At 35.9% G+C, this 57,671-nt stretch carries 37 protein-coding genes (2 of these 37 only partly in view); 13 read left to right on the top strand and 24 right to left on the bottom strand.

Features of this window, described 5'->3' with window-relative positions:
* The 11 genes from OH814_RS04680 to OH814_RS04630 form a co-directional block, all read left to right on the top strand.
* Nucleotides 1-2,122: the 3' portion of an ATP-binding protein gene (locus OH814_RS04680; RefSeq protein ID WP_308827308.1), read on the top strand. The gene continues 92 nt to the left of window position 1, outside the view; only the last 2,122 of its 2,214 coding nucleotides appear in the window; the start codon falls outside the window, past its left edge; its stop codon occupies nt 2,120-2,122.
* A gap of 23 nt (nt 2,123-2,145) precedes the next feature.
* A complete protein-coding gene (locus OH814_RS04675; RefSeq protein WP_308827307.1) occupies nt 2,146-2,385 on the top strand; it encodes a hypothetical protein in 240 nt (79 codons plus the stop codon).
* Nucleotides 2,336-2,698: a hypothetical protein gene (locus tag OH814_RS04670; protein WP_308827306.1), complete on the top strand. Its 363-nt coding sequence runs from the start codon at nt 2,336-2,338 to the stop codon at nt 2,696-2,698. Before OH814_RS04675 ends, OH814_RS04670 begins: the two co-directional genes overlap by 50 nt.
* Nucleotides 2,699-3,444: 746 nt before the next feature.
* Nucleotides 3,445-4,002, top strand: coding sequence for a hypothetical protein (locus OH814_RS04665; protein WP_308827305.1), 558 nt, complete (start codon nt 3,445-3,447; stop codon nt 4,000-4,002).
* 50 nt (nt 4,003-4,052) lie between these two features.
* Nucleotides 4,053-4,496, top strand: coding sequence for a lipocalin-like domain-containing protein (locus OH814_RS04660; RefSeq protein WP_308827304.1), 444 nt, complete (start codon nt 4,053-4,055; stop codon nt 4,494-4,496).
* Nucleotides 4,497-4,524: 28 nt separating this feature from the next.
* On the top strand, nt 4,525-5,493 hold the full coding sequence (locus OH814_RS04655) for an NAD(P)H-quinone oxidoreductase (protein WP_308827303.1): 969 nt from the start codon (nt 4,525-4,527) through the stop codon (nt 5,491-5,493).
* Between the two features lie 554 nt (nt 5,494-6,047).
* A complete protein-coding gene (locus OH814_RS04650) occupies nt 6,048-7,094 on the top strand; it encodes a cupin domain-containing protein (RefSeq protein ID WP_308827302.1) in 1,047 nt (348 codons plus the stop codon).
* Nucleotides 7,095-7,119: 25 nt separating this feature from the next.
* Complete coding sequence (locus tag OH814_RS04645; protein ID WP_308827301.1) at nt 7,120-7,821, top strand: YoaK family protein; 702 nt, start codon at nt 7,120-7,122, stop codon at nt 7,819-7,821.
* 4 nt (nt 7,822-7,825) lie between these two features.
* A complete protein-coding gene (locus OH814_RS04640; protein WP_267265162.1) occupies nt 7,826-8,287 on the top strand; it encodes a redoxin domain-containing protein in 462 nt (153 codons plus the stop codon).
* Nucleotides 8,288-8,290: 3 nt separating this feature from the next.
* Entirely contained in the window at nt 8,291-8,809 is a 519-nt protein-coding gene (locus tag OH814_RS04635; RefSeq protein WP_308827300.1) for a thioredoxin domain-containing protein, read from the top strand.
* Nucleotides 8,810-9,168: 359 nt separating this feature from the next.
* Nucleotides 9,169-9,990, top strand: coding sequence for an alpha/beta hydrolase (locus tag OH814_RS04630; protein ID WP_308827299.1), 822 nt, complete (start codon nt 9,169-9,171; stop codon nt 9,988-9,990).
* A 403-nt stretch (nt 9,991-10,393) separates the two neighbouring features.
* Here the strand turns inward: OH814_RS04630 and OH814_RS04625 are convergent, their stop codons facing one another.
* From OH814_RS04625 to OH814_RS04585, 9 genes are all read right to left on the bottom strand, one after another.
* On the bottom strand, nt 10,394-10,912 hold the full coding sequence (locus tag OH814_RS04625; protein ID WP_308827298.1) for a DUF2911 domain-containing protein: 519 nt from the start codon (nt 10,910-10,912) through the stop codon (nt 10,394-10,396).
* A 33-nt stretch (nt 10,913-10,945) separates the two neighbouring features.
* A complete protein-coding gene (locus OH814_RS04620) occupies nt 10,946-12,637 on the bottom strand; it encodes a sodium:solute symporter (protein WP_308827297.1) in 1,692 nt (563 codons plus the stop codon).
* Between the two features lie 100 nt (nt 12,638-12,737).
* Nucleotides 12,738-15,242: a PIG-L family deacetylase gene (locus tag OH814_RS04615; RefSeq protein WP_308827296.1), complete on the bottom strand. Its 2,505-nt coding sequence runs from the start codon at nt 15,240-15,242 to the stop codon at nt 12,738-12,740.
* Nucleotides 15,243-15,483: 241 nt separating this feature from the next.
* Nucleotides 15,484-16,395 (bottom strand): carbohydrate kinase, encoded by a 912-nt coding sequence (locus OH814_RS04610; protein WP_308827295.1) that lies wholly within the window; start codon nt 16,393-16,395, stop codon nt 15,484-15,486.
* 144 nt (nt 16,396-16,539) lie between these two features.
* Complete coding sequence (locus OH814_RS04605) at nt 16,540-18,237, bottom strand: RagB/SusD family nutrient uptake outer membrane protein (protein WP_308827294.1); 1,698 nt, start codon at nt 18,235-18,237, stop codon at nt 16,540-16,542.
* A 17-nt stretch (nt 18,238-18,254) separates the two neighbouring features.
* Nucleotides 18,255-21,356, bottom strand: coding sequence for a TonB-dependent receptor (locus OH814_RS04600; protein WP_308827293.1), 3,102 nt, complete (start codon nt 21,354-21,356; stop codon nt 18,255-18,257).
* Between the two features lie 10 nt (nt 21,357-21,366).
* Complete coding sequence (locus OH814_RS04595) at nt 21,367-22,929, bottom strand: glycoside hydrolase family 32 protein (RefSeq protein WP_308827292.1); 1,563 nt, start codon at nt 22,927-22,929, stop codon at nt 21,367-21,369.
* Nucleotides 22,930-23,023: 94 nt separating this feature from the next.
* On the bottom strand, nt 23,024-24,334 hold the full coding sequence (locus OH814_RS04590; protein ID WP_308827291.1) for a sugar porter family MFS transporter: 1,311 nt from the start codon (nt 24,332-24,334) through the stop codon (nt 23,024-23,026).
* A gap of 492 nt (nt 24,335-24,826) precedes the next feature.
* Nucleotides 24,827-27,595: a substrate-binding domain-containing protein gene (locus OH814_RS04585; RefSeq protein WP_308827290.1), complete on the bottom strand. Its 2,769-nt coding sequence runs from the start codon at nt 27,593-27,595 to the stop codon at nt 24,827-24,829.
* Nucleotides 27,596-27,853: 258 nt separating this feature from the next.
* Here OH814_RS04585 and OH814_RS04580 point away from each other — a divergent pair, with 258 nt between their 5' ends.
* Entirely contained in the window at nt 27,854-28,999 is a 1,146-nt protein-coding gene (locus OH814_RS04580; protein WP_308827289.1) for a helix-turn-helix domain-containing protein, read from the top strand.
* A 91-nt stretch (nt 29,000-29,090) separates the two neighbouring features.
* The gene (locus OH814_RS04575) at nt 29,091-29,630 is read left to right on the top strand and encodes a DUF3575 domain-containing protein (RefSeq protein ID WP_308827288.1); all 540 of its coding nucleotides are present in this window, start codon (nt 29,091-29,093) and stop codon (nt 29,628-29,630) included.
* A 173-nt stretch (nt 29,631-29,803) separates the two neighbouring features.
* Here OH814_RS04575 and OH814_RS04570 read toward each other — a convergent pair whose 3' ends face one another.
* The 15 genes from OH814_RS04570 to OH814_RS04500 all read right to left on the bottom strand — a co-directional run.
* Nucleotides 29,804-32,704, bottom strand: a complete 2,901-nt coding sequence (locus OH814_RS04570; RefSeq protein ID WP_308827287.1) for a hypothetical protein — start codon at nt 32,702-32,704, stop codon at nt 29,804-29,806.
* Nucleotides 32,705-33,519: 815 nt separating this feature from the next.
* Entirely contained in the window at nt 33,520-34,938 is a 1,419-nt protein-coding gene (locus OH814_RS04565) for a hypothetical protein (RefSeq protein ID WP_308827286.1), read from the bottom strand.
* Between the two features lie 2 nt (nt 34,939-34,940).
* Nucleotides 34,941-35,792, bottom strand: coding sequence for a hypothetical protein (locus OH814_RS04560; protein WP_308827285.1), 852 nt, complete (start codon nt 35,790-35,792; stop codon nt 34,941-34,943).
* Nucleotides 35,793-36,432: 640 nt separating this feature from the next.
* On the bottom strand, nt 36,433-36,642 hold the full coding sequence (locus OH814_RS04555) for a hypothetical protein (protein WP_308827284.1): 210 nt from the start codon (nt 36,640-36,642) through the stop codon (nt 36,433-36,435).
* 6 nt (nt 36,643-36,648) lie between these two features.
* A complete protein-coding gene (locus tag OH814_RS04550; RefSeq protein ID WP_308827283.1) occupies nt 36,649-41,472 on the bottom strand; it encodes a CotH kinase family protein in 4,824 nt (1,607 codons plus the stop codon).
* Nucleotide 41,473: 1 nt separating this feature from the next.
* A complete protein-coding gene (locus OH814_RS04545; protein ID WP_308827282.1) occupies nt 41,474-42,226 on the bottom strand; it encodes a hypothetical protein in 753 nt (250 codons plus the stop codon).
* A 527-nt stretch (nt 42,227-42,753) separates the two neighbouring features.
* Nucleotides 42,754-48,195 (bottom strand): pyocin knob domain-containing protein, encoded by a 5,442-nt coding sequence (locus OH814_RS04540; RefSeq protein WP_308827281.1) that lies wholly within the window; start codon nt 48,193-48,195, stop codon nt 42,754-42,756.
* On the bottom strand, nt 48,195-49,214 hold the full coding sequence (locus OH814_RS04535; RefSeq protein ID WP_308827280.1) for a hypothetical protein: 1,020 nt from the start codon (nt 49,212-49,214) through the stop codon (nt 48,195-48,197). The genes OH814_RS04540 and OH814_RS04535 overlap by 1 nt, the downstream gene beginning before the upstream one ends.
* A 17-nt stretch (nt 49,215-49,231) precedes the next feature.
* Nucleotides 49,232-49,843, bottom strand: a complete 612-nt coding sequence (locus OH814_RS04530; protein ID WP_308827279.1) for a hypothetical protein — start codon at nt 49,841-49,843, stop codon at nt 49,232-49,234.
* Between the two features lie 230 nt (nt 49,844-50,073).
* Nucleotides 50,074-50,514 (bottom strand): lysozyme, encoded by a 441-nt coding sequence (locus OH814_RS04525; protein ID WP_308827278.1) that lies wholly within the window; start codon nt 50,512-50,514, stop codon nt 50,074-50,076.
* The gene (locus OH814_RS04520; protein WP_308827277.1) at nt 50,511-51,080 is read right to left on the bottom strand and encodes a hypothetical protein; all 570 of its coding nucleotides are present in this window, start codon (nt 51,078-51,080) and stop codon (nt 50,511-50,513) included. Before OH814_RS04520 ends, OH814_RS04525 begins: the two co-directional genes overlap by 4 nt.
* Before the next feature lie 90 nt (nt 51,081-51,170).
* The gene (locus OH814_RS04515; RefSeq protein ID WP_308827276.1) at nt 51,171-52,484 is read right to left on the bottom strand and encodes an ATP-binding protein; all 1,314 of its coding nucleotides are present in this window, start codon (nt 52,482-52,484) and stop codon (nt 51,171-51,173) included.
* 643 nt (nt 52,485-53,127) lie between these two features.
* Nucleotides 53,128-54,987, bottom strand: a complete 1,860-nt coding sequence (locus tag OH814_RS04510) for a hypothetical protein (protein ID WP_308827275.1) — start codon at nt 54,985-54,987, stop codon at nt 53,128-53,130.
* Between the two features lie 79 nt (nt 54,988-55,066).
* Nucleotides 55,067-55,807: a hypothetical protein gene (locus OH814_RS04505; RefSeq protein ID WP_308827274.1), complete on the bottom strand. Its 741-nt coding sequence runs from the start codon at nt 55,805-55,807 to the stop codon at nt 55,067-55,069.
* 147 nt (nt 55,808-55,954) lie between these two features.
* A protein-coding gene (locus OH814_RS04500; RefSeq protein WP_308827273.1) for a hypothetical protein crosses the window boundary here: on the bottom strand, nt 55,955-57,671 show its 3' end. Its footprint extends 2,363 nt past the window's final position; the window shows 1,717 of its 4,080 coding nt (coding positions 2,364-4,080); the start codon falls outside the window, past its right edge; it ends in the stop codon at nt 55,955-55,957.

Raw genomic sequence — 57,671 nt, 5'->3', positions numbered from 1 at the left:
TCAAATCAACTCAGCTAAAAATACCAAAGAACTTATTAAAAATAACAACAGACTTCTGAACGAGTTGCGTTCAAGTAATCATTTGCGTGAAATCGACCGTGATATTCTCGGCGTTGAAAGCAGAATCAGAGCTTCCATAGCAACCAATGACACCACTCATCTTGAAGGAATCGACCAGAAAATTAATCAGATAGAAAACTTTCTGGATTCACTTTCCAAAGACAATTCAGATGGCGTAGAAGAAAAGCTGATTCATAGATTGAGCGTTCTTGCAATGGAAAAGAAAACAACGAAGGATAAATTATTGCTTCGTTACCACACCCTTGGAAATATGGACGACAACACTTCCATTGCCAACCCGAGAGCTAGAAAAATTTCGAACGAAATCACTTCTATCACTGCAAAAATTTACGAAAGCCGAAAACTTCATATGGTTGACCTCAGCAAAGAGACTGAAGCGATGGGACAAAAAGCAAGGTTATATGATATTTCCTTATTGATTCTTTTGATTTTAAGCGGTTCAATTGTCGGTTATCACATTCTACGTCAGTTCAAACGTCAGCGATTGTTGATTCAGGAATTGGATGTTGCGGAGAAAAAAGCATCGGTTGCCGCACAGACCAAAGAAAATTTCCTAGCCAATATGAGCCACGAAATCAGAACTCCTTTGAGCGGAATTCTGGGCTTTACAAACCTTTTACAAAAAAGACCTTTGGATGAAACCTCTAAAGAATTTGTCTCGTCAATTCAGCGTTCAGGAGAGAATCTGATGGCAATTGTTAATGATATTCTCGATTTATCAAAAATCGAAGCCGGTATGATGCGCATTACCAAAGGCATATTCAGCATCAGTGGACTAGCGAACTCTGTTGAAACATTTTTTATGGAACGCGCCAAAGAAAAAGGATTGACGATTTCCAGCAAAATCGACACCTCAATTCCTGATACTTTGAATGGCGACGCCACAAGACTGACTCAGATTCTGGTCAACCTCATCGGAAATGCCATCAAATTTACGCATCAGGGAACTATCAATATCGAAATTTACAATAAACAACAGACCGAAAACGAAGTCATTGTGGGCTTTAAAGTTTCTGACACGGGAATCGGAATTGATAAAGAAAAACTCATTGAAGTCTTTGAAAGATTCAATCAGGGTGAAGATTCAACGACACGAAATTACGGAGGAACCGGACTTGGTTTATCGATTGTGAAAAGCCTGATTCAGTTGCAGAACGGCGATATCGAAGTGATAAGCGAACAGGGAAAAGGGACCACTTTCCATTTTTATATTCCTTACACAATTGCGAAAGAACAGCTTAATGTAATTCCTAAAATTGATATAGATTATTTTAAAGACAAAACAAATACACCTTTGAGAGTGCTAATCGTGGATGATAACGCTATCAATCAAAATCTGATGAAGCATCTTCTCTCACAATGGAACGTCGATTTTGAAACTGCAAACAATGGTCTGGAAGCAGTAGAATTTCTCAGAAACAACGACTGTGATTTGGTTTTAATGGACATCCAAATGCCACAAATGGACGGTTACGTGGCCACACAAACAATCCGTGAAGAACTTAAACTGAACACGCCAATCATCGCAATGACCGCACACGCTTTGGCAGGTGAACGTGAAAGATGTATGAGCCGTGGAATGAACGAATACATTTCAAAACCTATCATAGAGGAAGACTTATTCAAACTAATTTCAAATTTCGGACTGAAAGAAAACGTAAAAACGGAAACAAAAGCTGAAGAAACATCTTCTAATTACGAGTTCATAGACCTTACTTATTTGAAGTCTATCAGCAATGGCGACAAAAATTTTGAAAGAACCGTGACGCAGCAGTTTTCAGATAATGTCCCGACTCATTTGCAGGAACTGAAACTGGCTTATGAAAACAAAGATTTCGAATTACTAAAATTGAAAGCACACGATTTGAAATCGAGTGTTGCGATAATGGGTTTGCTTCCTCTATTAGAGGAAAAATTAGATATTTTAGAACTAACAACCGAAGAAAATCCGGCATCAGAAAAAACTTTGGAAGAACTAGAAGATGTTTTGCTGAAATCTTTCTTTGAAACAAAATTATTTATGCAAGCCATCGATCATTAAATTAATTAAAAACCAATCTCATTATGGAAACTCAAGGCGCATCTGTAGTTATCACACATCACGTTTTGGCCGGAAAAAAAACCGAATATGAAAAATGGCTGGATGAAATTCTGCCCGTTTCCAAAAGTGCCAAAGGTTTTATCGACTGGCAAATCATTCGTCCGATTCCCGATCTGACGTTTGTTTACACGGTGATTATCCGCTTTGATACCATTGAAAATCTCAGAAGCTGGATGGAATCTGACCAGAAGAAAATTGATTGATAAAGCCCATCCATTATTCACAAAAGAAGATAATTACGAAATCAAATCCGGGTTGGATTTTTTGTTCTATGGCGAAAAAACAGACACCAAAGTTCCTGTCCGATGGAAACAATATCTGGCGACCTGGTCTGCCATTTTTCCTTTGTCGCTCTTGATGCAATTGTTATTATTGCCCTCTTTAAGATTAATGAATATTCCTGCCAATCGTTATTTTGATACGTTAGTGAGTACCGGCTGTCTGGTTTTTCTGGTGATTTACGTCGTGATGCCAAATTATACGAAGCTGATTAGGAAATGGCTTTATAAATATTGAATATTCATCTAAATCTATTTAAAATCATTGGAATTTTCCAGTGATTTTTTTGTGCCATTTTTTGTCATTCTGAAAGAATCTAAACTGCCTAGATTCACTTCATCGAACCACTTCATTAGGTTTCCTACGTAATGACAAACTGTGTGTTTTGTTTTCGGTAAGTCAAGATTATTTTGCAGTTTGTTTCCTGCAACTTGTTTGAAACAAAATGCATTTTACATTTATTTAAAATAACCTTGTTTGGAACCAAATAACATTGCAGACTGTTTCCCGCAAACCGTTTGAAACAAAATGCATTTTACATTTATTTAAAATAACCTTGTTTGGAACCAAATAACATTGCAGATTGGTTCCCGCAAACCGTTTGAAACAAAATGCATTTTACATTTGTTTAAAACAACCCTGTTTGGAACCGAATAACATTGCAGACCGTTTCCCGCAAACCGTTTGAAACAAAATGCATTTTACATTTATTTAGAATAACCTTGTTTGGAACCAAATAACATTGCAGATTGTTTCCCGCAAACCGTTTGAAACAAAATGCATTTTACATTTGTTTAAAACAACCCTGTTTGGAATAAACAACTTTTTATTTTACATAAATAGTCTACGGAATATGACCATCTTATTTTCTCATTCAACGACACTTTCCGCCTGTTCATCGAACACCAATTGATTTTGAAATTTGTTGAATGTAGCTTTATACCATCAAATTAACATATACAAACACTTAAACTTTAAACATTATGGAAATTATTCAAACACCAGAAAACGCATTATCTCACTCTACCGTTACAGCGATTATCAATGCCCCAATTGAAAAAGTTAACATCGAAGATTGGTTATTAAATCTTCCCGATGCAGAATATCAAAGATGCTCTACTCAGCACATCGGAGCAGCAATTTCGACTACGTATGATGGCGAACCGGTTTCTTTAAACGTCGAAACAATTGGAGATGCTTTGATGGTTCAGCATTATGTGGCGGTAGAACACCGTCCGGATTACTGCAGAATGTTATCCATCTCAGATTCTATTACCAAAGGTGGCCGTACCAAAGTTCAGGTTTTATGGGAACTGAAAGCCACAAAAATTGATGATAACACGACCTTGTACACCAACGAAATTCACGCAACAGCCACTCCTGAAATGTTTGAATATTTAAAAGAACACAACCTAAATCTGGCTGATGCTGCAGCTTCAAGACAGGCTGCTTCCGATGCACACAATCACGAAGAAACGCCCAACTTTGCAAAAAGTATCGAAAACAAAGCGTTGACCGGAAAATACAATCAACCTTTCTAATTCAAAAAACATAATGGGCGTATTTCGGTACGCTCATTTCATTTAAAGTTATGGAAACACTTTTTGAAAAACTTGTAGGAAGCTGGACTTTGGTAGAACTCATCGAAGTTCCTGTCAACGGCGGAGAAATCACGCATCCGATGGGCGAAAATCCGAAAGGACTGATTATTTACAATCCTGACGGCTATATGTCGGCACAAATTATGGATACGCATCGGGAAAACTTTCATCAGGAACACTGGACTAATGCCACGCCGGAAGAATATACACAGGAAGGCTCAACCTATCTTGCGTATTCGGGGCCGTTCAAAACTGATGATGAAAAACAGTTGGTGAGCCACACGATGTACATCTCGCTTTTCCCTAATTGGACAGGGCAAACGCAGAATAGAATCGTTATCTTTAAAGATGGTTTTCTGCATCTTGAAAGTGAAAAACCGTTCACCAGCAATTCGAGGTTGGTGACTCACAAACTGACCTGGAAGAGAGTTTGAAATAAATCTGATATTAAAATTAAAAGAAATGAAAGCAATCGTTATTACAAAACCTGGAGGTCCTGATGTATTGGAATTACAGGAATACCCTACTCCCGAAATATCCGGAGACGAAGTTTTAATCGAAGTGAAAGCAGCCGGGCTCAACCGTTCCGATGTTTTTCAGCGTGAAGGAAATTATCCTGCACCGGAAGGAGCTTCCGCCGAAATTCCGGGATTGGAAGTTGCCGGAACTATTGTAAAATGCGGTCCTGATGTCGTAGATTTTACCGTTGGCGACAAAGTTTGTGCACTTTTAGCAGGTGGCGGTTACGCAGAATATGTCGCTGTGCGAGAAGGTCAATGTTTACCAGTTCCGGTAGATTTAAGTTTTGCTGAGGCGGCAAGCTTACCGGAAACAGTTTTTACGGTTTGGTCCAATGTTTTTCAGAGAGGAAATCTTCAACCGGGAGAAACCTTTTTGCTCCACGGCGGAAACAGCGGGATTGGAATCACAGGCATTCAGATTGCTCATACATTGGGTTCAAAAGTAATTGTCACAGTTGGTTCTGATGAAAAAGGCCGGAAATGTCTTGAACTCGGCGCAGATTCTTACATTAATTATAAGACCCAGAATTTTGAAACCGAATTGCAAAATGAAGGTGTCGACGTCATTCTGGATATGATTGGCGGTGATTATCTGGCCAAAAACATCAACATTCTAAAACCTGAAGGCAGATTGGTTCACATCAATGCGGTAAGTGGCAGTCACGTAGATTTAGACATTTGGAAAGTACTGACAAAGCGTTTGACTGTTACAGGAAGTACTTTGAGAAGTCGGGAATATGAGTTCAAAAAACAATTGGCCAAAGAGATTCAGAAAAATGTCTGGCCTTTGATTGAATCTAAAAAGTTCAGACCTGTCATTTATAAAACATTTCCTTTCTCGGAAGCTGCAGAAGCACACCGACTGCTTGAAGACGGTTCGCATACAGGTAAAATTATTCTTGTGAGATAAAGCAATACATAGATTTAATAATAATCTGACCCAAATTTTAATCCTTCTCAATGCAAATTGTGAAGGATTTTTTATTATTGAAATCGACTTGCTTACGATTCTTGTAATTAATAAAATTCAAAATTGAAACTCTTTTGTCTTTTATCTACTCTAAAGATAAATGCTAACAGCCACGAATGCACGAATTAATTTGATGAAAGTATTTTAAATTCCGATTTTGATTTACAAAATATGATTATCCGTAATTTGTAATAAATTAGTTTTTAACAGTTTGTTTGTCATTCCGGAGGAATCTCAACACACTGAAAATAAAGTAGTTTAGATTACTATGGAACTACAAAATGAATGATGATTTTAGTGTTATGATTAAAACGGACTTGTATAAAAAAATTCGTGCATTCGTGGCATCCTAACAATTCACCAACTATCTCTTTCAAATTCCCACCGACTCATTTTGCCCATTCACCGAAAAACACTTCAAAATCCTTTGATTCCGAGGTAGCTTTACAGTAGAAATAAAGACAAACTATCATTCATCACAAAAACTTATCATTATGAATACTGCATCATTAAGTTTCAAATACGAATTAGAAAAAAAAGAACCAAGAACCAACGACGGCGGAACTACAAGAGGCGCTTCTGTAAAAGATTTCCCTGCTTCTATCGGCATCGCCGGCGTTTCTATGAGACTGCAACCAGGAAGTATGAGAGAACTGCACTGGCACGCTAACGCTGCTGAATGGGCTTATGTGATTTCGGGAACGGTTCGTACAACGATTATTCATCCCGATGGACATAGCTATACAGACAATTTTGAACCGGGCGATGTTTGGTATTTTCCAAAAGGTTACGGTCACTCGATTCAGGCGACTGGGACGGAAGAATGTCATTTCATTTTGATTTTTGATAACGGTAATTTTTCTGAAGACCATACGTTCAGCGTGACAGATTTTGTTTCGTCTGTACCACCCGAAATTGTGGCTCAGAATTTAGGTTTAACTTTAGAAGAAGTCGCAGCTTTGCCGCAGAAAGAAGCCTATTTCGCAGCGGGAATTGTTCCGGATGAAATGTCATTCAATGCAGCTGCTCGTCCGAATGAATCTGACATCGAATTAACGAGTTTCCATCGTTATCCATTGCACTCTCAACAGCCGAGAATCGTTCCGGGCGGAGGTTTACAAAGATTGGTTACGAGTAAAGAATTCCCTATCAGCAGTACAATGTCGGGTTCTATTTTAGAATTGCAACCCGGCGCTTTAAGAGAAATGCACTGGCATCCGAATGCGGACGAATGGCAATATTTTATTTCAGGACAGGCCGAAATGTCGGTTTTCCTTGCAGAATCTACTTGCGTTACAGAACAATTCAGTGCAGGAGATGTGGGTTATGTTCCAATGGGAGCCGGACATTACATCAAAAATACAGGCGATACGGTTTGTAGAATTCTGATTGGCTTCAACAGCGGAAAATATGAATCGATTGATTTGAGCGAATGGCTGGCGGGAAATCCAAAAGATGTTGTTGTAACCAATTTTGGTTTGAAAGAAGGCGAAATCGAAAAATTCCCAACTGAGAAAGTCTTCATTCAGCCTAAGAAATAAGATTAGAATTAAATCTCTCGAAATAATGGATAATTCCGTCATCAAAACAAACACTTCCGCTTCATCTGATTCGATTAAGATGCAAGAGAGATTGGCGATATTTTTAGCTTTAATTGCAGGTTATATTGATGCAACAGGACTGATTCAATGGAAAACGTACGTCTCTTTTATGAGTGGAAATACCACTTCACTGGGAGCGGCAATTTCAACGGGGAAATCTGGAATCATTACTACCTCAATTACAGTCATAAGTTGTTTTTTACTAGGAATTTACGCCGGAACCTGTCTTTCATTGTGGAAGAGGATTAAGAACCAAATATTAACATTTTACTTAGTTTCCGGTATTCTTATTTTCTATTCAATTATTGCTTATTTTTATGATATCAATAATTTGTTATCCATTGCAATTGTCGGATTTTCAATGGGATTGATGAATACGATTGTGACTTCTGTTGGAAACCAAAAGGTGAATACAGATTTCGTGACAGGAACTCTGAACAGCCTGGCAATGAATACCGCAATGCTGACGATGACAGATGATAAAGTAGAAAAACAAGAGTATAAATCCAACGCTATTCATCTTTTGCTTTTGTGGATTGGCTTTTTATCAGGGGCGTTTATCGCTCCTTTCCTACTCGATTATTTTGGAAAACGAACCTTGATAATTCCTGCATTATTACTAATGATTTGTGGATTACTGATTTCAAAAATTAACTTTAAAAACTAATACTATGTTACAAAAAAACGATGTTGCGCCAGATTTCACTTTGTATGCGACGCCCGACCAGAAAATTACACTTTCAGAGTTCAAAGGAAAGAATGTCATCCTTGCTTTTTATCCCGCAGATTGGAGTCCGGTTTGCAGCGACCAAATGGCTTTGTATAATGAAACTTTGAAGTTTTTCAAGAAATATGATGCAGAGATTTTTGGAATTTCTGTGGACAGCAAATGGTGTCATTTGGCATTTTCGCAATCAAGAAATTTACACTTTCCATTACTCGCAGATTTTGAAGCTAAAGGAGAAATTGCAAAACAATATGGCGTGTATGATGACGAAGAAGGCGAATGTAAACGCGCACTTTTCGTCATTAATAAAGATGGCATCATCGAATGGAGTTATCTGTCACCAACGGCAATTAATCCAGGAGCAGACGGAATTTTAGACGCTTTAGAAACCCTTAACACCAAATAAATTATGTCACTAAAACCAAACGTCAGCCAAGCTGACCACTCACAAGGCAACTTAGAAGCCAACCTTGTGATTGTAGAATATGGCGATTATCAATGTCCATATTGTGGTGCCGCTTATCCGGTTCTGAAAGAATTGATGAAAGAATTTGGGAGTCAAATCAAATTTGTTTTCAGAAACTTTCCATTGTCTGAAATGCACCAATATGCAAGACCGGCGGCTATCGCAGCAGAAGCAGCCAATCTTCAGGGGAAATTCTGGGAAATGCACGATGCAATTTATGAAAACCAGAGAGATTTGAATGAAAACTTACTAATGAAGCTGGCGGAACAATTAAAACTGAACATTCCTCAATTTGAAAAGGATTTGGAAAGTAATGAACTGGCAGACAAAGTTGATTCGGATTTTGAAAGCGGAATTATGAGCGGCGTGAACGGAACACCTTCTTTCTTCGTGAATGGAAAGAAATTCGACGGTGGCGCGGAGGATTTATTTGAGCTTTTGAGGGAGAATACTGAGAGTTAAACTACAAAATATTTTTTGACACTTAAGTAAATATAAGTTTCTATCATAGCGTAAATAAGAACACTTAAGTTAATTTCTGAAATCAAATCGTGTTATACCGAATCTGCAGCCCGACTTGAGTGGAGCTCTTTTTTGTCATTGCGATTGCTGAATAGTTCAACTTATTACTTTACGTTTTTTGCAATGACAAAAAAAGCGTGAACGGAAGGCGGATAAAGCTGCCCAAATAAAAAATCATAAAAAATGTACGATATTAAACTAGATTAACGAGAAACGAATTGAACCATCCTACATTTGCTAAAGAATTAAGACAACAAAATATTAAAATAAATTAATCACAACATTAAAAAATTAAAATAATGAGCACACTTAAATTAAAAGACGGAACAGAGATTTTTTACAAAGACCAAGGCGAAGGACCAGTTTTGATGTTTCACCACGGATGGCCTTTATCATCAGACGATTGGGACGCACAGGTGATTTTCTTTTTACAAAAAGGGTACAGAGTGGTGACGCACGACAGAAGAGGTCACGGCCGTTCCAGTCAGGATATTTACAATCATACCATTGAGCAATATGCTTCTGACGCAGCTGAATTGGTTGAATTCTTAGATTTGAAAGATGTGGTTCACATCGGTCACTCAACTGGTGGTGGCGAAGTGATCCGTTATGTGAATAAATATGCTAATGGAAGAGCTAAAAAAGCAGTTTTAATCAGTGCAGTACCTCCAATTATGGTGGCTAGTGATGAAAATCCTGATGGTGTTCCGATGTCAGTTTTTGATGGCATCAGAGACCAGACTTTGAACAACAGACAACAGTTTTACATCGATTTGACTTTCCCTTTCTACGGTTACAACAGAGAAGGTGCAGATGTGAAAGAAGGTGTACAGAGAAACTGGTGGAGACAAGGAATGATGGGTGGAATCGTAGCTCATTACGACGGAATCAAAGCGTTTTCTGAAACTAATTTCACTGAGGATTTGAAAAATGTTGATCTTCCGGTTTTGGTGCTTCACGGCGAAGATGACCAGATTGTTCCTTATCAAAATGCGGCGTTGAAATCAATCAAATTATTGAAAAACGGAACAATAAAAACATATCCTGGTTTCCCTCACGGAATGCCGACTACGGAAGCAGCGACGATTAATAAAGACCTTTTGGAGTTTATTGAGGCTTAGTTTAAATATATACAAATGAAAAGTGAATCAAAATTGATTCACTTTTTTTATTTAATCGTCACGTAATTTGACCTAGCTCTTCTAATTTGTTATAATCTATTATAATCAACTTAATACTTTAAAATATTATCATATCGGGTAACAAAGTGTTTATATATACCTTTTAATTTCATAATAATCTTTTAAAACTAAAATTAAATTTGAGAAATTCTTACTAAATCTTCTAACCAAATGTGGGTACAAGAATAATAAAGCCAACTAAGGATTTACTATTTTAATTTTCAATTCTAAAAGCTGTTCTAAACAATAACCGGAATTTATAACTTTAATCATTAAAGCAATATTTAAATTATAAACAAAAAAAATCCCGCATAAACGGGATTTAATTTCTAAATATTTCAATTTATTTGATTTCTACAGGAACTGAGATTTTATCCCAATCCATTGTGAATCCCTTATTGTTTATTTTATACACTAAAGTTTCCTGTGTTGCTGGTAAAGGTTTTATTTTTACATCAACACGTAAAGCATCTTTAGCTTCTTCGTATTTATAAGCGCCCCACTGCTTTGGCTCTTTGTTAAAAATCGCAGTCCAGGTTCCGCTTTCTTTAGGGATTAAGAAAAAGCTGTACTTACCTGCTGGCAGTTTTTTGCCCTGTACGGTAATGTCCTTATTGGTTTCGAAAGTCGTTGCTTCATTCGCACCTGCACGCCAAACTTTATCATAAGCTTCCAAACCACCCCAGATTGTACGACCTTTAACAGAAGGACTGCTGTAGGCAATTGTAATGGTTGCATCTTTAATCTTTCCCGTAGCAGTAGCCGGAGGACTGGCAGGTTTTTTAGCTTCCTGCGCAAATGCATTTACTGAAATTGCCATTGTAGCAAAAAGTACAGTAGCAGTTTTAATGATTGTTTTCATAATATTTTGTTGTATGTATTTTATACTTATGCGTTACGAAGTTAATGCTTTCTGCTTATAAAATAGTAACCCGATTGACGAAAATATAATAACTGCTGCAGCTCCAATCACATTGAGCCAGAGGAATGAAACAATATCGAAATTGTAAATGGCAATCACCGTAATTTCTGATAAAATTGCAGAGATAAATACATTCGCCCCATCGATTTTTTTATAATAAAAAGCGACAAGAAAAATCCCCAATATCGGGCCGTAGAAAAGAGAACCTAATACATTGACCGCTTCAATAAGTGAACCCATTTGAGTGGCAAACATCGCTACACCGATTGAGAAAATACCCCACGCTAAAGTGTGCAGACGACTGTACTTCAATTCGGTTGCATCATCTAGAGTTTCTTTTTTAAATATCAAATGAACATCTTTCAGTGAGCAGGCGGCAAGGGAATTCAGCGCTGCGGAAATTGAACCCCAACTGGCTAGAAAAATGACGGCAAACAGTAAACCGATCATCCCGACAGGCAAGGTGTTTTTCACAAAATACAGGAAAATGTAATTGGTATCTGTTTTCTCAGCATTATAGTTTGAATTATTAATAGCTTCCTCTACCCTTCCGTGAAGCGCTTTTACTTCGGTTTGTGTATTTTTAAAATCCTGAATTGTTTTGTTAAGTTGAGGAGATTGAGTTTCTTTTAGCTTTAAAATTTCTTTCGATTCTGAATTAAATTTTGTTTGTAAATCCTGATGCTCTTTTTCAAATACTGCAGCCTGTTCAGGTTGTGTTTCCTTCAGATTTTGATAAGAGCGTTCATTAAAATAAATCGGAGCAGGTTTTAGAGAAAAAAATGCAAAAAGCAAAGCACCAATAAGCAGAATAGCAAACTGCATCGGTATTTTAACCAAACCGTTCAGCAGCAAGCCCATTTTTGCATTGGTATTGTCTTTCGCTGTGATATACCTCCCGACCTGACTTTGGTCGGTACCGAAGTAAGAAAGTGCCAGAAAAAAACCACCAATCAGTCCGCTCCAAATATTGTATTTATCTTTCCAATCGAATTCTGTGGTGATTACGTTAAGCTTTCCAGATTTCCCTGCGAGATAAAGTGCATCTTTAAAACCAATTCCATTAGGCATATTTTGAATAAGCAGATAACCTGCAAAAGCCATGGTACCCAGAATAATAAGAAACTGTATTTTTTGGGTGTGAGCAATTGCTTTTGCACCGCCAATATAGGTGTAAATCAACAGAATTCCACCCGTTAAAACATTGGTCAAATAAATATCCCAGTTTAAAACGCTTGATAAGATGATACTCGGAGCGTAAATGCTGATTCCCGTTGACAAGCCTCTGGAAAAAAGAAAAAGCAGTGAAGTGAGAACCCTTGTTTTTTTATCAAAACGATTTTCTAAATATTCATAAGCCGTATATACATTTAAACGCTGAAAAATCGGAATGAAAGTAATACAAATCACAATCATCGCCAACGGCAAACCAAAGTAATACTGCACAAAACGCATCCCGTCTGTGTAAGCCTGACCCGGTGCCGAAAGAAACGTAATAGCACTTGCCTGCGTTGCCATAATACCGATAAGCACAATGTACCAGGGCATTTTATTATCTGCCTTCAGGTATGATGCGTTGCTTTTTTGACCACGACCAATAAATACGCCATAAACCACCACTGCAACAAGTGTGAAAATAAGAACGGTCCAATCTATTGTACTCATGCCCAAAATTTAGTAAACAAATAATAAAATACGATCTGAACTACTAATGCAACTGCTAATAGTATATACCAGATATTCCAATTTTTAAGTTGATTGTTCATCAGTTTTTCTGTGCAGATAAAAAGTTTAAAAATAAGCGTGCCGCACCAACATTTCCCGCAGGCAACTGTCTGAAAAATGCCAAAGGTGTATAAATAAAATTACCTTTTCCGTATTTTGCATATAAGGTTGATCCCTTCAGAGGCTCTTCACCGGTATCGTGCATTTCAAAAAGCGGTTCATACGCTGAGTCCCATTGAGCTGGGAAATAAGCGCCACGCTCCTGTACCCAGCCTTTAAAATCATCAGCAGTTATTTTGTTCGGAAAATTCAGTAATTTATGATTTGGATTTAAAAATTTAACCTCCGCATTTTCTTCGGTAACCCGCTTATTAGCAATATTGAAATTATACATTCCCAATTGGTCAACCGTTGTATCTTGGTTTGTGTTATACTGCATAACCAGATTACCTCCGGCTTTTACATAAGACCATAAAAAAGGCATCCAGCGACCCAACTTTTTCTCTGTGTTATTGGCACGAACACCCAATATGATGGCGTCATATTGTGCAAGCTTGTTTTGACTACCGTTTCCGCCGAATTCATCTAAGTTGCCATAAAAATCTTCGTCTTTCAAGACATCTACCTGAATTCCTGCAATGCGTAAAAATTCAGGAATGAAATCACCTGCACCTTCTATGTAACCTACTTTTTTAACATTCACCTGAATATCTCCTTTCATTACGGTTACCGTTGCAGGCGCAAAATATTGTAAGGCAGGTAAATGCGGGTACTGAATTAATACCTTATTTTTATTATAAGTTACTCCATCTGCAATAAAATTGGCATCCAATTGTAACTGATTTGATTTTATTGAGGCAATTTTAGCTTTTGGAATGACATACTCAATGGTAAAATCTTTCCCATTAATGGATTTTAATTCACCGCCGCCTAATCGTTCTCCATTATGCATCAGATTTACTTTTCCATTATTGAACTGTTTGTTGGAATTAACCTTAAAATTTAAACTTAAATTCAAATCTTCATTTTCTTTGACCAAATAAAGCGGTTGTGTAAATTTCAGTTCCAATGCAGGAACAATGCGCAAGGCTTCTACAACATCACCACGTACCGGATCTAATTTCTTGAAAGATAAAGGAAGTTTAACCTGAAACTTTTCCGAACCTATTTTTAAATTAAGCAAAACATTCAATGGTGATTCTGCTTCCGGCAAACCGACTAAAGTATCATTTGGAACAGAGAAAGTTGCTGCATTCGTGGCTGGTTTTGCCAACCAGTAAGGTTCTGTGAGTGCTGCATCTGCAGGAATCTGAATGTCATGCTGAATAGTAATTAAAGAATCTTTTGATAATTTTCTGTTGAAGCTTTCTGATTGATTCAACCATTTTACATTTTCTAAAACGACAGGATTTTCAGCTCTTGAAATCAGATTTAACCTGAAACTGTAATTTTCTCCGGCAACAGCTTCAGCCTGATTAGTAACAACTTCACCCATAAACCCAGCACAACTTAAAATAATATTGTCGAGAGATTTAATTTTATCCTTTTTTATTTCTGAATCTTGTAACGTCATTACCTTTTTTCGCAAAGCAAGCAAAGCAGGCAAGCTAAGGTCAGGTTGATTAAAATTGAAAGCGGAAATAATTTTATCTAATGATTGCTCGATATCAGCGTTTCCTTTTGCAGTCCATGTTTTAGCTACTCCGTCAAAAAGTGTTTCTTTTGCAGGTTCGCCGTCAACATGAGAAAAATATTCAGTTTTAATGCCGGCTACAGACTGTGTTCCCGCACCTTGGCTTTTATGTAAACTTCGGCTTAATCCCGCCAATTCACCATAGCCCATTCCCAGTTGCGCATCGTATTGCCCAACGGTAACTTTCAGTTGATTTTCAGCGGTTGTATTAACTGCACCAAATCGGAAAGTATTCCACAATATGCGTTTTGGTTGCCAAACATTCACATATTTTAATTGATTTGGGAAAGCATTTTTATCGCCTGCCAACTTAAAAGCTTTTTCTGCAACCACCGCCGAAGCAGCGTGCTGTCCGTGACCTGCCGCCGCAGTAGGAGGAAAACGACAAATGATAACATCAGGACGGAATTTACGAATGACCCAAACTACATCAGCGATAATGCTATCTTCATCCCATTGTTTAAAGGTATCAGTCGTATTTTTAGAGAACCCGAAATCAATCGCACGGGTAAAAAACTGTTGAGCGCCGTCTAGTTTTCTTGCTTCTAAAAGCTCATGTGTTCTGATTAAACCTAATGCAGCACCCTGCTCTGTGCCTAATAAATTCTGACCGCCATCACCTCTTGTTAAAGATAAATAACCCGTTTCTACATTTTTGTCGTTAATCAACCATGAAAGCAAACCTGTATTTTCATCATCAGGATGAGCAGCTAAGTATAAAACTTTAGGTAAATTTTTGAGCGTTTTGAGGTCGCGGTAAATTTCAGAGGATTTTGAAGGCCGAAACTGTTGGGCCGAACAAAAAACTGTAAAGAAGCCAAGGAGAAATACAGTGTTTATTTTTTTGAACATTTGAATTTGCTTTGCGAAGCAAATATAAGTAAATCATCTTTCTTTCAACCTTTAAAGAAAAAGCACTTAGCAAATCCAGAAATTTTAATATAAGTGGCGCCGTTTTTAATTATTTTATGATCAAATAAATTCATATTAAGATTTTTAAGAAGTACCATTTGAGGATAAATATAAATAAACAAACTCCTTTATTTCAAGGAGTTTTGTTTTATTATCGGAATATTAAAAATTAATTAACAAATCAACAAGCGTTCTGCTTAAGAAACATTTCTATTTCTGAATTTTCAATTTTAGGATTTGCACCGGAATAACTCGCTACTAAAGCACCGACGGCGCTGGCAAAATTTAGAGCATTAACAGGATTTTTATCTGATAGCAATTTTGCAATAAGGCTTGCTAAAAAAGAATCACCCGCGCCTACTGTATCTGCTACTTTCACGGGATAACCTTCGTGTCTATACAACTGATTATGCCAGAGTAATATTGATCCGTGTTTTCCTAACGTTACACAAATTGCCTTAGTATTTGTCTTTTCTGATATGAACTTGATATTTGATTCCAGATCATCAGATTCAAATCCCATTCCGGCAGCAATTTCAAGTATTTCCTCATCATTAAATTTGATAAAATCTGCCATGTTCATAAGTTTTTCCAGAAGCTGAATATCGTAAAACGGCTTTCTTAAATTAACATCGAAAACTTTAAACATTGTATCATTGGTATCTAATATAGAGAAAAGTGTTTTTTGGGAAACATCATTTCTGCACGCAAGACTTCCATAGAAAAAAACATCGGCTTCTTTTACGGTATCCATTATTTTTTCGTCAACAACAATAAAATCCCAGGCGGAAGGAAATTTAATCTCGTAAGTTGCAGATCCGCGCTCATTTAAAGAAACCTGAACAATCCCTGTCTCATGTTCCGGAGAAACAATGATTCCGCCGGCTTCAAGAGCTTTTTCTTTGGTATACTCCAGTATTACTTTTCCGTCTTCATCATTTCCTACTGCACTGATCATTGCCACCGGAAAACCATACGAAGCTGTTCTAAGAGCAAGATTAAGAGGTGCTCCTCCAATTTTTTTCTCTTCTCCGAAAACATCGAAAAGTACTTCTCCAAAACTTATTACATTAATTTTCTTATTGATAAACATTAATTGGGATTTTTGATATTGATATTATAGAATGATATCTGAAGAAATAAAAATACTTCATTTTTTATTAAGATAAGATCCCTTGAGCTGGAATTCATTAGATAAGCCACAATTTTATTTTTGAGTATCATTTTTATTTTGTTTTTAATATCCATTATTTTGCTGGTAAAGGCCTTGGCTGAAATTGATTTGTGACAAAGGAATCGGGCAATATTCTTCAATTCCGTGGTCAAATCCGGCCTGAGAATAGTAAGACCGTTTTGTTTTTTCACCAGAATAATAGGTATTCATTGTTCCTGCCGTCGTTCCCCATCTCACAAGGTCGAAGAAACGGCTTCCTTCCATTGCAAACTCCATTCTTCTCTCCCATCGCAATGCTTTTCTGGCAAAATCCTGATTCCAGGTGCAGTTTACTCCTGGTTCATATTTACTAATTAAATTGTTTGAAGTGTAACTTCCTGTAAGAACCGTACTATTTGCAGCTCGCTGTCTCACCTGATTGATTAATGGCAACGCTTCGTTGATTTGTCCGAGTTCAATTAATGCTTCAGCTTTCATCAGCAAAACATCAGAATACCTTATAATGATTCTGTTTTTTGAATTTCCGTAGAAAGGGTCTACATTCACGGTACAACCGCATCCTACAGGCACATTTTCTTTTAATGAAGAATAATATCCATACGTTCCGGGACTTCTGCTCCAACTTTCCTGAAAGATTTTATTTTCATCATATTTCCACGGCAGTCCGGGCAAAGCAACGGTGTGATACAATCTAGGGTCTACTTTGTAACTGTTTAGCTGAATATAATTGAGATCTGCATCGTTAAAAGTATCGAACATCGGTAACCCTTGTGGTGTCGTTTTGAATGCGTTCACAAGATTCTGGCTTGGCTTATGAAAATCGCAGCATCCCAAACCTTGTGGCACAGAAAGCATATCTCCGAAATTGAGCCTTCCGAAAAGCGTTCCGTCATTGTCAGAATATTGAATAGAAAAGACTGCCTCCGGGCCATTTTCATGTGTTCCGGGTAGGAAATTATAACCAAAATCTGGCTCTAATGTATAATTTCCGATTACCTGATTGGCAGCGTCAATAGATTTCTGAAGCGTTATGGGATTTACCTGCGTTACCGTATAGTTATCATCCTGTTCATAAGCCTGATACAACCTTACTTTAGCAAGATAAGCATAGGCCGCACTTTTCTTTGGCCTTCCGACTTCCGACTGTGTTGCTGGCAGATTAGCAGCTGCAAATTCAAAATTAGACGCAATAGCTTCCCATAACTGCTGGTCGGTTTTTGCTCTGTTTGAAATTTTCGGGTACTCATCAATTGGTGTATTTTCATCTACATAAGGCACATATTTAAATAATGTTTTCAGTAAAAAGTAGTAATGTCCTCTTACGAAATTCATCTCGGCGATCCGCTTTTGTTTGTTTGGATATTCAGAGTCTGAAAGCTGTTTAAGTGCGGCAATAGCTTTGTTACATCTGGAAATCCCTACATAATTGAGATACCATAATCTGTCTAATTCACCAAAATCTGAACGAATATTATTTGAAATTTCAAAAAAGTGAAAGGTCTGGATATCATTGGTTCCGCTTCCTCCTTTGTACGCATCATCAGAACGGACGTTTCCATACGGCCAAAGGCTGAAAGGCGTATCATAATGATCGTTTCCGAGAGATGCATACGCTGCAACCACAAAACCATCGACATTCTGGGGCGTTACTACATCGGCTTCTGACAGAACACCTCTCGGCTCATTGTCCAAGAAATCGTTGCAGGAAGTAGTCCCAAGCAAAAAGGCAAAAGCTATTGTTAAAAGTATATTATTTTTCATTTTTTATTATTTAAAAATTATAGGGAAAAATTAACTCCAAAATTGAACGTTAGTGGCAACGGATAGCCGAATGCCGGTGTTTCAGGATCAATTCCTGTAAAGCTTTTCGATTTTATAGTCCAAAGATTTTGAACACTTGTGTATATCCTGAAATTAGCAATGTGATATTGTTCCATCAAAGATTTCGGGAACGTATAACCCAACTGTAAAACTCTCAGCTTCAAATAACTTCCGCTTTCTACATAATAGGATGAGAATCTGGATTCTGCATTGCTGTCAACTGTCGTAAGCGCAGGAATATCTGAGTCGGGATTCTGGGGCGACCAAGCATTCAGAAGTCTTGTTCCTTTATTGGAACCTACATCATCCACGCTCCAGAAATCAGTCTGGTATTTTTTTGAATTAATGACATCTACATCGCCGATGCCCTGCCAGAATGTTGAAAGATCAAAGTTCTTATATGAAAAGTTGAGGTTGATACCATACATAAATCCCGGATTCGGATTGCCAATCCACGTTCTGTCTTTGTCATTAATGATTCCGTCACCATTTAAATCCGCGTAGCGAATTCTTCCCAAACCTTTACCTGACTGACTTGCAGAATTATCCACTTCTGCCTGAGTCCTGAAAAGTCCATCGGCAACATAGCCGTACATTGAGTTGACTGGGCGTCCCAGGATATTATCCGTGGTTCCGTTTCCACCATAATTATTGATAACCGATTGCGGAAGTTCGGTAATTTTGTTACGGTTCATCGAGATATTCCCTGAAACTTCGTAACGGAAACCACCTGCAGTTTCATTCTGATAAGACAATGCAACTTCAATCCCTTTGTTTTCCATAGAAGCACCATTAATCCATCGGTCTCCTCCTTCGCCGATCACCCCAAGATAAGGTGGCAATACAAGAATGTCTTTTGTAGCTTTTTTATAAACATCGACACTACCTGTCAATTTTTGATTAAAGAATCCGAAATCCAGACCTAGATTGGTCTGCGTTGTAGTTTCCCATCTCAGATCGTCATTTTTTGTCTGCGTTGCAATAAAACCTGATGGAAGTAATCCGCTTCCGACACCGGAAATATCGTAAGCCGTCCCGTAAGATGTTGCCCACGTTGGATTTCCTCCCGCATAATTTGCTATATACAGCGAGTAAACCGCCGAATTGCTGATTTCCTGATTTCCGGTTTGTCCCCAACCTGCTCTTACCCTCAAATCTGAGAAAAACGGAATCAGATTTTCTGCAAAATGTTCTTTATTAATTCTCCATCCTGCCGAGAATGCAGGAAAAGTTCCGAAACGGTTATTTTTACCGAACCTTGAAGAGCCGTCATAACGCATTGTTGCAGAGAAAAGATAGCGATTGTCATAATCATAGGAGAATTTTCCGAAGTAGGACAATAGGCTGTAATACGTTGAGCCGCCGCCGTTGAAAGCATCTCCTGTTCCCGCATCGGGATACATGTAATCCGGTGTTTCGATCAAAAACCCTTCTTTTCTCAGCCAGGTATTTTTATATGTATCCTTGTACATTTCCATTCCAGCCAACACATCAAAATGGTGATTTCCCGCTTTTGCGGTGTATTGTGCGGTATTAGTCCATGTCCATTTTTCTGTGTCCGACTGGTCGATGTTTACTGCATTGGTTTTATTTTGCAGATAACCCGAAACATAGCTTCTTTGCAGCATTCTCTTATAATAATTGGAAAGATCGATTCCGAAGCTTGATTTTAAGGTCAGATTTTTCACAGGCTGCAATTCGGCATAGACATTTCCGAAGAATCTTTGGTATTGGTAACCGTTGTCTTTATTGTATTCCAGAAGTCTGACAGGGTTTTGTCTGTCATTCATTCCTCCAACCGGTCCGCCCCACCCGATTCCGTCTACCGTATGAACCGGAATAATCGGCAAAGCACGTAAAGCAGGATCTAAAACTCCCGGATCCATCAGTTCATTGGTTTTAGTGAAAGTAAAATTTTCCCCGATTTTAAGCTTTCCGTCGAAAAAGTTATAAGACGTATTCACACGGGCCGACAATCTTTTGAAATTGGTAAGCTTCACAATTCCATTATTATCGTAATATCCTAAAGAGAAATAATAAGAACCTTTATCCGAAGAACTGGAAGCAGCAACATCCAAAGAATTGGCAACACCGGTTTGCGAAACCTCATCATACCAGTTGGTATCGGCTGACTTTATGGTTTTTGCCGCATCCAGAAATTCCGGAACATTGCTGTTGAATAAAGTCGGAACACCATTTTGAAGACTCCAGTCAAAATTGTAGCTCAAATTGTTGTTATTCGGGTTTAGTCCGTCATTGATATTAGCCTGCCAAAGCACCTGTCCAAATTGTTTTGCATTCAGAACCTCTGTTTTCTTTGCATATTGTGAATATGCCGTATAATAATTAAGGTCGATTCTCATCTTTCCTTTTTTTCCTTTTTTGGTAGTGATAATGATCACACCATTGGCCGCGCGGGAACCGTAAATACTTGCAGAAGATGCATCTTTCAGCACCTGCATCGATTCGATATCACTCGGATTAAGCTCGTGCATTCCCGATTTTGTGGGAACACCGTCTATCACGTATAACGGATCTGTATTATTTAACGTTCCAATTCCACGAATCAGTACTTTTGTGTTGCTGCCGGAAGGAGATCCGTCAGCTGTAATATTAACACCTGCTACCCTTCCCTGTAAAGATTTGATCGGATTGGGTTCGGACTGCTTATTCAGGTCTTTCATATCCACCACGGAAACTGCACCCGTAATATCTGCTTTTTTCTGCTTGGTATATCCGGTAACAATGACCTCATCTATACTTTTTATTTTCTCTGCGGCCAAAACGATGTTAAGAACTGTCTTTTCATCAACAACTACTTCACGGGTGGAATGATCAGGATAAGTGAAAATTAATATGTTTCCTTTTTGCAGATCATTGATCTGAAATGTACCGCTGCTGTCTGTTGTGGTATTGGCTCCGGTTTCCGAAACGGTTACAATAACTCCGCTTAACGGTTTCTGATTTGAGGAAACCACCTTACCTTTAATGACTTCCTGCGCAAATACATACGAAAAAGGCAGAAGGCATAAGGAGATGGCTATTTTGTATTTTTTCATACTATAGTTTTTATTTGATATTAATCTGATGAGCATTAATGCTCAGACTACTTCCTTTGGTATCTGTTGATAAGCTCAGTTCCGAAAAGCTTTCATTAGGGAAGAAGATTTCGGTCATTACCTTCTCTCCGTTATTGAAGAAAATTTCGATGGAAGTTTTATCCAATACAATTTTGAGCGTTGCATTTTGATAGCTTTTTGCTAATGGTGCTTTTGAAATCCTGTCTGCAAAATTGTCCTTAAAATCGGTTTTCCCGGATTTTGTACGGTCAATAAAAAGTTCCTGCTTATTATTATCAATTCCGAAAATCACCTTTTCTCCCAATAAATTTTTCAAAGTAAAAGTGTAAACTCCTTTGGTCATTTTTTTGAAATCGACATTTATAACTGCTTTGGAAAGATCTATTTCTCCTTTGCTGATAAGTTTCTTGTCTGAAACAAGGTTGATTTCTTTTTTAAATGTTTGTCCTTCGTAATTTTTAAGCTGGGAAATAGGAATGTTTTTCAAAATGTAACCATCTTTTGTTCTTTTCAAAGTCACTTCACGAGGAATAGTAGAACTTCCTCTCCATTTTTCCGTAGGCACATTCGGCGAATAATCCCAGTTTGACATCCATCCTATAATTACTCTTTTATTATCCGGAACGTTATCAAAAGAGACACTCGCATAATTATCTCGTCCCCAATCCAGCCAGGCCACTTTTTCTTTTTTGAGCTGTTTTGTAAAAACATCATCCATTTTGAAGGTTGTCCCGTCAAAATCACCTACAAAATACTGGGCAGCAGAACCTCCATTCGGCCCACCCGGATTGATGTTAACGATAAGCACCCATTTTTCTTCATTGGTGCCTTCTACCTTTATTGGAAAAAGATCCGGACATTCCCAAACGCCGCCGTGACCGCCTAAATCTTTACCAAATTCTGAAAGGAATGTCCAGTCTTTCAAATTTTTTGAGGCATAAAAATGCTGACGGTCCTGAGCCGCCACTCCCATTACCCATTGACTTCTTTTCGCATCCCAGAAAACTTTAGGATCCCGAAAATCTTTTATTCCCGGATTTTTCAGTACAGGATTGTTGCTGTATTTAGTCCACGTTTTCCCATTATCTAGAGAATAAGCGATCGCCTGAGACTGTGCATCGATTTCTCCGGCCTGCTCTTTTTTCATATTGTGATAGGTAAAAATGGCTACCACGGGAATATTTTTTCCATCCCCAAAACCAGATGTATTATTCTTGTCTACCACTGCACTTCCGGAAAAAATTGCGCCGTTCTCATCATAAGCAATTGCAGGAGAAAATTCTTGCCATTGTATAAGATCTTTACTGATGGCATGTCCCCAATGCATCTTACTGAAATCCGGGGTGTTTTGAAAAGGTGTGTACTGGTAAAATAAATGATAGGTTCCGTTGAGATAAAACATTCCGTTAGGATCATTCATCCAGCCTTTTTGAGGAGTGAAATGATAATTGGGTCTGTACAGCTGCTCTTCAGACTTCTGCGAAACCGACTGTGCATTGAGCCCGGAATAAAACGTAGCAGCGATGATTAAAGTTGATATGATTTTCTTCATTATGATTATTTAAAAAGGAATTTTTGAAATATTTAAAAACACATTATTCAATTATATAGGTGTTCTTTCTGATTATTATATTGATGGTGCAAATCTATTTGGTCAGTGTTTTGCTTAACTTTTCCAGTGATATACCCTTTGTTTCCGGCATCATAAACATCACGAATAATAATTGGAATACCATTGCAACGGTAAAGACTAAAAACACGGTTCCTGCTCCTATTGTTGAAAATAATGTAGGAATCAATGATGGAATGATTGCTGCGAGAAGCCAGTGTGTGGAACTTCCGAAAGCCTGTCCGGATGCGCGAAGATGATTCGGAAAGATCTCAGAAATAAATACCCAAATCACCGTTCCCTGACCAATAGCGTGAGAAGCAATAAAAAGGAACAGGAAAATAGGAATCGCCAATCCCGACCAATGGAAATAAAACGCCATAGAAACAAGTCCTAAAGAAATAATATAACCTACAGAACCCAAATACATCAGTGTTCTTCTTCCAACTTTATCAATAAGATTGACTCCAACCAGAGTGAAAACCATATTTACAACACCAATACCGATACTGCTAAGAAGTGCGGTCTTTTCACCCAAACCTGCTTCTCCAAAAATCCTTGGTGCATAATATAGGAATGCGTTAATCCCGGACATCTGATTAAAAAAGGCTACGAGAAAAGCCAACATCAAAGGAAAACGGTATTTTTTCATAAAAATATTTTCCTTTGGTGATTCTGCATGGTCATCTTCCATCTGCATGATTAAAGTCTCAGAATTCTGATCAGGGCTTAGGATTTTCATCACTTTTTTCGCTTCATCTATTCTGAATTGGGAAACCAGCCATCTCGGACTTTCGGGAATAGTGACAACACATACTGTATAAATGGCTGCAGGAATTGCCTGCACTCCAAGCATCCATCGCCAGTCGTTATCACCAATACCGCTTAATAAATAATTCGATAAAAATGCAATCAGAATCCCCAAAACAATATTAAACTGATACAGGGAAACCATTCTGCCACGATCTTTTGCAGGAGCAATTTCTGAAATATAAGCCGGCGCAGCAATCGTAGATGCACCAACACCCAAACCACCCATAAACCTGAAAAATGCAAACAGATATGGATCATTTGAAAGCGCAGTTCCTATTGCAGAAAGCGCATACAGAACACCAATGATTAACAGCGTCTTTTTCCTTCCCAATCTATTGGTCGGAATCCCGCCGAAAATAGCGCCTATCACAGTTCCCCACAATGCCATTCCCATTACAACTGCTCCGTGAAATGCATCTGAACTGTTCCATAGTGTCTGCAATTTTTTGTCTGCACCGGAAATCACTACTACATCAAACCCGAAAAGAAATCCTGCCAAAGCAGCCGTGATAGACCACATAAGAATTTTATTCATCTGTTAAAATATTTATTTGTTTGTGGCTAATATATTCCGAGGCGGTAATCTGAAGGTTTAATTATGTAACTAAATGTTTCAGCAAGGTTAACTATTTGTTAAATAATCACAACTTATTAAATATCAACACATTATTTAATAATAGTTTTATTAAAGTTTACTCAGGTTTCAAAAATGTAACATTGTTTTATAAAAATGTTACATGCATTTTGGAGTATTTAAGGTTTAAGAACAATTAATGTAATGAAGATTTTAACCGAAAAAAGGGTCAAGGTGTATCGTTTTTGGATCAAGAACTTTTAAGAATTACAATTCCTACGAAAAGCTGTTTATTTTTCCGAATGAAGGCGCATTGTTGATAAAGCATCATCAAAAAAGCAGCAATTTGATTTACTGCTGCTCAATATTGTAAAAATATTAGATTTGAAAATTAATTTTAAATATAAATTAAAGCTTGAAATTTGTAGTACAATGTTATACTTAAGTATGTCATCATTCTTTCCCTGCAGACTTTCTAAAAGCATTTGGCGATATCCCGAATTTATTCTTGAAAACGGTGGAGAAATAATTCGGAGAAGAAAAACCGGTTTTGTAGGCAATCTCTGAAATCGTCAGTTCAGGATTCTGAAGCATCGATTTTGCCTGTTCAAGACGGAAATTGTTGATATAATCACTCACATTTACATCAAACATTGCTTTTATTTTTCTGTATAACTGAATTCGGGAAATATTGAGCAGGTCTGCAAGGTTTTCTACTGAAAAATCGGCATTGTCGATATTGGTTTTGATCAAATTATTCAGATTGTTCACAAATGTTTGTTCAATGCTTCCGAATGATTTGCTGTCGACAATTCTACCAATATTATTTGTATAATAATAACGCAGTTTTTCACGGTTGTAAAGCATCGCACGCAACGACTGTATCAGAATCGGGTAACTGAAAGGTTTTGTGAGATAAAGGTCAACACCGGATTTTAACCCTTGCAGGTAAGACTCTTTATTGTCCAGCGCAGTCAAAAGAATAACCGGAATATGTGATGTGCGAAGGTCATTTTTCAGGATTTCACAGATTTCAAATCCATTTTTATCAGGAAGATTGACATCACAGACGATAATATCCGGAATTTCACTTAAAGCCTTATCAATCGCATCCGTACCATCAGAAACCAGCACGTCAAACTCATTCTGAAGCTTTTTGCTTAAAAAGAATGATAAATCTGAATTATCCTCCACCAAAAGAAGAGAATATCGTTCGCCCTGAGATTCCTGATTTTGCGTAACCGTTTCGTCTTCCAATCCTATAAAAACAGAATCTTTTGCGAGACTTTCGGCATCTGCAAGACTTGGTTCTTTCACCATTTGGTCTTCATTGAAATGCTTGTTTCCTTTGTAAAGATGAATGGTAAATTCTGTTCCCTGAAAAGAGCTCACTTCTATTTTCCCAAGATGAAGCTCGATGAACTGTCTGCTAAGATGAAGCCCGATTCCGGAACTGTTTTTTCTATTGTTGGAGCCTTTGAAATAAGCTTCAAAGACATTGCTGATCTCCTTTTCCGGGATTCCGATCCCATTATCTTTAAAGCTGATGACTGCCTGATTTCCTTTTTCCTGAATCGTGATTTCAATCTTTCCATTGTCCGGCGTAAATTTGAAAGCATTAGACAAAAGGTTGAAATATACTTTATCCATCAGATTTCTGTCAATATAAAGTTCAAGGCTTTTATTCTGTGAATGAATTTCGAATCTGATATTTCTTTTCTTAGCTTCATTTTCAAAATCACGAAAAATGGCGTACGTAAAATCGTAAATATTCGTCTTGGAAACTCGCAAATTAAACGTTTGATTTTCTATTTTTCTAAAATCCAGCAGGTTATCTACCAAACGCAATAATCTGTTGGAGTTTTTATGGATCAGTTCCAGCTCATAAGAAGGTTTTGTACCTTTAGATTTACCTGAATCCATCATAGAATCCAATGAGCTGAGAATAAGCGTAATGGGAGTTTTAAATTCGTGAGACATTCCCGTGAAAAAATTTACCCTCGCTTCATTGCTGTCTTTCAACTCATTAGCAATGGTTTCAATCTGATTTCTTTGAATGGTAATTCTCTCGTTGGTAAGCGTAAGCTGCTTATTTTTTATCTTGATCGCATAAATAAGATAGATAGAATAGGCAACCAGACAAAACATCAAAATCAACAATACGATAGACCAACGGAACAATTCTTTTTGCGAAGAATAAAGTTCGATTTGTTTTTTAACCGCCTGTACCTGATTTTCTATAACGCCCTGCTGTTCAATAATTTTATCAAACTGATTGCGCATAATTTCTGCATTCATCCGGTCAATTACCGTTGTGCTGAGCTTGATGCGTTTGGGAACGACAGCACCGTTATGAATCTTAATGGCAGTTTCGATGGCTTCTGCTCCGCCAGTCGGATACAATAATGTGGCATTCAGCTTTCCGTCCAGCACCATTTGTATTCCGCCGTCTTTTGTATTTAATCCGTCAACGCCGATAAATTTGATTTGATTTTCCAAACCTGTTTTCCTTGCAACCTGCCACGCATTCGCCGCAAGCTCATCATTAAAAGCAAAAACATACAGACTTTGATTTCCTACTGAATCAAGTGTTTTTCTAAAAGCGTCTGCAGGAAGTCCTTTAAAGATTTTGATTAAAGCTGTGTTAGGATTATTTTTGATGATTTCCTGAAAGCCAAGACTTCTTTCTGTGGTTGGAGAAGATTGGTCATCGCCTTTTATTTCGATTACTTTTTTATAATTTTTAGAATCTGAAAGAATATAATTAGCTGCTTCTTTACCAATTTCGATATTATCTGCACCGATATACGTCGTATATTTTTCTGAATTGATCTTCCTGTCGAGCAAAATAACCGGAATGTTTTTTGCTGCTGCTTTTTCAACTACAGGAACCAAAGATTCGGGATCAATCGGTGAGATAATGATCACATCCACCTTACGATCAATCATTTTTTGTATATCCTGAACCTGTCTGCTTACAGAATTTTCTGCTTTCTGTATATTGAGCTCGACTTCTGAATGAAGAGAGGCCTGTATCTCCATAGAATGGTTCATTGCCGATCTCCAGGGATGATTTCCCAAACCTTGTGAAAACCCGATCCTGATTTTGTCAGAACTTTTCTGAGATTCTTTACAAGAAAAAAAGACAAGTAAAAACAGCAAGAATAAAGCTCTGTAAGCTTTAAGAAAACCAAAAGCTTTCGAAAATTTTATTATTAACATATTAACACAATATTAATAAAGATGTTGCAGATAGGCAATTTTAATTACAGCATTCTTACCACAATTCTCTTCTATTTGGTATTTATATGTACATTCTAAGTTAAATATCTAAAGAACGATGACTAATTTCCACAACCTTTGAATAATTCATCGCATTACTAATACTTCATCATTATCAATTCGTGCGAAAGAGCTATATTTAAAGAATAATTACCATGGTATGCCGAGGCAAGTCTTTGAAATAACTCTTATCCAAAATTGATTTATACAACGCTTTTAAATATTGCTATTTTCCAGGGAATAGTATTGGGTTTAGTGATTTTGAAGTCTTCCCTATTCAGTAGTCATTCAAACAAATATTTAGCCTACTTACTGTTTGCGCTTTCAATTAAATTACTGACTCATGTTTTTGAGATTCAGCAGGTATTTACTTCTTATCCTCTTCTGCGTTTCGTAGACAATGTCGAATGGGTATTTCTGATACCAGCTTTCCTATTCCTCTTTATTAAAAACAGAACAGATCATACCAGACAAAGCAAACTAAAAAACTACTGGTGTTTTATTCCTTTTGTCTATTCCGCTATCCTTAATATTGTAAACGATCTTGATCATGTTGCCGGGATTTATAATTTCCCAGATACAGGTCTCGCTATAATTAATGTACTTGGGTTGTTTCATCTTGTTTTAGCCGTTACATTCATCCCGTTCCTGCCGCTTTACTCTTATTTTATGATAAGAAATCTAAAAGATTCTCAGGAAAAAAAATGGATATTTACCTTATTAACAATTGTTTCTTTATTATTATTTGCCTGGCTCATTACCGCCCTAGCCGGATTACTTCTTAACTATGATATTTCTTCTACAATGAGTGCTGTGGCTTTATTTGCAACATTTATCATTCATTGGACAGCATATATCGGCATTTACAAATATAAACTGGCAAAAAACAAAAAGGCCATCTACAATTTTCTAAATCAAGATTCAGCTATTTCGTATCCTAATCTGCAAACTGTGCAAAATAATGGTAATGACACACCACATGAACATAAGGAATCTATCACAGCAGATAACCTTTATTTTCAAAAATTAGAATTTCTTTGTAAAGATCAGCACATTTATACCGACAGTACACTAAACAGAGAAAAAGTAGCTGAAAAATTAGGCATAAGCGCAGGATATGTTTCACAAATTGTAAATACGGTAACAGGAGACAACTTTGCGCATTATATCAATCAATATCGTGTGGAAGCTGTTAAGGGAATGATGTCGGATCCGGAATATTCAAATTATACTTTGCTGACAATGGGACTAGAATCTGGTTTTACCTCAAAAACCACATTTTACAATGCCTTTAAAAAAGTAACTGGTAAGACTCCCAATGAGTACAAAAACAGCAACAAATAAGTACCATTTTATCCATTTTTAAGGTTTTGAAACCCTTTCTAATTTGATTTATTTGAGTTTTGCACTTAAAATAATTCAAATTAACTTTTTTATGAAAAAGAACTTTTTACTGTTCATCATTTTGTTTGCTTTCTGCTCTGTGAATGCCCAAAATGAAACTGATGCAAATCCTTATCAGAAAAACAATGAAATTAAGCTGAATCTTATCACACCATTATCCGGCGCTGTGGAGGTTGGTTTTGAGCGGTACCTCAACAAAAAGTCATCGGTGGGAATCTCTGCATTATTTGTATATGATCATACAAAGGAAAACGATATGAATTACTTCGTCTCCCCATATTACAGATACTATTTCGGGAAAAAATATGCTTCAGGTTTTTTTGTCGAAGGATTTGGAATGTTCACTTCCATTGACGGAAAAAAAGTATACGCAGCAGACAATGTGACCTTCACTGAAGGCAAAGATGTTTACGATCTTGCACTAGGCGTCGGTTTTGGATGGAAAGTGGTTACCAGGAAAGGATTTGTTTTTGAAGCCAATGTTGGCTACGGAAGACTAATCTTCAATGCAGATAAAACAGATCACAATCAGGTTTTAAAACTTGGATTGAGTATTGGCTACCGATTTTAATATCAATTGATATAAATACCAAACAGAGTAAGATTTTGTTTGTAGAAATAGCGCTATTCCTCATTGTATTACAACAAAAACCCACAGTGAAAAGGTTTCTTTCCTCTTACTGTGGGCTTTATTTTAGTTAAATATTTACTAAACTTTTAATTTGTTGGAAAACGTTTTAATTCCTACCAAACAAAGTCACATGGTTGTTGTCTTTCAGCAATTACTCTTTGTGATTTCGTTACATACAATCTAAGGAAGCAACGTGCACTAAGAGTAGCTATAAGCTTACCTTGTATTTTAACCGCCATCGTGCCTCCAGACTGATCAAAATTATAAATGACGATCTGTTGTTTAGGATAAACTCGTTTAAAATCAACAGTCATTTTAACCTGTTCGCCAATAATATGGATCAGTCTATTTCTATCATCTACAGCAAGGACGCCGGAAGGATCTATATTATATTCGTGTGGATCTAATCTAATGGCATAATCAGATTGATCATTAACAATTTCATCTCTTAAAGTAGCTAAGTTACCATTAGGAATAAATAGGGTGTCAGGATTTTCATCTTCTGATTTAAAGTTTTTACTTGCCTTTACAGATCCCTCTACAGTCAACTTATCATCCTTATTAGCCTCTCTTCCCATTCCGAGGAGTTGTGTATCTACATTGAAGTTTAACCCATCAAAATTGCCGTAAAGTGAACCATATTTATAATATTCATTTTGTTTACCCGAAACAAATCTTTCAAAAGTATGATCCATCATCCCCGATTCATTTCCGTAGAAGCCATCTGCAAGCATTAATCTTGAACCTGTATTGATGGAAAATTCTTCATTTAGTTTTAATCCATATTGAGAAGCATAATTCCATTGCTGAATATTTAAATTGGTAAAATCTGCATCTGTCCAGAATTTAGTCCATTTACCCCATTTATCATCAATTCCTTTTCTAAGTTTCAACATTGGAGCACCCGCACCATTGCTACCACTTTGATTTGCAAATGCCAACTGATAAGAAGAATCACCTGTAGAAGCAGTTGTACCGTCCCAAGGAGCAAAAGTCATAATACCTGCGTAATTTCCAGAACCTCCTAAACCGGCACTTGTAGAATTAGCAAAATCAAATCTCACCCTGCGAGGAGTAGAGTTTGGTGCTATATCATCTGGATTTCTTGATCCGTCTCTTGATGTTACAAAGTAATTGGTAAGATTTACAGAATTATTTCCGCTTATATATAATTGTTGTCCACCTTCACTTTCAGAACTTGTGCTTAATTCGATTTGGCTTTTATTTACTGCATGTGCACCGAGGGTTCCATTTGGAATAACAGGGCTATGAGTAAATGTCTTAGTATCAGCTATCGTTTCAACACCACTGCTTTTTACAAATAAATTTAGAGACTCGTTTTTAGTGTAATAATTTGATAATGCAGAATAGGTAAGATATCCTGCATTGGCATGATTTCCCCAACCAAATGCAGTTTCACCGTTATTAATTCTTGAATCATTACCTTGTGCAACAGTATTTACAGTTGTTCCGTATGTTGGAGTAAAATTGGTTCCTGCTAAGACAATACCATTACTGCTTGTATAGATTATGTTATTATCTGTCCAGGGAACATTTACTACAGCTTGATTATTATTATTCAGTTGCACAGCATAAGAACGTCCTTTTATTTCTGTAACTGAATTTGGCGCCATATTATTTACAACATCAGAAAATAATCTTATTCCCCCTAGTGAAGTTGATGTTGCTACTGTAAGCGAATAGGAAGGTAAATTACCTTTAGTAACTGTAATCCCATTGGCATTTTGAGCAACATCTGTGATATAATTACCAGAACCTGATACTGTGATAGGTAAACTAAATGCAGTTCCTGTTAATGTTAATCCATTCCCAGCGGTATAAGCTGTATTTGTATCAACCCAAGGCACATTTACAACAGCCTGACCTGCGGAGTTTAACTGAATACCATAGGTTCTACTTGCTGTAGCTGTAACTGCATTCGATGCAACTGTTTGTACAGTGTCACTGAATATTTCAACACCACCTTTATTAGTGCTTGTTGCTGTAGGTAAAGTGTAAATAGTATCAGTAAATACTGCACCTGCCGGTACATTTGTCAAAACCTGAGAATCATCTACTTTACCATCTAATGCACTTTGTAATCCTGTGACCTGAGCAATAGTATGTGTATGGTTCACTGCTGATGCACCAACATCTGAATATGTTAAATTAACAACACCTGTTTGACCATTTACACTTTGAACTGCCCCTGATGAAATTTCCACAAAAACACTTCCGCTCCATCTGTAAGACTTATTGGTATCTGTTGTGACATATATTTTACCGGTCTGCTTTTCATTTGCTGGTAATGCATTAATTACTGCTAAACTTGCACCTTCTATAACATCATCAACATAACTTGGTAATTGTGTAGTCGGTATTAATCCAGCAGCATCTAACGTAGCTACACCATTTGCAGCACCTCTTTGGGATAACGGGATATACAAACCTAACTGCGCAGTAGTGGCATACCCTGCATTGGCATGATTTCCCCAATTATAAGCAGTGTTCCAATTGTTTATTTGTGTAGCTGTTGGTACAGATGGAATTATTTGTGCACTCAATCTTCCTACAGAGTCTGCTACAACCATTCTTGTACCTGTCCCAGCTAAGGAAGAAGCTTTTAATGTGTCTGTATCACCTTCCCAACCAAAGAATCCATCATTACCATTTACAGTTCTATCATTTAACCATTTATACATTCCCCATTGAGACATTGAGCCAGATGTACCAGAACTAATCCCACCAACTCCAAAAGTTTGATTATTAGCCGACCAGTTATGTCTAAGAATCATTTCAGCTCTTGAAGTATTAGTTGTTGTTGAAATAGCAAAGCCTCCAACATCTCTTGAACCTACCGTCGAACCTCCCACTTGACCACTTGCATTAATAGCATTTGTAGTAAAATCAACCCATAGTTTTCTATTTGCTAAAACTAAATTTGGACTGTTTCCTATTGCGAAAGTATTAGCATCAGCCAATCCCAAATAATGCGTTGCAGCATTAAATCCCATAGCAATACTGTTATTAATAGTATTACCAGGTCTTAGCAATGTTATACTACTTGAACCTGTACCATTAAATATCCAGTTTCCTGTCGTCGTTTTATCACCAGATAGTCCTACTTGATTTGTACCCGCTGTAATATGATCTCTTATAAATTGTGTATTAGATGTCGTTTGTTGTAACGTATGCGTGGAATTATCAGGATTAACTGTTATTGTATAAGTATCTGGATTATGTAAAGGATCACTATCAATTGCTAATACATCCGTTATAACTGTTTTATTATAGGGACCAAAACTACTTAAAAAATTGATTTTCAAGTGTAAATTTGAATCATCTTCTTTATAAAATTCTATATTCGATATAAAAGTACTCGAACCATGTAACCATGTAATTCTTGGTATATACCAGTTATATAAGTATTTGTACATGGAAACTCGGAAAGATACAGAATTACCAGGATAGCCAAACAAAGTAATAGTAAAAGAGCCCATCATATTTGATGTTCCTGCTGTAGTTAATTTTATCCCAACGCTATTAACCGTTGTTTGGTTTTGAAGTACAAAACTTTTTACTTGAAGAGTTGAAGAATTATTTTTTAAAGCAGTAGATTCAACTATTCCTGCATTATTTATATTCTTAGTATTAAGATTGATATTAAATGGTGAGCCATTAAAAGGTACATACTTTGAATCTGCTTGATTTACTGTCGTATAGACTGCATTATCTAAACTACCATCCGCCTTTAAAAAGTGGGCGGCTGTACCGCCCGTCACTCTATAACCTTTGGAGGTATTATAATATGAGTATTTAACATCCATTTTTAAATATCTTTACGGGTTACTGTGATTGATACAGTATTAGGTAAAGCAGAATCAAATTCAATATCTATTTTATTCGGATCGGTAAGTTTTACCCTGCCTTCGATTTTATAAAATGTTACTGTATCGTACATATCAACATCTACATTTCTTGTCCCTAAGTTGTGCGCTATACTTGAAGTTCCGGAAATAGCAGTAGTGTATGATCTTACAATATTACTACCTGCAACGACTCTACCTTTAGCATCTACTGTAACTTCATCATAAGTTCCGGCAGCTACTCCTGTTGCAGCTAATGTCAACGCTGAAGTAACATTTGCAGAACCATCAAAGGTTGTTGCCCATGTAGCGTCACCTGAAGCAGAAATTGTTCTCGCCGTTGTCAATTTTGCAGCTGACCCTGTGGTATTGATTGCTGCAGTCCCCGTCAATAATGTTGCAGGAACAGCAGTAACAGGAATTGCAACGTTTCCTGAACCATCAATCGTCTGTGCTGTTGAGGTAACTCCTGAAAGCGTAATCGTTCGTGCTGCCGTCCATTTTGAAGCGGAAAGAACACTTTTCGCTGCATCTGCCGTGTTATCAACATTACTTAAGCCAACATGAGATTTATTTAAAACCACAACTCCCGTTAATCCATTGACAGAATCTACAGCTCCGGAGGTGATATAAACAAATGTTGTACCCGTCCATCTATAGGTTTTGTTGGTATCAAGCGATACATATATCTTACCCGTTTCTCCCGTAATTAGGTTAGTATATGCTGCTTCTTTGTAGAATTTTCCGTCAGCAGTTTTATAATATCCTTCCAAAACATCATCTACGTAAGATGGTAATTGAGATGCAGGAACCAAGCCTGAGGCATCCAATGCAGCAACCCCATTCGCTGCGCCTTTTTGTGATAAAGGAACATAATTAGCCAAATCTGCCGCAGTAGGCATAGAACCTAGAGATACCGTAATTCCGTTGGCGGTCTGAGTGATTCCTGTAACCACATTCCCTGTACCTGAGGTAGTAACCGGTAGTGAAAATGAAGTACCAGACAATGTCAAACCATTACCTGCACTATACGTTGTATCTGTAGAAACTAATGTAATTGTGCTTCCGGTTTGGTTGATCGTCATATTAGCTCCGGCTGCAAGGGTCACGTCCCCAGAGACTAGAGTTCCAGATGCACCCCCTTTCAGACGGGTAATCGTGTCTGGCGTTGTAATTACTCTGTTTGCTGACAAATCATAGGCTGTCCCATTGATTGTTAACGTTCTTGTTTTTGGCACATAATCTAACGGGTTCAAATTTCCATCATGCCAAAAAGAATTGATCGGTCTTGTACTACCTCCAGCGGTTAAAATATCATTGTCTGTTTTGCCTTCAATTTTGTAACCTACAGAGCTTCTGTAATAAGCGTATTTAATGTCCATAATTATATTTTTTTAATTGTTAACTGAATTATATTGGGTGGTACAGAATCAAACAGCACTTCAATAGTATTGGTGTCTATTCGTCTCACCTTAAGGGGAATTGTAAACATTGTAACTGTGTCGTATGCATCAATCACAAAGCTTAATGTATCAAGATCATGTTTTACCCTAGAGTCTCCCCTCACTCTTTCTTCGTACTTGATTTTTTCTAAACTGGCTGCGTCTTCGATATTTTTGATTTTATCGTACACCTGATCATTAAACTGATTTTGATATTTGATTGCGTTCCAGTTTGAATATGTTCCGACAACGTTTATTTTATCATCATAACTTGCTTTGATGACATCGTCTTTTAGCAATTCTATCTGCTGTGCGTTTTCTTTGATATAGTTTACGATTTCCTGAAGTTCATCTAAAGAAAGGTCGTTTGATAATAGTTTATTTTTAATATTTTCTATCTCCAGTGTCAGGTCTTTATCTGCATCTTTCAATTCGTCGACAAAACCATTTACCTGTATTTTTGTGTACACGTTCCCCAACTGATCCGAACTGTCAGTTGTAGCAACATTGCTGATTCCGAGTTTATTTTTCCAGCTATTAACATGAGTTGCTGTTAAATTATCCGCATTCAGCAAAGCCAGATATCCCGAATGAGCCATTGAATCTGCTAAATGCTGTTGGAAAGCTTCTGCACTTGCAAATGATTGAAAAGTTTCTTCAAACCCTTCAATACTTTCCATAGGGATTAAGTTTTCTTTATGATAAAAAGACAGAAACGTTTCTTTAAACTGTGTTTGTGTTGGAAAATCTCCAGTTTCAAACCAACTGAAAATTGTATTTAGTGGTGTACTCATTTGATGATTGAAAATTAGTTTTGATAAAATTGATAATTGGGGAAGATCTACATGATTCATAAGTTTAATATCCTATATGAATTCTATATCTTTTTAAGCTATTTTTGAATTTAATCCCTTCTTTATCAGAGTATTTGCGAATGAATTATTGACAAGATCATTACTAAAAAAACAGTGTACGTTAAAAATATTTGGTGATTGTATGTCACCTCAACAAATTCACTTACCGTTTTTTATAACAATTTAAGCTTACTCTAGAGTATAATTATTCAGAGCTCAAATTTCAATTTTTTTTGGGTATTATAAAAGTTTTTTGCCTTCCCTATTCTGTAGTTGCAACAACCATTATTATTGTAAAATCTGATGATACTGCTTTGTAATTACAAGTTCAAAATTCACTATTTTTTAGTTCTTATGAAAGTTTTTTGATCTCGCTATTCTGTAGTTGCAGTAGACAAAAAAATAGTATTTTACTACTTGTTAATTAGATGTCATATTATCTTACTCCCAATCAAATGCATAACCAGTCTCTGTAATAAAAATGAAAACCTATAAAAACAAAAGCCGGAGCAAAAAAGTTTCTGCTCCGGTTTAATTATTTATTTTTGTCCTAAGATCTTTATCATATTGTCAGGACCGTTTATAAATTTCCGTTCGGGAAATAAGTTTCTACCTCGATATCAATTTCTTCAAAATCGTCAGAAGTTTCCTTAATTGGTTTTTCGAGAAGTATTCCGTCTAGATAGTAAGTAGTTCCCAAATAGATTTCATCGCCAAAAACAACTCCATCTATTTTTCTTTTAAAGCATTTCCCAGGATCCGCTTTAATTATATTATTTGTCTGTATCATATATTTTTATGTTATTGGATAAATTTTTGCGGCAAAATAGCTCCAATTGGTTGCAGTTTTATAAGCAGAAACGCTTGCTGCGGGTACATGAATTTCTACTTTATCAATAATAATCCCGTCAGCAACTATGTTTGTTCCTACCAAAATAGGAGGTATCGTTGCCAATACTTTGATTATAACTTTAGTAACGCCTGATTGTCCTACACTTGCACTAATTGGCAGACAGTAATTCTCTAGATAATTAATTGAAGCAGGAAGAATAATTGTCATTACATCTTCACCAGATCGCATCTTAATATTGAGCCCATATGAATCTATTCTTTCTAATCTTGTAGAACCCGAAAGGTCAGCAAAATTGGTAACACCTTCCTCAACATTTGCATAATCTATATTATTACTCAGCATGCCATTGAAAATTCTCGTTATATAAGGAAGAGTATATTTTCCAGCTTTAGGATACATATATCGGAATGAATTAACTGTATAAACTCTAACATTTCCAAATAAATTAATATCTAAATATCGTCCTTGAAATGGAGAATCTCCTAATTCTTCAATTTTGTCAAAACTTCCAAATACAACGGTGTAAGTATTGAAGTTAAAAGCATTAGAGCCTATCTTTTTTATATTTGGAGGAAAAATAATACTACTATACAATATATTTGATCTGAAAGCCCTATCTTCTATTGTTTCTACATTTATAAAAAATCTAAATTCATCAAAGCTATAACCAAGAGATCTCGAAGGATGAATAGATTTGTTAAAGGTATCAACCCCGATAGTAGTAACGGCTCTAGCTTCTGTAAAACTCAATTCACCGTCACCATTCGTATTATAAACTTCTAATAAAGTAGCTTTCCTCTCAGCATCAGCAATCTGTATAAAATTAGCAACAGATGAAAATGTAAAATGGAAGTCAGGCCAATTGGCTTCCATGAAATCTTTATCTTCTTGATATATGGTAGAAAAATCCCATGTTCCTTCAACTACAGAATGAGACGTTGTGTTACCTGAATCATCAATACCTTTAGCATTTATAAGTGGAAAGAAATTTTCACTAGAAGTACTACTTCCATTTAGATTATTAATTCTCACTCTGCTCAAATTTTTTAGATTTGAAACAATGTCATTAACATTAATTAAAGGACAATCCTTAATTACAAGAGTTGTTATAGAACTTGTCGTAAAAGTTAAATTAGAATTTTTAATAAATTTTTGATTATCCAAAATCAAAGTACTAGCTGTATTTGGTAATATTAGAGAAGTTAATAAACCACCTTTAGGCAATAATACAGAAGATATCCCTGTTCCTGCAGCGGAAATATTTTTAATACTTGTACAACCCGTTAAATCTATTGACTGTTTTAAATTTGGACAATTTGAAATATCTAATTCTTCTAAAATTGTATTATTACCAATAAACAAGTTTCGCAAATTTTGATTTGAATAACCGGAAATTTGACTTCCAATTCGAAGCCTCGACAAATTCATTGCTTTTGAAACATCTAAAGTACCAAGATACTTTCCTGACAAATCTCCAAGATCTTTAATTGCAGATGCACCATAGATAATAGTTTCTGTGTCGTTAAAAGTAATAGCCGGAGATTGAACTAAGGATGCGACATTTTTTCGCAATCGTGCCCTATTGATGTAAGAACCAAACTTAATTTTAGTGTATCCGTCTTTTTGAGCCGTTAGTAAAAAATTAGCATTGGGAGCAACTACAGGCGTGCCCGAAGGTGTATAAAGTCTCATCGTGATATAATCCGAAGAGAAAGTAGACGTGTCATACTTTCCGTCCATATATCTGAATCTATTTAATAACCAATAATTCCTGTGTGATTTTCTTGAGCCTTGTGCGGTGTATAAGTAACTTCCGTTCCCGGCTATCATCAAAGGATCTATATATTTATATTTCGCATCTTCATTGAAAATGCTTTCCGCCCATTTGTCAGATTCTAATGTGTTAAAATAAGTGTTGCACTTATCATAAGTTAGAATTCCTGAAGCTCTCATTTGCTGATACAAAGCCGTAATTTCAGTATCAAAAGCAACTTCAACCAATTTCCAAAGCTCGGATAAGGCACCGTTCCAAACGAACCCGCTACCAACCTGATCGTGCGCCTCTACCCAGTAATCATACACATTATGGCCTTCGTTATTAAGACCTAAAACCGTATCATTATCGTAAAAGATCAGATACCAACGATTGTTTCCTTCAGCGTCCGGATACATTGCAAACATCTGATTTTTAGCGCGCTGATCGACCATTGCGAAAAACTCAGTGAATACATAATAAAACAGTAAAAATTGAATATTAAAATGATCTTTAGCTTCAGCTTTGAATTTTGCAGGATCATTTTTGCAACTCACGATCCATGTATGCAAAGCTTCAAGATTCGAAGTATCTTCATTATCTTCCGGATATCTTCCCTCAAAATCATTTTTCCACAACTTCTTTCCAGAACCATCCACACTATGAAAATCTGTAGCAATAAATAATGTATTATCTGACGTATTGTTTAAAAATTCCCAGCATTCCTGACCACCTGTAAAACCCGTTGTTGCTTCATTCGACTTATCATTGTTAAAATTATATTTTCCTAAGAAAATACGCTCAGAATCTGGTGTTGCACGGTGAAAAATAAGCATGGGAAAACCGTCCATTGTGGTTCTAATATTAGGATCCACTAACTGAGGAGGCACTAAGTAGCCTAACTGATTCAAAGAATCTTGTGCAAGCCTCGCCAAACCAATGTTGTGAGAACCTGAAGACTCCATGAAATCGGCTTTAAAAGTAAATGTCTTTTCCGCCAATGAATTATCACGAAGCTTGTATTTTGAAGAATTTAATTCGCCATTTTTGAAACCTCCATTAAATTTGATTTTAAAGTTTTTTCGGGGATAATACTGAGAAGATGTCCCCTGAACATCAACACTTGCATTTACATAAGAAAACGATTTTGCAGGTTCTTGAGCATTTTCATACTCTCCAACAATTGTTTTTTTATCGCCCTTATAAGTTGGCAAATCTCCAACAATGGTTAAGCATGGAATTGATTGTAAACATTTATCATAGGACAAATTTCCGAAGGCATCGTACAATTTATTTCTCTCGTAAATGTTGACTTTTTCAACCAGGTTATCCATGTCAGCAATGAAATTCGACAACATCTGATCAGCGTTTAGATTATTATTGTAAACTCTAATGTTATATAAATTAATATTACAATCACTGCTTCCAATGGTAATGTTTTGAGGAGCTTGTTGTAAAAAGCTGTCTAATGAATTATACTGATATAATGAAGATATAATTCCATTGATATACACAAATACCAATCTTTGATCTGCAACCTTTGTAACGACTACACTTACACGGATCCTTTCTTCTTCTTTGAAAAAAATTGAAGTACCGTCCTGCTCAGAACTGAACGAAAACGAATTTGAGGTAGCAACAAATCCGACATTTCCATTTTTGCAAGAAAAAATAGTACTTTCACTGTTTTTTATATCTGAAGTTGAAAATTCAAATTCTAATGTTTTACCACCTGTTTTAAAATCGTTATCAAATATTTTAAAAGGGATTTCAACCCTTGCATTTCCGCTCACTTTAAGCGCTACAGAACCCTTTGAATCTTGAATCCAACCATTGGTACTGAAATCAAAATCAGTAAGCGTACATGACAAGTTTTTGTATTTCCACTCGTTTTTGTTAATCTCTGAATTGCTTCTGTTTCGACTACTTAAAAATAATTCCAAGCCTAACGTTTCGGCTTCAACTTGAATATCAAATGCTGCTACAGCTACTGAAGTATTTTTCGTGACATTGCCACATTTGAAGGTCACCGTGTGCGCACCTGAGTCCGTAAATGTATAGGTGAATTTCTGCAAACTTCTATTCACCAATAATTCAGAAACCTTCACTCCATCGATCAAAATCTCAACATCGCTATAATTTGACGATGGTGAATACACCAGATATTCAATTGAAGCTGGAGAGTATTGATTTGCCACAACGTTATTTGCTGACGAAACCAAAGGCGTTAAATTCCCTGCCACAACGCAGATAATATCCGTCAAAACATGATTACTTTCGATGACCTCACCGGATAAATCAGCAGTCATATATGCTTCTAAAATATGGACACCATGAGGTTGTACAGGGACTTCATAAAGAAGCTCTTTGTTATTAATTGAAGTAACTACTGGCGGCAAGTCTAAACCATTTAATTTGAAATGAATCGTCTTCTCAACATTCCCGGTTGGGATATACCGGAAAATGATTGGTCCCGAATTAATAGTGGTCTTGTCGTATGTAGTACTTAAAGCAAGTGCTATTGTTTGAATATCATATTTTAATTTTCTGTTATTTCCATAACTGTCCGTTATACTGAGAGTAATGGTATTATCTCCCGCCAAAATAGATGACGTGATGTCTATCTCATTGACTCCCTGACCAATGTTTTTATTAAATAGGATCGTGTTTCCTTTTAAAATACTCGCAGTTCCCCCGCCAGTCTCACTACCATCTACGCTGTCGATGGATGACCACGAAAAAACTATTTTAACTTCACTTCCAAATGATCTTACGAACGATGCAGGTATTTCAGATTTTGCGCGGAAAACAATTCCATTGGCTCCTCCGCTTCCCCCACCACCAGTTCCATATTCACTTTCTGACTTTTCTCCTAAAGCTGAATATGCGATCTGCTTAATGATCTTTCCGTCTTCATTCTTAATGAAAAACATGACGGGATAAGTGAAATTATCTGCAACTTCTTTATCTGATCTTTCATATTTTGTGAAATAAATTCTTCCTGTATATCTCATTTTAATCTTCTTGTGTTAAATCAATAAAACCATCTGCTCCACCTGCGGGTATATTAACCTCAAGAACAGACCAAACAAAACCGTCAAAGGAAATTATCCCGAAATTTTCAATCGTAACTCCTGAAGCATTTTCGTAGACTCCACTCCCTGCCCAAAACCATTTTGCTGATCCCGGCTTAACAATAATATTATCAGTAGGCCTTAAAATTCCTCCAAAGGCAAAATTTGCTTCTGGATTAACTTCAGACTCTTTAAGCAATTCTATCTGTTTCCTATTTTCTTTGATATAGTCTACGATTTCCTGAAGCTCATCAAGATTATCATCATTAGAATCTAGTATTTTGTTGATCTTTGCAATCAGCTCAAGCATTTCATTATCTTTTGCCTGAAATATATTTACAATTTCCTCGATTTGCTCCTTTGTATAGACATTTCCGGTCTCTTCACCATCGTCTATAGTGGCGGATAGTTTGATTTTTAATTTTTCTTTCCATTCTTCTACATTCTTAGCAGTAAGATTGGATGCATTAAGTTTTGCGAGCACTACATAATGTGCGTTTTCATCTTGCAGATGATTTGTAAAAGTTGTGCTGGATATCGTTTTTTGAAAAGTTTCATTTAAACCCATTACCTCATCCATCTTGATATTTTCATCTAAATGACGGAATGAAGAAAAGGTTTGCTGAAACTGATGTTCTGTGGGCATATCGCCCTTTTCAAACCAGCTAAATATTGTTTTTAATGGTACTTTCATTATTTATTATTGAAAATTATTTTTGATAAAAATGATAATTTGAGGGAAAGTCTATTCTTGGTGGACTTATTGTAGATAAATAGAATTCTATTTTTTTGAGCAATTATTGATTTCCGCCCTCTTTTATCGTACTATCAATTAGTGAATTATTAATATGGTTGTCACCTTAGAAAACATCTATTTTCGCAATGTTTTTTTGTAATTTTATTTTAAATCAACTACATTCTCTTACATTTTTTCTATACTGTTTTCTTGGTATACTTTTTTTGACTCCAATGATTATTCACATTCTTTAGAGTTCAAATTTCCTGTTTTTATGCCTTTTATAAAAGTTTTTTGACCTCGCTATCCTATAGTTGCAATAACAAGTATTTTCTGAGAAATAATTATTTCCTTCAAAAAGGAGTAATTTATTCCATAGTATAGCATACAAAACCCATAATCAGAAGATTACTGTCTTCTAACTATGGGCTTTATAATAAATTACAGAGAGTTATTTTTAATTTATTATAGAGAGTGCTTCTTAATTAGATGTCATATTGCTTTGTATAAATTGGCTCCGTATCAAATTTAAATCCTTTATTAGCAGCTATACCTGTTATTTTACAAAAACCAGGAACCTTAAACATTGTCCCTACATTATCATGAGTCACTTCTATATAGCTGTCGCTATCATTGAAGATTTCAATACGCTGTCCTAATATTGGTTTTTGTGGTAATCTTACGGTTTCTCTTGTTACAATATAAATATGAGCATTTCTAGAACGTCTTACATCTCCATCTGTGTTATACAGAGGATTAAGAATCAACTGCATAGAAGTGTTATGAATGTCAACCGTATCTACTGATAAATCTCCAGCTATCTGAACTTTATCTTCATGATTACCTGCCTCTCTTCCTATACCAAGTAACTTTGCATCAAAATGAATATTTAATCCTTCAAATCCATTAACTGATGAACCGTATTTAATATATTCATTGATTCTACCTGCGTAGAACACTTCATTAGATAAATCAACAAGTCCAGCTTCTCCGCCAATGTAATCTTCTTCTAAGGCTAATGTTCCGTAACCTATGCTATTCATTAATCTCACACTGCTGAATTGTGGAGCTTGTCCTGTCCCTAAATATTGGTCAATATTATTTAGATAAGATAAATTGGAATGGGTATGAGAACTTCCTCCTGCTGCCGCATTCCATGAATTAATATTAGCTTGAGTTATATTATTTACAGGATGTGACTGAGAAATGAAATTACTATCAACCCATGTTTGTGTTGCATAATTCCCGGCTGGAATTCCATCTAAATTATCAGCATTCCTTGCGCTATCTACTCTTACACCATAAGTTCCTGAGCCATTTCCACCTACTAACGTTGGATAACTAGGATTCCATTGGTATTCTGCATCTACGTTTGATTTTGAAGCTCCCCAAGGAGTTGTACCACTTGAAATATCAAATATAGTATGCCCATTCCCGTAATTATTCCAGGTCATTTCGCTTAGAACCCGTCTATTAGTGATAGCTGGTTGACCTACATAGTTCCAATGATAAGGTGGTGCTACATCTAGTAACTGATTTAAGTTGACGGCATGAACACCAATTGTACCATTTGGAATAACAGGACTTTGTAAAAAAGTATTTGTATTGGCGAAAGTTTGCACACCATTCAATGTGGCATAACTACCTAATTGAGCATTTAAAGCAGATTGCGTGACATATCCATTCAAATTAGCTGAGGTCAGAAATCCTTGATTATTTACCCAGTTCTGTGTTGATAATGTATAGATTCCTATCTTTACTTGTTTCGTTCCTACTGGTTCAGCTGAATTATCAATTGAAACTACACGATTAACAGTTGTTTGACCGCCACCGCCAGTGGTTATAGCTTTTACCGAAAATCCTTGCCAGTACCACAATCTTGGAAACCAAAAACATAGATTGCCATTGATGTTCATTGCAATAATAGTGGTAAGATCTGAATATGTTGAATATCCTGATTGGTTGATGATGGTATCTGCATAGATGTAACCCTGAACTTTTGTATCCATCGGTATACCACCTCCGTACATATTACCTTTAATTTCTAAAAGAAAAGATTCTCCCTGAGTCTGCGAATAGTCAATATTTGTTGTAATTAATGTACCATCTGTAAAATCTCTATATGAATTAACAAATGCATCATCCTTACTATATTTTGTAAGCTGGCCTCCACCTCCCATAAGGAAGTAATCATCGGATGAATTATTCTTAATAAAACCATTTGAAGTAATATTACCATTAACATCTAATTCAGTTGTAGGGTTTTCCTTATTTATACCAACAAAATTATTCGCCCTGTTTGCTGATAAAATTGGTGCCGAATTGTTTAGTCCATTATTTAAACTATGCAGAGTTAATAATCCTGTACTGGTATCTGTGTAAAAATCAAACCCATAAGAATCTGATAAAGTGGGTTCTGCTAAATGAAGAATTCTTTGTTTGCCTATGTTAGTATTACCAATAAGTAATGCTCCGGTCATGGTATCACCTGATTTGCTTACTTTTGAATCAGGGCTAAAATTACCTGTATGGAACAACCATTTGGTGTCATTCCACACACCAGCATCACCATTTCTTGATCTTATACCAATATTATCACCTCCATTATTATACTGAGCAAATAGTTCTGTAGAATATGAATCATTCAAACCAGAAAAATTAATTACCGAACCTGAATAACCTTTACCGGCCCAACTGTAATCAAAAAAACTTTTATTTGATCTACCATCTGAGCCATTAGTTATACCCCCAGTAAAATCTATTCTATGAAAATTGTTATGGACAAAATTTTGTGTTGCGATAGGAATAAAACCACTTGTATTATGATAAATATAAGGGTAATCAATACCATTATCTGTTGGTGTGTTCCCACTAGAAAATCCAATTGCTACTGCATTTTGTAAAGCGTTAATCTTTGAATTAGGATTAAAGTTTCCTGAATGCCATAAATTTCCAACTGTGGTAATATCTACAGTTGCTTGTAATTCAGAACCTGTCCATCCAAAAGATATATTATTACCAATTGTTCCTGTTCCTCCTACTCTAACGTATTGTCCGACGGGTTGATAATTTCCTAATTGTGAATTTAGTTGACCTAAGTTAACAGCATGGTCATCTTGTATAGCATTTGGTATTGCTATATTATCAGTAAATGTTGTCAGATTAGAATCAATCCATACTTTAACGCCACCATTGTAATACAGTGTTAATGGTTTTTCATTAAATGTTCCAACAACAAATCTTGAGTTGTTAGATTGTATAAGTCCAAAAGCATTTGTATTAAAATCACCATCTAATACGTATCGGCTATATGCTCCAAAGAAGTTTTTAACACCACCTACATTCTGTTCGCTAGAAAGATCAACATAATTTGCTAATTGTGCAGAAGTAGCAAAATCTGAGATTGGTTTGTCAGTACCATCACCAAGAAGCATATGAGCATTGCTTGAACCAGCTTTTATAAATCCACTTGCCTGTACATAATTTACCGCATTCAGGAAACCATCATTTCCAATTGTTAATTTTTTAACAAAATCATTAGTGTTTGGATTCCAAGTACCTATGTAGAAATTTTCTTCACTCCAGTTATTTTCTCCTGCTGAAAGTGCCCAATGTGTTGAAGCTGAATTATTACCAAGGATTAATTTGGTTGTATTCGTGTTGACACTTGAGCCAATAACCCTTAAACTCTGAGTAAAAGTTTTTTTAGCATTAATATCTTGTAGTGTATTTGTAGTAATATAATTCAGTAAATCACCTTGAGTTGCTGCTCCTACATTAATTAAGTAAGCTAAATAATCTACAGTGGATTGCGGTAAGTTAACATTATCCCAAGCTGTTCTCCAAACTCCCCATGTACCATTAAAGCCACCTCTGTAAGATAATTCTCCTGCTGTACTTCCATTATTATAATTTATCTGTAACTGTGAACTTGTATCTTGCCCAGGTAAATTAAGCATTGGAGCATACAAATATTTTACGCCTCCAGCATCATTGCCTGCTCTATAAAACCCTCCTTTACCATAACCACTAATTGAGTCAAAATTATCATTAAGAATTACACTTTTTGAAACATAATCATTTAACTGACTTTGATCTACTTTAGAATTCCAATCGCTTGCAGCACCAAAATTTGAAGTTAAAATATTACCATCAGGTTGAATTAAAACTTTTTCATTATAAGTTACTCCACCATCTATAGAGAATTCATAGCCCAACCCTAAACTATTAGAACTTCCACCTCTTTTATTTCCTATTCTCCATCTAGTGTCATAATGAGTATATTCATGACCTGAAACTATTTTGTCAAGACCTGATGATCTAAACACGTTTACATGGTTTAAATCAGTCCCTAAAAACTCAACTGCTGAAATAGGTGAAAAATACTTATTGGCTATTATAACTTGATTTGTATTCAAAGTAACATAATCATTTAAATTAGCTGTTGTAGCTAATTCACTAATTGGAACATGGCCACCACCTGCTAAAAGTACAAAACCATTATTATAACCTCTTTTAATAAAACCACCCGAAGTAATGCCAGATATGTCAATTTTAGCTAATTCTGATGGTTCATAATTAACATCAGGAGTAAGCTCCGTATCACCATAGAATGTAGTAGAACCGTCATTACCAAATTTAATTAAAGATGCGTATGATTTATCCGATTGGTATTGATTACTTGTTATGTATCTAGCTTGACCAATATAGCTACCAACAGTAGAAGCAACACCGCCTAAATAAATTGCATTTCCATCAGGGGATTTTGAATATAATCCTACATAATTACCAAATAAAGAATTATCACCTTGAATAACACCTACAGTACTAGCATTATTTAATTGTTTAGCATTTAAATTCACATTAGCTAATGCCCCTGTATAAGGCACATAACTATCTTTAACCCAATCTCTATTTGCTATTGTTTTCCACTCACCCCAAGTTGTTCCATTGTATCTATCTCTTACATAAATTACTCCTAAACTATCAATAGGACTATATTCTTGTCTAATCCAATCAGGAGAATAAATTTTAACAGTTGCAATTGCAATGGTACTAATAGGAACATTTAGCCATTGATAACTATAATAAACACCTTCTAGAGTTAAGTCGTTTAAGTCAATAACGTCATTATGGGAATTTGTTCTTGGAAAATAAGGTAAAGAGTTGAAAAGCTGATGACCTCCACCACCTGTCAAGAAATAATCATCGCTTGAGCCCGATTTTCTATATCCTTTTGCAGTAGTATGTACATAATCACTAGCATTAATATCTATAAAATTAAATCCATCATTATTATAATTCAATGTTCCTGCGTATAGACCTGGTTGAGTAAACCCTATACCTGGATAAATAGTATCTGTACTACCGTTACCTCGAACTTCTAAAGCGTTTCCATCATAATTATTTCCTGTAGCACCACCAAAAGATTTTCTTGATGGAATAACTTGAGGCGTATTCAGACTTACAAAATTATCCGTAACCCAATTCCTAGTTGCTCCTTGGATCTGTGTCCAATTATAAGCAATTGCCCAATCTATTGCACTTCCATAATTTAAAGTGGCAATATTTCCTTTTGAATAAATTCCGTTGGTAGGAATATTGGATGAATCAGCATAGACATTAGAAACCAATAAACCTCCAGTATATATATTTTGAGCTTGGTTGCCTAATTCATCTAAAATGACGACTGCTTTATCACTTCTGATTTCGTTCCAAGAAGATCCGTTATACCTTTGCCAATAATTCCCTAGCTGATTTGATGTTACTAAATTTAAATCAGAAACTATTTCCGTATGTGTTCTTCTACTGATTTTTTTTGTAGTAGGGTTCCAAACTAACACAAAACCGGCCTCGTTTGGAACACTTTTTACGATAATTTCGCCTTCAACGGCGACGTGATTATTAAAATATTCGGGTGCGATCATCAATCTAATCTTGCGGTTAAGGTTATTCTATATTCGTTCGGAGTAAGAGGTGCCAAAACATCGATCTGCACATCATTTTCGGTAACAGGTACACAGCTAAGATTTATTCTCCTGTTATCTGCATTTCGGTAGCAGGTATAATCAACGTTTCTTGTCTCCCAGTTGTGCGTTAATGAAAAAGTTACAGATGAGCCGTCACCGATCTGCCATGTTCTGCTTTTAATTTTTGCATCCAAAACAGCTTTCGTCGATTTTGGAGTCATTGCTTTAGCAGCATCAGTACCCACAATAGCTTCAACATCTGTAGCGATCTGAATAAGTCCTTTCACTGTATCTGTAGCATCTACAATATCAGGAATTCCTTTTTCTATAATCTGATAATTTGTAGCAACATTGGAAGCATTATCGGTATTAGCAATAAGATGATCACCGATTGAAACGGGCTCATCACCCACCCAACCATTTGCCGTAATCACCCAGACCATCCCTGTTTTAATGGTAGCTGATGTAATTGGCGAAGGAGTTGCCATTGATCCTTTAACTGTCGCAGGGATAAAACCTCCCGGCTGATAGATCAATGCTCCTGTAAGGCTTTGCCCTATTAAGTTTTCAATATAAGTTTTAATCTTATTAGATGACCATGTATAGGTACCCGACTGCGTAGCATCATTCAGGAAAATGGAGACGATATCTGCATTGGTAAGGTTTCTGCCCGCTACTTTAATAACGTGTCCTGAACTATTGGTAAGGATCTGGCTTAGCAATAGAAGTCCACCAGTCTGATCTGTCTGAAAAGGATTATTGGTCAGCGGATAATCAGGATGTACATAATTTTGGGCTAAATTAATCCATTCGGCTCCGTTCCATTGATGCAACTCACGTTTATAATCAATTACCCAACCTGCAGGCACATTATCTGTACTTGGAAATGTGTCAAAATATTGAAATCTGGTACGTTTCAGTTCTCCAAAAAAATTATCCTGATTTGCGTTATTACTTATTACTGCGTTATTATTCATGGTTGTTTTATTTTTATTTATGGTTTAACTTTTAAAATGAGAATATTAATTGGATTGGGAAGATCTCCCAGCATCTTAATTTCTATGGTTTGATTGGTTGCGTAATCGTCAATATTTATTTTTTTACCCGTCACACTATCCCGGGCCTGAATGATCACATTTTCAGTTTCTAGAGTGTTGGGGAAAACTGTGCTGCCTGTCACTTGTACCACTGCACTTGTAGGAGTCTGTGAGATGAGCAAAACCTTATCATAGATTTGCTTATTAAATTCCTGCTGATTTTTCGGACTGTTTAACCAATCGTAATCGAATAACAGTTTCACTTTATCTTCCCTGGATTCTCCTATCGGCATCGCCTTTAGAGCTTCAATGTCCTGTCGGTTTTTTTTGATGAAATCGACTATTTCCTGAAGTTCATCCAGAGACAGATCACTCGATAACAGTATCTTTTTAATATCATCAATCTCTAAGGTAAATGATTGAAAAATTTCTTCAAACCCGTCAATACTCGCTCTAGGAATCAAGTCATCTTTGTGATGAAAAGATGAAAAAGTATCTTCAAACTGTGTTTGCGTCGGAAAGTCTCCAGCTTCAAACCAACTGAAGATTGTATGTAATGGTGTACTCATTTAATGATTTAAAATTAGTTTTTGATAAAATTGATAATTGGAGAAAGGCATGTATTTTTCACAGGTTGTGAGATTTTATATTTTCTCCCTCTTTTATCGTCCTATCTATTAGTAAATTATTTGCATGGTCATCATCAAGAAAACCATGCATTTTATTGTATTGCTGCTAAAGCCAGTTAATCTAAAACAGACTTCCTCTGAAGGCAATACGAATTACAGTTTTTAAAATCTTATTTCGAAAAAAATAAGTCTGCTTCAGCTTTTCTACGCCTGATTAAACCGTTTAAAGTTTTTCCTCCGGCGGTAATATATCTCGAGGTAAACCAATCTTTGATAGTTTCTGAATTTGCTTTTTTATTGATCAATGAAAACAGAGTATCAGATCCTCCTGTGTTGTAAGTATGCGAGACAAGAGCATCAAATTGATTTTGTGTAAGAGCGACTTTAATTTTATTGCTGACTATTTTTTCATACGTCGGTAAAACAGATGAAAATAATTCTACCCCTTTTTCTTTACTAATTGAAGGATCCTTCAGGGTTACTTTTTTTCCGCCCGGATAATAAGTATTTCCGTAGCCAATTGTCGGTATTCCTGCTGAATCCAAATAAGGTTTTGAACTGAATCCTTCAAATGATAAAATCAGGTTTATTCCTTTTTGTGATGTTTTCATTTCTTAAAATATTTATAGACGAAAAAGATGAATATTAAAAAGGTCACAACAATTGTAATTACGATCCATGTTCCGGCTTGAAAGCCTGTAGAATTGATGTTTTTAGTCTCTTCAAAAACTTCTGAATCGATTTCTCTGTTAGCTTCTTTTAAAACAGCATTCTGAGCCGAATCCTGAAAAATATATGTAAATTCTTCTTTTCTGACCTCCGATTTTTTATCGTCTGTCTTCAGATAATGGTTATTGATTGCGTATTCTGCATTTCCTGTGATAGAAATACTTTGAACGGTATCACTTCCAACGACATTATGGAAAACAAAAGGGTTTGATAGATCAGATTTTCCTGTAATCAATACCTCTCCGGATATTTCATTTTTCTTTTCTTTAACTAATGCATCGACAGCTGTGTTTTGAATAGATTTTGTGCTTTGTAAACTTGCAGAATCTACTTTTACTTTCTCTGTCTCACTTTTGTTTTCTTTATAAGTGGTTGTAATTTTATGTTTACTTCGGCAACACAATATGAGGCCACTGAATATAATCAGCAGCAGAATTTTTGCTTTCATAAGCTTTATTTTTTGAAATTATTTGGGTAAAGAAGCCGGGAGTAGAAGGAAGTTATTGTATTCGTAAACAATGTTTCCCGACTTTTATCTTTATGTAAATATTTTATCTTCCTTCACATATTCTTTTTTGATACTTTCTAAGAACACTTCTAAACTTACTCTGTAATCAGGTTCCTGTGATGCAATTGTTTTTAAACTGACATCTTGTATAACATTCATGATATTAGAGCCGGTGAGCTCGTACCGTTTGGCAATTTGTTCTAAATTTATATCCTTAAGCTGTAATTGCACAGGCAAATTTTGTTGCCAGATACGCAAACGCTCTTCATACTTTGGATTATTAAATTTGATGCAGCTATGAAAACGTCGCGTAAAGGCTTTGTCCATATTATTTTTAAAGTTAGATGCCAAAATAATAAGTCCCGAAAACGTTTCTATTCGCTGTAACAGATAAGAAACTTCCTGATTCGCATATTTATCATGAGCATCCCGTACATTGGTTCGTTTTCCGAAAATTGCATCTGCCTCATCAAAAAATAAAATCCAGTTTTTGTTTTCTGCTTTATCAAATAATTTGGCTAAATGTTTTTCAGTTTCGCCGATGTATTTTGAGACCAGCATCGAAACATCAACTCTGAAGACAGGGCGTTTCGTATATTTTCCTAAAAGACTCGCTGCAAGAGTTTTCCCCGTTCCCGGTTCGCCATAAAACAATACGCGAAAGCCTGGTTTAAGTTTTTTCTGCATATCCCAATCTTCCATAAGAATCCGGCTGCTGTTGTACCAGTCTTCAATGCTTTTAATTTCGTTTAATGTGATTTTAGGAAGTATCAAATCATCCCACGATCGACGGGTCTGTAATAGTTCTGCAGGAAAATCATTGCTCATTTTTGGTAATACTTCTACTCCTAAAATAATCGTATTAAAAGCTTCCTGATGCACACTTATCTGGCTATTCGTTGAACTATGCTCAGATGAACCCGATAAAACAATAAGCTCTTCTTTAATCAGAACCGAATTGGGATCGAAATAATCTAATGCCTTCAGCCGTTCTGTAATGCTTTCTCCACCCAAAATATATTGAACAGTCTGAATTGTCGGATAAAAAAGTCTGCCATTATCATTGGTTACACAGTAATCAAACAACATACTACTTGGAAACTCCAGAAAAATACGCTTCAGCAGTGACGGATCCAGTCTTGGTAACAATGCCATCAACAGAATTATAACTTCCTGATGTGTAAGTTTTTTCCCGGAAATATAGTTTCCTAACTGAAAGCCTTCATGATCATTAGTTTTCAATTCGGGTGCTGCCGTATTAAAATCTTCTGAAGCATTGTTGATACGCCATTTTATAACCTCTTCCAGATGAGTAAATAATTTTTGTATTTGTTCTTGTTCCATTGGTTTTTTTAGTCTTTTTTTATTTTTAAAATTCAAAATTTACTCTAATTCATCTTTTTCAATAAATTCTTGTTTTGGCTTTTTAGTGTAGCAAATCAATTCTTTTTTGTCTAAAAATTTTTGAAAAACATTTATTAATGGGTTACCTAGAAGTTAACGTTACTCATATTAGAAAGTCTTACCTAAACTGCCTGAGCAGTTATTTTTTGTTGAAAGTCTTTTCCTTCCTGAAATTCCTACTTGTCAAAGAATCAATCTTCCGCTCTCACGGAATCATGATCTACGCTTGAAAGAAAATAATAGCTCAGCCATAAGCTATTATTCTGTTTTTTGGATGAGATTCTAATGCTTGCACATCAGAAAATCCCAATATTTCAAGGGCAAAAGGTTTCCTGTCATAGAACATCTTACCGATTGAGGTATTTTTTAAAATAATTTCGCACTATAAAGTGGTTTACTTTAATAAACCTCAACCGAAAAGTTGTTCACCTATGAATAAAAATAACTTTTGTAACATCTCATTTTTTTATTGTTTTTTATTATTTAAATTGATCTTAGATTAAAAGTATTTTCGGTGCTTTTATAAAGTAAATAATTGGTTGATATTCCATCTTAAATATTGTTTTCTATTTAATTTATTTGGTTAAAATTTGTACATGGCTGTAACGACTACACTGCCAAAAGCATTAGCATTATTATTATTGTAATATAAAGCTGAAAAATATAAAGGATTAGTTGTAGCAACGCTTAAAAGAGCTGAATGTCTTACACTACCTGCCTGATATACGTCTGAGGATTCTATATAAATAGCAAGAGAAGTTCCCTGTTTAATAAATTCTACACTTACACTGCCTCCATTGTTTAACGTACTTACATATACATTACCCACGTAAAGCCTTACTGCAAAACCATCAGCACCTCTAAATGAAATATCTTGTAGTAAGTCTGGTATGTTATTAGCTTCTAGAATATCGGTCAATCCAAATTTAGCGATTTGTGTCACGCTTGAATTTGCCCCAACATTGGCAGAAGCAACAAACTTTATATAAAAGTTATCTGTACTTAAAAATTCTTTGTTATTTATTTTAGTATTAAAAATTGGTATCCCATCGGATGCTAAAGTTTTAACAGCATTATCAACTTTATAATAGCTATTTTGGACATTAACATATTGATCTGATGATATAATATCGTTGTATCTTTTAATATTCCATTTAATATCGCCTAAAGGAAGATAGTTGATATTATCAGTAACCTTTATGGGTTGAGTAACATATAAAATAGCAAAACCATTATCTATTTTTATTTTATATTCTCCTTCTCCTAAAGTGAAGAAATTATAATAAAAAGTAAGATTGAGCCCCGAGCTATAATATTGAACCTGCGAATTTGGTATATCCAATAAAACATTATTATTTAAGTCACAAATGCTAACTTTAGAATTTAGTGGGTTTATATTAAGATTTGCTCCTTCCAAAGTTATATAATAGTTATTGTCCTGTCTAGGAATTAAAAAAGGAGTGACTTTGATAACACTCATAGTACTTATAGAAATATTCCCATTCATTATTGTTTTCCATGCTGTTTTCTGTGCATCGGTAAGACTATTAGCTAAGAGCACAAAATCATCATAATCAGAAAACATGAACTTACGCTTCAATCCTGTTATATCGGTTCCATAAAATTTCTTGTTATTGTATGTCAGCTGCTGCGGTAAAGTTTCCGAATTATCTTCCAACACCAAAGCCTTCATTCTAGCCCGATCTTTCAGATGCAGTTGCTCGCTAGGCGTATTTGTACCGATTCCGAATTTTAAACCTCCATTGTCTCGAAAAATTGATGAATTTTTAAAGTTTGCTCCGTCCCAGAATAAAAGATGATTTTCTTCAGGATTGATCGTTTTATAACTCGGATTTCCAGACATATTAATGAAATAATTTCCATCTGTTGTCGGTTTTTCAAGCTTTCTGTTAAGTACATCTTGCAAGCCTTCAACCATTGAAATGTTAATATTTGTAAGTCCGGTTGGCAAATAGTTCGCTATGATTTTTTTATCACCTCCTTTAAATATAAATAATGAAAAGTTTCCGTCAACCGGAATTGCAATAAAATCATTTTGTTGGAAGTCGTAATTATTGGAACTACTGACGAACTCATCTAAAGTACTTTCCTTAGCCTCGATCAGATCAGTTAATCCTAAAGCTTCAATTTTATCAGCTCTGATTTTTCCGTCTTTAACGTAATCGGAAAGCATCATTGCCATTGCCATAATCTGTTCTTTATTAAAAACATCTACAGGCTGACCTTCATCTACTAAAGCCATATTATCAGGAATATCGCCGACATTAGCCTTGTTATTTAATGATGCTTCCAGTCCGTCAACTTCTGCGATCGGAATTTTTGTATTCTTGTTTCTAAAAGAAGAAAATGTTTGTTTAAAATGTTCCTCTGTGGGTATATCACCGGTTTGAAACCAGCTTAATATTGTTTCTATATCTGTCATGTTATTAAATGTTTGTTTGTATGATTTCGAGAGAACTGACTTTATAAAAGCTCATACTTACTCGATTAATATTGTGTTTTTAATTTATAATGTAATTGATTAAATCATTCTCGTCTCGTCCTAAAATAATTTTAATAGTAACGGGTTGCGATCTGAATTTTGTTCCATTAACATTAATTTCTAATAACATTTGAATAAGTGAAAATGGTTTTCTGTGATGCGCTGAATATTTAAATGAACCAGGTCTGTGAAATGTTCCCGACGGAGCAAACTCGTTGTAAGCTGAATCAGGTTTGAAATAGTTGATCGGATTAAGATCTATAGCCATTTCATTAGACGTTACGGGATATTCCGACTGTCGACCCCAAGATTCTGCATCCGACAAAAGCTCCTGATAATACCCTGCATTTTTTACATAACCACTTTTAAGTGTTTTTTGTTGTTTGTAGCGTTTAATGATGATTTTGGGTTGATATTTATCGATATCTAAGTCTTTTAATAATTTTACGTTCAAACATTTATAAGCTACATTTCTACTTAAAACATGTTTATAATCATCTATCTTTTGGGGTTCATTTTCTTCCGGATCTTCAATATTTATATGCCCTCTGCCTGATTTCTCGATATCTTCAGCGATATAGAAATGATAGTATTTTTTCTTATAATCTCGAGATGGTTTTACATCCAATCCGAAACTAAATTCATTTAAATGGACATAATTATCGATGAACTCTCCAAACTGATTCTGTGTAGGATATTTACCTGTTTCAAAATAGGTTTTCAGTTCTTTTCTTTGGATTAAAATATTCTTTTCTTTCATTGTGTTTTTGATATTTTATTGTTTATGTTCCTGATACAATTGTCCTTTGGAGCCAATTAGTATTCATAGATTTAAAGTTCAAAATTCATCCTTTTTTTGTTCGTATGAAAGTTTTTTGCCCTTGCTATCCTGTAGTTGCAGTAAGTCTTATTTTTCTGGATCATAGACATATATTTCTATAGTTCCGAATTCTCCTGTCATATCAACGGGAATATAATCTTCCCTTGGCGTGAAAATATTTAGATTTACCATATGATCATCAGACCTTGCCGCCATACAATCTACCGGAGTTGATTTATTAAATGGTTTATTGATTTTGCTATTGATCCAAACTCTGCCTTCGGGGAACGCTTTTTCCATAAATCCCGTGTAAAAACCAACGTCATTACGGCTCCAAGTAATATCTCCAATTGTATTTTCTAATACAGTAAATCTGGGTTCGAAAGATTTTTCATCCACATGTAATAGGGCTCTGTAAATTTTATAGTTCCTTTTAGGCTCTGTAGAATCTACAATCCCTAAAACCTTTTGCCAATCATAAATATTTTTAGAATCAAGATTTGAAGCATCTCTTCTTGTTAAGTAGCTGATATGCGAATCTGCTGACCAAAAATGGTTTTCTAATGCTTCTTTATCTGCCTTATTTTGAAGATTGGCATTCACACCGCCCAGTTGTTCCTGAACTGTTGCTTTGTCGGCTTTAACTGCAAGATTAGAATTCACATCAACTAATCCATCTTCAAGAAATTTTATTTTATTCAGTTCTGGTTCAATCGTAGCTTTATCCGCTTTTAATCCTAAATTAATATTAACACCATTCAACTGCTCAAGAACAACTGCTTTATCTGCTTTAATAGCAAGATTAGAGTTCACATCAACTAGTCCATCTTCAAGAAATTTTATTCGGTTCACTTCCTGCTGAAGCGTAAGTTTATCCGCTTTAGATTCAAGATCGGTTGTGAAAGTGCCGAATTGCTCAAGAACAGTGGCCTTGTCTGCCTTAATTGCAAGATTGGAATTCAAATCAGTTAATCCATCTTCGACAACTTTTATTCGGTTTACTTCCTGCTGAAGCGTAAGTTTATCCGCTTTAGACTGAAGATCTGTGGTAAAAGTGCCGAATTGCTCAAGAACTGTTGCTTTATCCGCTTTAATGGCAAGATTAGAATTCACATCAATCAATCCATCTTCAACAACTTTTATTCGGTTCACTTCCTGCTGAAGGGCAAGTTTATCTGCTTTAGATTGAAGATCGGCGGTGAAAGTGCCGAATTGCTCAAGAACTGTGGCTTTGTCCGCTTTAATTGCAAGATTAGTATTCACATCAATCAATCCATCTTCAACAACTTTTATTCGGTTCACTTCCTGCTGAAGGGTAAGTTTATCTGCTTTAGATTGAAGATCGGCGGTGAAAGTGCCGAATTGCTCAAGAACTGTGGCTTTGTCCGCTTTAATTGCAAGATTAGTATTCACATCAACCAATCCATCTTCGACAACTTTTATTCGGCTTACTTCCTGCTGAAGCGTAAGTTTATCCGCTTTAGACTGAAGATCGGTAGTGAAAGTGCCGAATTGCTCAAGAACTGTTGCTTTATCCGCTTTAATAGCAAGATTGGTATTCACATCAACTAATCCATCTTCAACAACTTTTATTCGATTCACTTCCTGCTGAAGGGTAAGTTTATCCGCTTTAGATTGGAGATCGGTGGTGAAAGTGCCGAATTGCTCAAGAACTGTTGCTTTATCTGCTTTAATTGCAAGATTAGCATTCACATCAACTAGTCCATCTTCAACAACTTTTATTCGATTCACTTCCTGTTGAAGGGTAAGTTTGTCTGCTTTAATTTCAAGATTAGAATTCACA

It is taken from the genome of Chryseobacterium sp. CFS15, assembly GCF_031118795.1.
GTDB lineage: Bacteria > Bacteroidota > Bacteroidia > Flavobacteriales > Weeksellaceae > Chryseobacterium > Chryseobacterium indoltheticum.
This window is presented reverse-complemented; position numbering and strand designations above follow the sequence as displayed.

Excerpts from the sequence above, each read along its gene's own strand:
- OH814_RS04675 (WP_308827307.1), top strand. The coding sequence starts at position 2,146 with ATGGAAACTCAAGGCGCATCTGTAGTTATCACACATCACGTTTTGGCC.
- OH814_RS04665 (WP_308827305.1), top strand. The coding sequence starts at position 3,445 with ATGGAAATTATTCAAACACCAGAAAACGCATTATCTCACTCTACCGTT.
- OH814_RS04660 (WP_308827304.1), top strand. The coding sequence starts at position 4,053 with ATGGAAACACTTTTTGAAAAACTTGTAGGAAGCTGGACTTTGGTAGAA.
- OH814_RS04655 (WP_308827303.1), top strand. The coding sequence starts at position 4,525 with ATGAAAGCAATCGTTATTACAAAACCTGGAGGTCCTGATGTATTGGAA.
- OH814_RS04650 (WP_308827302.1), top strand. The coding sequence starts at position 6,048 with ATGAATACTGCATCATTAAGTTTCAAATACGAATTAGAAAAAAAAGAA.
- OH814_RS04645 (WP_308827301.1), top strand. The coding sequence starts at position 7,120 with ATGGATAATTCCGTCATCAAAACAAACACTTCCGCTTCATCTGATTCG.
- OH814_RS04640 (WP_267265162.1), top strand. The coding sequence starts at position 7,826 with ATGTTACAAAAAAACGATGTTGCGCCAGATTTCACTTTGTATGCGACG.
- OH814_RS04635 (WP_308827300.1), top strand. The coding sequence starts at position 8,291 with ATGTCACTAAAACCAAACGTCAGCCAAGCTGACCACTCACAAGGCAAC.
- OH814_RS04630 (WP_308827299.1), top strand. The coding sequence starts at position 9,169 with ATGAGCACACTTAAATTAAAAGACGGAACAGAGATTTTTTACAAAGAC.
- OH814_RS04625 (WP_308827298.1), bottom strand. The coding sequence starts at position 10,912 with ATGAAAACAATCATTAAAACTGCTACTGTACTTTTTGCTACAATGGCA.
- OH814_RS04620 (WP_308827297.1), bottom strand. The coding sequence starts at position 12,637 with ATGAGTACAATAGATTGGACCGTTCTTATTTTCACACTTGTTGCAGTG.
- OH814_RS04615 (WP_308827296.1), bottom strand. The coding sequence starts at position 15,242 with ATGTTCAAAAAAATAAACACTGTATTTCTCCTTGGCTTCTTTACAGTT.
- OH814_RS04610 (WP_308827295.1), bottom strand. The coding sequence starts at position 16,395 with ATGTTTATCAATAAGAAAATTAATGTAATAAGTTTTGGAGAAGTACTT.
- OH814_RS04605 (WP_308827294.1), bottom strand. The coding sequence starts at position 18,237 with ATGAAAAATAATATACTTTTAACAATAGCTTTTGCCTTTTTGCTTGGG.
- OH814_RS04600 (WP_308827293.1), bottom strand. The coding sequence starts at position 21,356 with ATGAAAAAATACAAAATAGCCATCTCCTTATGCCTTCTGCCTTTTTCG.
- OH814_RS04595 (WP_308827292.1), bottom strand. The coding sequence starts at position 22,929 with ATGAAGAAAATCATATCAACTTTAATCATCGCTGCTACGTTTTATTCC.
- OH814_RS04590 (WP_308827291.1), bottom strand. The coding sequence starts at position 24,334 with ATGAATAAAATTCTTATGTGGTCTATCACGGCTGCTTTGGCAGGATTT.
- OH814_RS04585 (WP_308827290.1), bottom strand. The coding sequence starts at position 27,595 with ATGTTAATAATAAAATTTTCGAAAGCTTTTGGTTTTCTTAAAGCTTAC.
- OH814_RS04575 (WP_308827288.1), top strand. The coding sequence starts at position 29,091 with ATGAAAAAGAACTTTTTACTGTTCATCATTTTGTTTGCTTTCTGCTCT.
- OH814_RS04570 (WP_308827287.1), bottom strand. The coding sequence starts at position 32,704 with ATGGGATTTAATGCTGCAACGCATTATTTGGGATTGGCTGATGCTAAT.
- OH814_RS04565 (WP_308827286.1), bottom strand. The coding sequence starts at position 34,938 with ATGGACATTAAATACGCTTATTACAGAAGCTCTGTAGGTTACAAAATT.
- OH814_RS04560 (WP_308827285.1), bottom strand. The coding sequence starts at position 35,792 with ATGAGTACACCACTAAATACAATTTTCAGTTGGTTTGAAACTGGAGAT.
- OH814_RS04555 (WP_308827284.1), bottom strand. The coding sequence starts at position 36,642 with ATGATACAGACAAATAATATAATTAAAGCGGATCCTGGGAAATGCTTT.
- OH814_RS04550 (WP_308827283.1), bottom strand. The coding sequence starts at position 41,472 with ATGAGATATACAGGAAGAATTTATTTCACAAAATATGAAAGATCAGAT.
- OH814_RS04545 (WP_308827282.1), bottom strand. The coding sequence starts at position 42,226 with ATGAAAGTACCATTAAAAACAATATTTAGCTGGTTTGAAAAGGGCGAT.
- OH814_RS04540 (WP_308827281.1), bottom strand. The coding sequence starts at position 48,195 with ATGATCGCACCCGAATATTTTAATAATCACGTCGCCGTTGAAGGCGAA.
- OH814_RS04535 (WP_308827280.1), bottom strand. The coding sequence starts at position 49,214 with ATGAATAATAACGCAGTAATAAGTAATAACGCAAATCAGGATAATTTT.
- OH814_RS04530 (WP_308827279.1), bottom strand. The coding sequence starts at position 49,843 with ATGAGTACACCATTACATACAATCTTCAGTTGGTTTGAAGCTGGAGAC.
- OH814_RS04525 (WP_308827278.1), bottom strand. The coding sequence starts at position 50,514 with ATGAAAACATCACAAAAAGGAATAAACCTGATTTTATCATTTGAAGGA.
- OH814_RS04520 (WP_308827277.1), bottom strand. The coding sequence starts at position 51,080 with ATGAAAGCAAAAATTCTGCTGCTGATTATATTCAGTGGCCTCATATTG.
- OH814_RS04515 (WP_308827276.1), bottom strand. The coding sequence starts at position 52,484 with ATGGAACAAGAACAAATACAAAAATTATTTACTCATCTGGAAGAGGTT.
- OH814_RS04510 (WP_308827275.1), bottom strand. The coding sequence starts at position 54,987 with ATGACAGATATAGAAACAATATTAAGCTGGTTTCAAACCGGTGATATA.
- OH814_RS04505 (WP_308827274.1), bottom strand. The coding sequence starts at position 55,807 with ATGAAAGAAAAGAATATTTTAATCCAAAGAAAAGAACTGAAAACCTAT.